We start from the raw sequence: 57,539 nt of genomic DNA, 5'->3' as shown, positions 1-57,539 counted from the left end.
CTCGGGCAGTGTTCGGGGTTGCGCTGGGCCAGGCTCGCCAGGCTCAGGCGCACCTGGTTCTGCTCGGCGCCAAACTGAATCGGGCACTGGCCCAGCACGTTGTAGGCCTCGTAATAATCCGGCGCCTGGAATTCGATGTCGATGCGTTCGGCGGCGATGGGCTGTGGGCTCAGGCTGGAGAGCTGTTGCAGCCAGCCAGCGAGGATGGAATCCACCACAAAGCGGTTGTAGGCGTTGTACGGGCTGATGGAATAAAAGCGCAGCCAGGCACCTTCGGCGTCTTCGTGAAAACTCGACTGGCCCCGGTAATTGGAGCCGTACAAGGCTTCGAAACGGGTCAGGCAACGTGCCGCTTCGCGCACCGTGGGCGCCTGGGCGGCGGTGACCCCAGCGAGCCCGGCCTGACTAAGGCGGCTGAGGCGGCCCATGCGCAGGCCCAGGGCCGGGTCGCCGGTGAGTTGAATCGCGCCGTGGCCCAGGCGCATGTAACGGGGGATCGACAAGCGCGCCCCGGCTTCCCCTAGGCGCGCCCCATCCAGCCCGTATTGATCCAGCAAGGGCAGGGGGTCGATACCATGGCTACGCACAGCGTCGGCCAGGCTGTGGACGAAGCCCACCGATAAATCGCCCAGGCGCATCGGCTGTGGCTTCATGGCCTATAACCAGATATTCAGCAAGCGCGCGCCACGGGCGTTGCCGTCGGCGTAGGTCTGCCCGTTGCTGTTGATAAAGCCCTGGCCGGCACTGCCCTGGTCCCAGAACTGGCCGCGCAGGAACACGCTGACCCCGGCCGTGGCCAGGCTGCTGGGTACGCGGCTGGTGAGGGTCAGGCGATGCCAGGCTTCGCCCTCGCTGACTTCCCCTGGCTTGAGGCTGACTTCATCGGGGCTGGAGGCGTTCTTGTAGCCGCGCCAAGGCTGGTCCCACACCTCGCGCCCGAGGACGAAGGCCGGTACGGCCACCAGTTGTGCCCCTTGGTCATTGAGCTTGCGGTAGTTGTCCGGGTACCAGCTGTCGCTGCCGATCAGTACGCCCAGGCGCCCGGCCGGGGTGTCGACGACTTGCAGGGATTGCTCGGTGTCGGGGCGGATAAACCCGCGCTCGTCGAAGGTCGGGTAAAGCTGGCGCTGGGGCTGGCCGATGGGCAGCCCGTCACGGTCGAACACCAGGGTACTGTTGTACAGCGCACCACTGCCGATCTGCAGTTGGCCCTGGTTGACCACCGGCTCTGGCAGGACGATGGAGCCGGCCACCAGGGTCACGCGAAACTCCTTGGCCAGCCCGCCGAACAGCTGCTGATAGTCCTTGGCCATTTTCTTGGCTTTCATCCGTAGGTGCGCGTCGTCCACCCGGCTGTCGCCCTTGGCGGTGATCAGCGCCCGCAGGAAGCGCAGGGGATTGCTCACCGCCAGCCAGTTCATCGCCTCTTTGAGGTTGGCCGCCTGGTACAGCTCGTTTTTCTCGCCGCTGACCATCAACCAGGTGCCGACGTGTTCCGGCAGGACGACGATGGTTTTTTCATTCAGCAGGCCCTGTTCGCGGGCTTGCTGCAGGTAGGCCGCCAGCTTGCGCCGCAGGCGCTCGGGGCTTTGGTAATCAGTGGGGAACAGCTCGGGCTGGATGCCCAGCAGGTTGCCGTGGTCGGCGGGGATGCCTTGGTCCAGCGCCAGGTTGATGCGCAGGTCCGACAGGTAATGGGCCTCGGGGCGGTCCCGGGTCCACAGCCCGTAGCTGGTCAGGGCGGCGAGCAGGGCCAGGGTCAAGGTGCAGTACAGAAGTTTGCGCATGGGGAGACAGTCAGCGGCCAGGTGCAGGATTCGTCGACTAGGGTAGGGCGCGCGTTGGCGCTTGCCAAGGGTTGCTGCGCATTTGGATCAATAAGTTGTCAGTTACGGTCATTGAGCGCTGGGTGCCCGGCTCTTAGGCTGTCGAGCATGACTGATGGAGGCCGCAGAGCTTCCGCACTTTCCGTGATTGCTTGATGTGGAGTAACACCATGGCTGCCGCACCTTACCCGCACTTGTTGGCCCCGCTGGACCTGGGTTTCACCACCCTGCGCAACCGCACCCTGATGGGCTCCATGCACACCGGGCTGGAAGAGAAACCCGGTGGTTTCGAGCGCATGGCTGCCTACTTCGCCGAGCGTGCCCGCGGCGGCGTGGGCCTGATGGTCACCGGCGGTATCGGCCCCAACGAGGAGGGCGGTGTGTACTCCGGCGCCGCCAAGCTGACCACCGAGGACGAGGCGCTGCAACACCGCATCGTTACCCGTGCGGTGCACGAGGCCGGCGGCAAGATCTGCATGCAGATCCTCCACGCCGGGCGTTATGCCTACAGCCCCAAGCAGGTGGCGCCGAGCGCGATCCAGGCGCCGATCAACCCGTTCAAGCCCAAGGAGCTGGACGAAGAGGGTATCGAGAAGCAGATCCGTGACTTTGTCAGCTGTTCCAGCCTGGCGCAGAAGGCCGAATACGACGGCGTGGAAATCATGGGCTCCGAGGGTTATTTCATTAACCAGTTCCTTGCCGCTCACACCAACCACCGCACTGACCGCTGGGGCGGCAGCTACGAGAACCGCATGCGCCTGCCGGTGGAAATCGTCCGCCGGGTGCGCGAGGCGGTGGGCCCGAACTTCATCATCATCTTCCGTCTGTCGATGCTCGACCTGGTGGAAGGCGGCAGCACCTGGGACGAGATCGTACTCCTGGCCAAGGCCATCGAGCAGGCCGGCGCCACCCTTATCAATACCGGCATCGGCTGGCATGAAGCACGTATCCCGACCATCGCCACCAAGGTGCCCAGGGCCGCGTTCAGCAAGGTCACGGCCAAGCTGCGGGGCGAAGTCGGGATTCCCCTGATCACCACCAACCGCATCAACACCCCGGAAGTGGCCGAGCAGATCCTCGCCGAGGGCGATGCCGACATGGTGTCCATGGCGCGGCCGTTCCTCGCCGATCCGGAGTTCGTCAACAAGGCCGCTGAAGGCCGTGGCGATGAGATCAACACGTGCATCGGCTGCAACCAGGCCTGCCTGGACCACACCTTCGGCGGCAAGCTCACCAGTTGCCTGGTCAACCCACGGGCCTGCCACGAAACCGAACTCAACTACCTGCCGGTGCAGCAGATCAAGAAGATTGCCGTGGTCGGTGCCGGCCCGGCGGGCCTGTCCGCCGCGACGGTGGCGGCCGAGCGCGGGCACCAAGTGACGCTGTTCGACTCGGCCAGCGAGATCGGTGGCCAGTTCAACGTTGCCAAGCGTGTGCCGGGCAAGGAAGAGTTCTTTGAAACCCTGCGCTACTTCAAACGCAAGCTGCAAACCAGCCATGTCGAGCTGTGCCTGAATACCCGGGTCGATGTGGCGCAGTTGGTGGCGGGCGGTTACGACGAAATCATCCTGGCCACGGGCATTGCCCCGCGCACCCCGGCGATCCCGGGGGTGGAGCATGCCAAGGTCCTGAGCTACCTGGACGTGCTGCTGCAACGCAAGCCGGTGGGGGCCAGCGTGGCGGTGATTGGTGCGGGCGGCATCGGCTTCGACGTCTCCGAGTTCCTGGTGCACCAGGGCGTGGCCACCAGTCAGGACCGCGAGGCGTTCTGGAAAGAGTGGGGCATCGATTGCCAGCTGGAAGCCCGTGGCGGTGTGGCCGGGATCAAGGCTGAACCCCATCGCCGGCGCGTCAGGTGTTCCTGTTGCAGCGCAAGACCTCCAAGGTCGGCGACGGCCTGGGCAAGACCACTGGCTGGATTCACCGTACCGGGTTGAAGAACAAGCAGGTGCAGATGCTCAACAGTGTCGAGTACCTGAAGATCGACGACGCTGGCCTGCATATCCATATCGGCGAAAACGGTGAGCCCCAGGTGCTGGCGGTGGACAACATCGTGATCTGCGCCGGCCAGGATCCGCTGCGGGAGCTGCAGGAAGGCCTGTTGGCTGCCGGGCAGAATGTGCACCTGATCGGTGGCGCCGATGTGGCGGCGGAACTCGACGCCAAGCGTGCCATCAACCAGGGGTCGCGCCTGGCCGCCGCGTTGTAAAAGCCGTTTACGGCAGAGGCCAGGCCCATGCAGCCTGGCCTTTTTTTTGCGCTGACGCTGGGCCACAGCCTGGCTGCAGCGGGTGTTTGGCCGCTTCGCCCGCGCTGTTAGACTGCCCGGCCCTGTGCTTGCGGACCTCTGAACGATGCCCATTCCCGACGCCTTTGATTGGTTGCCCAGCGCCCCATTGCAACGCTTGCAACTGGATTGGCTGAGCCAGGCCGGTGTCGAGGTGGCGGTGCTACGCCTGGACCTGATCGACCCGCTGATCTCCGGTAACAAGTGGTTCAAGCTGACCGAGCATTTGGCCGCCGCTCGGCGTGCCGGGGCCCAGGGCGTCATCAGCCTGGGCGGTGCCCATTCCAACCATTTGCATGCCCTGGCGGCTGCCGGCCAACGGTTTGGCTTTGCCACCGCCGGCCTGCTGCGCGGTCATGAGCAGGACACGCCCACCGTGCAGGACCTGCAGCGCTTTGGCATGCGCCTGTATTGGCTGGGCTATGGCGGTTATCGCGCCCGGCACGCGCCGGATTTCTGGGCGCCGTGGCAGGCGCAGTACCCGCAGTGGCAAGCGGTGCCCGAAGGCGGCGGCGGCTTGCTCGGGGCCCTAGGTTGCCGGCCACTGCTGAATCAGGTGCGCGAGCAATTGGTGGCGCTGGGCTGGGACGATTATCACGGCTGGTGGCTGGCCGCCGGCACTGGCACCACCCTGGCGGGGCTGGTCTTGGCCGAAGCCGGGGCCCATCCGGTGTATGGCGCCCTGGCGGTGCCGGATGACCACGGGGTGGCGCAGCAGGTGGCGGCGATTGTGCAGCAGGGCAATGGCCTGATGCCGCGCTATGAAATGTTCGACAGCAGCCGTGGCGGTTTTGCCAAGGTCGATCCGGATCTGCTCGAATTCATCGCCCAGACCGAGGCGCAGAGCGGCATGCCCCTGGAGCCCCTCTACACGGGCAAGGCCTTGCTGGCGCTGCAGCAGCAGGTTCAGCTGGGCCGCTTTGTGGCCGGAACACGCCTGGTCTTCGTCCATACCGGCGGCCTTCAAGGCCGCCGGGGTCTGGGTTTGCCGGCCCGGGACTAGCTGCGCTTGGGCAGCATGCGTTGCAGGGTGTTGTCGCGCATAAAGTAGTGGTGATAAAGCCCGGCCAGGGCATGCAGGCCAATCAGCCAGTAGCCGATGGTGCCGCCCAGTACGTGCCAGCCTTCGATCTGCTTGGCCAGTGATTTGTCCTCGCCGATCAACAGCGGCAGGTCGATGCCGTAGAACATCACCTGATGGCCTTCGGCACTGGTGATCAGCCAGCCGAGTATCGGCATGCCGATCATGAACAGGTACAGCGCCCAGTGCATCAGCTTGGCCAGCCACTGTTGCCAGTCAGGCGGCGTGGGCAGGATTTTCGGAGCCACCCCCAGGCTGCGGGCGAACAGGCGCAACCAGACCAGCAGGAACACCGTCAGGCCGAGCATGAAGTGGGCTTCCTTGATCAGGGTCCGGCCGCCGCTGCCCTTGGGGAAGATGCCGCGTAATTCGATGCAGGCGTATACCACCGCCAGTAGCACCACCATCAGCCAATGCAGGGCGATCGACACGCTGCTGTAGCGCGTGTCGGAGTTTTTCCAGGGCATACGGGACATCCTCAGTCATCAGGTCGGTGACCTCCGTTCTTGGACGACGGAGTGCTTTAACTGTAATCCTGTTTTGCCCGATTTGCCTGAGGTGGGTCAGGCTTTTATCCGCGTGTTCGGTCCCCGTTTCAGGGGGCTTTCGATAAAAAAACGGCGGGCCCGGAAGGCACCGCCCTGGTGGCTGTTATGGCCTGCTGGATCAGTTGCCCTGGGGCATCTCGCCCTGGGCCAGGCGCCGGTTGATATCGCTGATCACCTCGGACAGGTCGCTGATGGTGTCGATCAGGTAGTGCGGGCGCGAACCGGCGAACAACCCGTGGATGCGTCGACGCTCGCTGGCCAAGGCCTCGCTGTCCAGGGCGCGGAAGTCTTCGTAGTTCAGTCCCAGGGCGTTGCCCGAGCAGGTCAGGGCGACGGTCCACATCCCCGCGCGGCGCCCTTCGAGGATGCCCGGCACGGTGTCGTCGATTTTCACGCAGGCGGCGACATCGTCGATGCCCAGGGCGATGACGTTGGCCAGGGCCTGGGCCGGCCATGGGCGGCCGTTGGGCACTTCATCGGTGGCCACCACATGGTCGGCGGTGTAGCCGTTGCGGGCCGCCAATTCCACTACGTTGTCCATCACCTGTTTGGGGTAGCCGGAGCAGGAGCCGATCTTGATCCCTTGTTCACGCAGGTGGGCGATGGTCTCCAGGGCACCGGGGATCAGTGCCGAGTGCTCGGCGATTTTTTCGATTTGCAGCGGCATGAAGCGCTCATAGATCGCGGTCACGTCGTCATCGGTGGGCGTGCGGCCGAACGCCTGGCGATAACGCTCGGCCACTGCCGGCAGGTTGCACAGGGTGCGGATGTGGTCCCATTTGCCCATGCCCATCGGCCCCCGGGCTTCCTCGATGGACACCTGGACATCGAATTCGCCGAAGGCCTCGACAAAGATCTGGGTTGGGGCGAAGGACCCGAAGTCGACCACGGTGCCGGCCCAGTCGAGGATGGCGGCTTGCAGTTGTCGGGGGGTGTTGTAGTTCATGGCGAAAATCCTGTTGGGGGCCGGGCAGGCCCGTGGCAATCAATGGGGAGCAGGCCCGGATCGCTGAGGCATCAGCGACGACGGGGCTTGGGATGGCTCAAATGTCGATGACTTGCAGTTCGTCCAGGGCTTCGGCGATGGCGTTGACGGCCGCGAGCATCTCGGCCTGGGTCACGTGGCCAATGCAGCCGACCCGGAAGGTGTCGACTTCGGTCAGCTTGCCCGGGTAGAGGATGAAACCCTTGGCCTTGACCCGTTCGTAGAAGGGTTTGAATTGGTAGTGCGGGTCGCGCGGGGCGTGGAAGGTGACGATGATCGGGGCCTGGATCGCGGCCGGCAGGAAGCTGCGAAAACCCAGGCCGCTCATGGCGTCGAGCAGGGCCTGGCAGTTGTCGGCGTAGCGTTGGTGGCGCGCCGCCAAACCGCCTTCTTCGGCGTGTTGTAAAAGAGCTTCGTGCAGTGCAGCCACCACATGGGTGGGCGGGGTGAAGCGCCATTGGCCGGTCCTGGCCATATAGTTGTGTTGGTCATGCAGGTCCATGGCCAAGGAGTGAGAGCGCCCAGCCGCCTGGGCCAGCGCGTCTTGGCGGGCCAAGATGAAGCCCATGCCCGGCACCCCCTCCAGGCACTTGCCGGAGGCGGCGATCAAGGCGTCGAAAGGGACTTTTTGCGCGTCGATGGGCAAGGCGCCGAAGGCACTCATGGCGTCGATGATCAGGCGTTTGCCGTGGCGGGCGACAACTTCGGCGATCTCCGCCAGGGGGTTGAGGATGCCGGTGCTGGTTTCGCAATGGATCAGCGCCACGTGGCTGATCGTCCCATCGGCGCCCAGCAGGCGGTCGACATCGGCGGCGCTGGTGGGCTGGTCTTCGGCGGTTTCGAATGTGCAGCAGGCGCGACCCAATACCTCGCAGATTTTCGCCAGACGCTTGCCGTAGGCACCGTTGATCAGTACCAGGACTTTGCCGTCCCGGGGCACCAGAGTGCCGATGGCGGCCTCCACAGCGAAGGTGCCGCTGCCTTGCAAGGGCACGCAGTGGTGGCTGTCGGCGGCGTTGGCGATGGCCAGCAATTGTTCGCAGAGGCTGGCGGTCAGTTGGTTGAAGCGCTCATCCCAAGAGCCCCAATCCACCATCATCGCCTGACGGGTGCGGGCAGAGGTGGTCAAGGGGCCGGGTGTAAGCAGGATGGGCGCGGTGGTACGCATGCTGTGTCCTCGCAAGGGATGGGCTGAAGCTACGAGGCATACGTTGCAGTTTGCGTTTATATCAATCAAATTGTTTATTGTTATGCCAATCATAAGTGAGGCCGATAGCTATGAACCTGTTCCAACTCCGGGCGTTCGATGCCGTGGCCCGTGAAGGCAGCTTCACCCGGGCCGCCGCACGGCTGTTTATCAGCCAGCCGGCGGTGACCGGGCACATCAAGGCGTTGGAAGAGCACTACCAGATCACCTTGTTGCGGCGCACTGCGCGACGTGTGGAACTGACCGAGGAGGGCATCAAGCTGGCGGCCATTACCCGGGCCATGTTCGGCCTGGCGGAAGAGGCCCAGGCGTTGCTGGAAGCCAACCGGCAATTGCTCACCGGGCGCCTGGAAGTGGCAGCGGACGGCCCGCACCTGGTCATGCCGATGCTGGCCAGGCTGCGGGCGCTTTACCCTGGGGTAACCGTCAACCTGCGCTTGGGCAATGCCCAGGAAACCCTGGCGGCGCTGCTGTCCGAGCACGCCGATGTGGCGGTGTTGACTGAAGTGGAGCCACGCAAGGGCCTGCATCTGCAAAGCCTGGGAGCGTCGCGGATCTGCGCCCTGGTGCCTCTGGGGCATGAGTGGCTGGCCGAACCGGGGGGCATTGCCATCGAGCAACTGGACCAGGTGATCATGGTCCTGCGCGAGCCCAGTTCCATTACCCGGCGCACGTTCGATGGCGCCTGCGCACTGGCCAAGGTCCAGCCCCGGGTCCTGCTGGAACTGGACAGCCGCGAGGCGGTGACCGAGGCGGTGGCGGCCGAGTTGGGGGTGGGCATCGTCTCGTCGGCGGAGGTCAGCCACGACCCGCGGGTCCGCGCCGTGCCGATTCGCGGGGAGGGTTTGCTCAACCAACACATGATGGGTTGCATCGAACGGCGCCGAGACCTGCGGCTGATCCAAGCCTTCCTGGCCCTGGCCCCTTCACCCACGTAGGCGTGGGCTTGCCAGCGATAGCGCCCGCAGGACCACCATCGCCGGCAAGCCGGCTCCTGCATGACAAGGGCTGACTTTTTGGTCGATTGGTGCCCTGAGGACGTATAAACTTGCCCATCGCGTCGGCCAACATCTAACTCGACGCCATAGATCAAGAGAGTGAGTAATGGGCGCACAGTGGAAGGTTAAACACAAAGAAGCAGCAGCCAACGCCAAGGGCAAGATCTTCGGCAAGTTGGTGAAAGAGATCACCATTGCTGCACGCAACGGCGCAGACACCGCCACCAACGCCCACTTGCGGCTGGTGGTCGAGCAGGCGAAAAAAGCCTCGATGCCCCGTGAAACCCTGGAACGGGCGATCAAGAAAGGTTCGGGCCAGCTCGGTGAGACCGTGCAATACCATCGCGTGACCTATGAAGGTTTTGCCCCCCATCAGGTGCCGCTGATCGTTGAATGTGTGACTGACAACATCAACCGTACCGTGGCGGAAATCCGCGTGGCGTTCCGCAAGGGCCAACTGGGCGCTTCGGGTTCGGTGTCCTGGGATTTCAACCATGTGGGCATGATCGAAGCCTCGCCAGACACCCCGGACGCCGATCCGGAACTGGCCGCCATCGAAGCCGGTGCCCAGGATTTCGAGCCGGGTGAAGAGGGCGCGACCCTGTTCCTGACCGAGCCTGCGGACCTCGACGCGGTGCAGAAGGCATTGCCTGAGCAGGGCTTTACCGTGTTGTCGGCCAAGCTCGGCTACCAGCCGAAGAACCCGGTCAGCGGCCTGACCGATGAGCAGATGGCCGAAGTCGAAGCCTTCCTCGAAGGCCTGGACAACCACGACGACGTGCAAGACATGTTCGTCGGCCTGGCCGGTTAAGACCGAAATTCGCCAGCAAGCCCGCTCCTGCACACCGCTGTAGGAGTCAGCTTGCCGGTGAAGCTGTTAGAGCGCCGCCAACCCCCGCGCCACTTGCACAAAATCCGGTCGTGCCAGCACCTCCGGCTGACAGCATTGCTCCACCAGCGCCTGCAGCTTTTTCTGCCGCTCCTCGGCCAGCGACCCATCCCCACGTTCCAGCAACTCCTCCAGCAAGATGCCGAAGGCGCGCACTTCCAGGCGTTGCAGCGCACGGGTTTGTACGGAGTCGTCCTGGGCATGGAAAGCGGCCGCGCCGAAATCCCCCAACAGGCAGTCGCCCTGTTCATTCCACAACAGGTTATGGCCGTAAAGATCGCCGTGGGTGATGCCCTGTGCGTGCAAGTGGGCACCCACCGAGGCGACGCCACCGGCCATGCGCAGTATCACCTCGGCGTTGTAGCGTGCGTCGGCCGGGTAGATGTCCCGGGAGCAGGAGTCCAGGCTCGGCAGCCCCGCCAGGTTGCGATAGCTGGGGTCGATCAACTGCATCACCAGGCCGTTTTGTCCGTCGGGGTGATCGGCAATACGGCCCTCGACCCGAATCAGGTTCGGGTGCAGCCCAGCGCTGACGCAGGCGTTCATTTCATGCAACGGCGAGCCGTCGCTGGTCATTTCACCCTTGTACAGCTTGACCGCCACCGGGCGCGCGGGCTGCTGCGCCGGTTGCCACTGGGCCTGGTAAATCACCCCGGATGCACCTTCGCCCAAACGCTGCTGCAGGGTCAGTTCGGACCAGGCGATACAGGCGGTGGACGCCAGAGCCTCGGTACCCGCCTCTGATTCCAGTGGGTTGCCCGCGTAGGCCAGCCACGTCAGGCGTGGCAGGGCCAGGAGAAACGGCGGCAGTGCCCGCAACTGGTTGGCGGCGATCCGCAGCAGCTCCAGGCGGTGGCACTGGCTCAGGCTCTGGGGCAGGGCACTCAGGCGGTTGCCGGAAAGCATGAGTTTTTGCAGCAGTGGGCGCCGGCCCAACTCCTCTGGCAGTTCGCTGAGTCGGTTGTCGGTCAGGATCAGCCAGCGCAGTAACGGCGGCAGGGCTTCGGCGGGCACCCGTTCGATCTGGTTGGCCTTGAAGCCGATCATGCTCAACTGTGCACATTGGCCCAGGCAGGCGGGCAGTTCGGTAAAACGGTTGTCGGAGCAGAACAGGATCCGCAGGTGCGGCAGGCGATGCAGGTCATCGGGCAGGCTGCTCAGGGCATTGCCGCTCAGATTGAGTACTTCCAGGGAGTCGGCGAGGTCGAAGATTTCTCGCGGGAACTGCGTCAGCCCGCAGGACAGGTCCAGGCGCTTGAGCCCGGTCAACTGGCCGGCTCGCAATTGGGCAAGGGTGTCGGTCAACGCGTCAGCACTCGTCAGGGGCGGGCGGGGCCCGCAAAGGGCCGCATGATAACGGCTGGGGCGGGCGCGTGCTCAGCCGATCGACGTCTGCGGGCCGACTTCCCGTAGCTGGCCCAGGCGGCTGCGGGTGCGCGCCAGGTCAATGGCATCGCCGCCGAGGCTTTCCCGCAGGGGCAGTTCGCTGATCAGCACCAGGTGTTTGTCCTGGTCGTAGAGCACGTCGATCAGGTTGATAAAACGTTGCTGGGTGGCAATGGGGCAGTCGTCCAGGGCGGGCAGTTCGTCGATGATCCAGGTGTCAAAGCGCCGGCTCAGTTCCAGGTAATCCATCACCGCGGTGGGTTGTTCGCACAGGTCGGCGAACTCGAAACGAATGCTGCGCTGCTCGCACTGGCGGGCCCGTAATTGCCGGGCACCGACCTCCAGGGCTAGGGCGGGGGCGTGGCGCTCCGGCAGCTGCAAGGCGCTGCGCTGGGCCGCGCTGCCCGGCCAAACGTACTGGCCCTGGGTAAAGAGTTGCTGGTTGTGGGAGCGGGCCTGGCTGCGGTAGTCATGGGGGCCGCCGACTTCCATCACCTGCATGCGCGCGTTGATCAGGTCGATCACCGGCTTGAAGCGCGCGTGATACAGCGGGTTGGGCAGCAGCCCCTCGGGGGCGTAGTTGGAGGTCACCAGCAGCAGGATGCCGCGTTGGAACAGGGCCTTGAACAGGCGGGTGATCAGCATCGCGTCGCCGATGTCATGGACGTGAAACTCGTCGAAACACAGGACCCGGCAGTCGTGCAGCAGCTCATCGAGGGTCGCCGCCAGGGCGTCTGTTGCCTGGCGATGGCGGAACATGCCTTGGTGCAGTTGGGCGAAGAAGTCGTGAAAGTGCAGGCGCTGTTTCTGCGCAATGGGCAGGGCGCGAAAGAAGCCGTCCAGCAACCAGCTCTTGCCCCGGCCAACGGCGCCATACAGGTACAGGCTCTGGATTGTGCGCTGGCCTTGTAGCAGGGCGTCGGCCTGCTGGGCCATGCATTCGATCACTCGCATCTGGCTGTGGCTCAGGGTGTACCCCTGGTCCTGGGCCTTGTGGCGAAAGTAGTCGTGGATCACTCGACCGGAGCCGCTCGGGCGGCGCGCAACCTTGCCGAGCAGGCGGCGCCAGCGTGATTGAACCTGTGCAGGTTTTGGCGGGAAAGCGGCCAATGGTGGTTACCCCAATTATTCCAGGCCGCTCACCTTGAAAGCGGCGTGACAATTTAACCAATAGAAAAGCCGCGGGCCAGTGATCTCTGACGTTCAGGGTGGCCAGCACTTGCTGGATTTTTCCTTTAATTCGTCAGATTAAGGCGCTAACTGGCGGTTTTCATCAGGGTTGCTAACCTGATTTCTGCAAATGTTTCTCATAGGGATTGGGGCCTTGAATGGATGTAAGGGGTGGGCAGTCATGAGCGCCTTGCTCAGCGCAACGGCGGGGGCCGCGGATTTGCAGGTGCAAGTCCGGGTCGACGTGATGCGTGGCTGCCAACTGGTCGGTCAACAGCGCGAGGCGGGTATCGAGCAGCTCGGTACCCTGGATTTCGGCAGCACCGCGCGCCTGGACGAGCCCGCAGGCCCCTTGGGCGCAGCGCTGGCCAGTGACCGCCAGCCACGCCTGGAATGCAACCCCGACACCCCTTATCAAATGCGCATCGACGGCGGCCTGCATGGTGGCGTCGGTGAGGTGCGTTACCTGGCCAGCAACCAGTCGTCGAGCAAACCCATCCCCTATCGCCTCTACCAGGACCCGGCCCGGCGCATTCCGCTGCCGGTGAATGTGCCGGTCAGTGGGCGGGTGCCGGATTCCGGTACGGTGGATTTGCCGTTGTACGGGCGTATTGAACCCCTGGCCGAGATCCCTCGGGCCGGTGGCTATTCCGATGTATTGAAAGTGACCCTGACCTGGTAAGGCCAAGGTCGTGAATGCTGCCGCGGTGGAACCGGGCAGGCCAAGGAAAACCGTTCATCGTGGGCGGTTCGTGTGGGAGTCCTGATGGAACTGGGATGGGTGCTTTGAACAGCAAGACCTGGACGATGCTCGCCCTCGGGTGGCTGTGGCTGTCGGTGGATACCGCGCAGGCTGCAGTCGATGGGCAGATCCAGGCGCGCCTGGTGATCACGGCCAGTTGCCAGGTGACCAGTGGCGACAACGCGTCCGGCAGCCCGATCACCGACCTGGGCATGCTCAACTTTGGCCAGCAGGGCCCGACCTGGGTCAATCCCATCAATGCCAACCTCAGCAGCGGCAGCGAAAGCCAGGTGCAGGTTGCCTGCAACTCCTCGGTCACCGGCTTCACCGTGACCATCAATGGCGGCCTCAACGGCGACGGCACGACCCGACGCTTGAGCAACGGCCGCCAGACCATTCCCTATCACTTGTTCGTCGATGCTTCCGGTAGCGACAGCTACAGCATCGGCCAGCAACGCAATTTCGCAGTGAGCAGTGGTCGCCGGATCCCCATTCCGGTGTTTGGCTCGGTGGTCGTGAATACCCGCGCGATTCCGGCAGGGGTCTACACCGACACCCTGACCATCACGCTGGATTGGTAAATCACAAGAGGACACACATCATGCACGCGCTTGTATCCAGGATTGGCTGGTCAGTATTGGGCTTGGCCATGGCCTCCACAGCCAACGCCGCCACCACGGTCACCGGGCAGATCAGTTCGACGCTGATCCTCACCAGCAGTTGCCAGGTCAACGGAGTGGGCGGTAGCACAGGCTTGAACTTCGGGGCCTTGAACTTCGGCACCGCCAACTCGCTGTTCACCACCGCCACTGGCCAAGTGCTGGGCGGCGGTGGCGGTGCGCTGTCGATTCTGTGCTCCAGTGGCACGTCACCGTCGCTGACCATCCAGGGCGGCAGCAACGACGGCAAGTCCACCGGCGGCACCCGTGCGCTGTTCGACGGCGTGGCCAACTACGTGCCTTACGACCTGTACACCGACTCCGGGCATTCGCAGATCGTGGCGATCAACGGGGTGATCAACCTGGCGCCGAGCACCGGGGTGGCGCAGACCGTGAACCTCTATGGCCAGGCGGTGGGCAAGGCGGGGTTGCCGGCGGGGACCTACACCGACACGGTGTCGGTCCAACTGACCTTCTGATGCCATGGCCCGCCACGCTGGTGTGCTGCTGGCGCTGATCTGTGCAGGAGCCTGGCCGACCTGGATTTCGGCGGCCACCAGCCAGAGCTTCCAGGTCAGCGCCACCATCACCGCTGGGTGCCTGGTGGTGGGCGGTGTCAGCAACTACGGCAGCCTGGCGTTCGGCAGCCAATCGGCGCTGTCCACCAGCACGGTGATAGTGGCGCTGGCCGGGGGGGTGCAGTTGCAGTGCACGCCAGGGGTGACCCTGAACATGACCGTCGACGGCGGGCAGTACAACAGCAGTGGGCGGCACATGCAGCTCAATAGCGGCACGGCACGGGTGGCGTACCAGTTGTATCGGGATGCGGCCTACAGCCAGAGCCTGGGCATCAGCCAAAGCGTGGCGGTGGCTTACAGCGATGCCAATAACATCAGCCTGCCGATTTACGGACAGGTGCAGTTGCCGGGCAATCAGCCTGGGGGGACTTATAGCGATGTGCTGCAGGTGCAGCTGTCGTGGTGATGGGGCGATTCAATAACAAGCCGGCAGGCAAACAAGGAGTAGTCGTATGCATTTACCTTTGCGAGGCCTGTGGACCCTGGGTTATGGGGCACTGCTGGCGTTGGCGCTGGGAGCCTCCACGGCCCAGGCGGCCAGCTCGGTACTGATTTGGCCGATCGACCCGGTGCTGGAGGCCGATCAGCAGGCCAGTGCCTTATGGCTGGAAAACCGCGGCACCGAGACCGCCAACTTGCAGATCCGCGTGTTTGGCTGGAGCCAGAGCGGCTTTGCCGATCAGTACCAGAACCAGCGCGACATCATTGGCAGCCCACCGGTGGCAAAGATTGAACCCGGCCAACGGCAACTGGTGCGTTTGACCCGGACCCGTGAGGTGCCCCCCGGGCAGGAGTTGGCGTACCGGATCATCATCGACGAGATTCCCTCGGCCAAGCCCATTACCCCGGAAGGGGACGCCAAGAGTGCCGCGGCCATTCGCTTCCAGATGCGTTACTCGGTGCCGTTGTTTGCCTATGGCGCGGGGCTCTGGAGCAAGGCCGACACCACCCGCCAGCGCGACCCCAAGAGCGCCGGCGTGCCGCAGTTGAGCTGGCGCAAGGTGGCGGTGGACGGCAAGGCGTTTTTCGAACTGCGCAACCAGGGGGCGGTGCATGCGCGACTCACCGATGTCGCCTTCCAGCAGGGCGGGCAGACCCGGCCGTTGGCCCAGGGGTTGTTGGGGTATGTGTTGCCTGGGGCGGTGATGCGCTGGCCGGCGCCTGAAACCCTGGTGGGCGAGCCGAACCTGCAGCTACGGGTCAACGGTGCGCCACAGGTGCAGAGCTTGCCGCCTTCGCCGTGATCGGCGGGCTGATTGCCGCCGGTGGCGGCATCAACGCTAAGGCGCCTGTTTGGGAGTGACAAAGGCGGATGCGAGCGGGTTGACGCACGCGCCTTGGGATGGAGATGTCCATAGATGGACTTGGACCCGTCATGAGCCAGGATTCGGCTCGTCGTTTTCGGCACTTGCAAGGCCTGCTGGCCGGCCTGTGGGGCTTGCTGCTGGCCCAACCGCTCCAGGCTGGCGAATTGCCTCCACCGCCCAGCAGCCTGGAGTCGGTCGCCGATGCGCAGTTGTTTCTGGAGCTGGTGATCAATCAGATGAACACAGGACGGGTGGTGGCGGTGGAGCAGCGAGCGGGGCAGTTGTTCCTGCCGGTGCAGACCCTGCGCGACAGCGGCATGAAGCTTCCGGAAGGGCTGGGCGCCGAAGTCGGTCTGGACAACCTCCAGGGCCTGCACAGTGAGTACGACAGCCAGGGGCAGCGCCTGCTTTTGGAGGTGCCACCGGACTGGCTGCCGGAGCAGTTTATCGGCAACCGCCAGGCTTACCCGCGAACCCCGGCCCTCAGCAGTTTCGGGGCGTTGCTCAACTACGACCTGTACCTCAATGACACCGATAACGGTGGCACCTACCTGGCGGCCTGGAATGAGGTCCGGCTGTTCGACAGTTGGGGCACCTTATCCAACACCGGGCAGTACCGGCAGACCCTGTCCGGCATCGAGGGGGCTTCCCTGAACAATGGTTACCAGCGCTACGACACCACGTGGCGCTATTCCGACGACGAGCGCCTGCTGACCTACGAGGCCGGCGACCTGGTCAGCGGTGCCTTGCCCTGGAGCAGCTCGGTGCGCCTGGGCGGTGTGCAGCTGTCGCGGGATTTTGGCGTGCGCCCGGACCTGGTGACGTACCCCTTGCCGCAGTTTGCCGGGGAGGCGGCGGTGCCGTCCTCGGTGGACCTGTTTATCAATGGCTACAAGTCCAGTAGCGCCGAGTTGCAGCCAGGCCCCTACACCCTGACCAATATCCCTTTTATCAACGGCGCGGGGGAGGCCGTGGTCGTGACCACTGACGCTCTGGGGCGGCAGGTCTCGACCACGGTGCCGTTCTACGTCACCAGCACCTTGTTGCAGAAGGGCCTGACGGATTTTTCGGTGGCCGCTGGCAACTTGCGCCGCGACTACACCCTGCGGGATTTCGGTTATGGCCCGGGCGTGACCTCCGGCAGCCTGCGCTATGGCCTCAGCGACAACCTGACCCTGGAAGGCCACGCCGAAGCGTCGGACGCCCTGACCCTGGGCGGGCTGGGGGGCAACCTGCGGCTGGGCAACTTTGGCGTGCTCAATACGGCCTTCAGCCAGAGCCGCTTCGACGGCAGCAGTGGGCAGCAATTCAGCATTGGCTACCAGTACAGCAGCCAGCGCTACAGCGTGGCCTATCAGCGCATGCAGCGCCGCGATCAATACGCCGACCTGACGGTGGTCGACAGCGCCTACACCAGCCTCAGCCAGCGCAGTGAGCAACTGACCCTGAGCCTCAGCCTGGACAGTTACGGCAGCCTGGGCGCCGGTTATTTCGATGTGCGCGCCGCCGATTCGAGCCGCACCCGGCTGGTGAACCTGACCTGGAGCAAGCCGCTGTGGCACAACAGCAGCTTCTACCTGTCGGCTAACCGCCAAATCGGTGAAAGCCAGTGGGCCATGCAGGCGCAACTGGTGATCCCGTTCGATCTGCACGGCAGCCTGAGCCTGGGTAACGAACGCAGCAAGAGTGGGGAAAACCGCCAGCGGGTCAACTTCAGCCGGTCGGTGCCGATCGAGGGCGGGGTGGGCTACAACCTCGGTTACGCCACGGGCGACGGCGCTGATTATCACCAGGCCGACCTGACCTGGCGCTTGCAATCGGTGCGCCTGCAGGCCGGCGTCTACGGCACCCGCGACGCCGAGACCCGTTGGGCCGATGCCAGCGGTTCGCTGGTGTGGATGGACCGCCAAGTGTTCGCCGCCAACCGTATCGACGATGCCTTTGTGGTGGTCAGCACCGATGGTTACAAAGACATCCCTGTGCGCTACGAAAACCAATGGGTGGGCCAGACCGACAAGAACGGCCACTTGCTGGTGCCCTGGAGCAGCGCCTATTACCGGGGCAAATACGAAATCGACCCGCTCAACCTGCCGGCCAACGTGCGCAGCCCGAATGTCGAGCAGCGGGTGGCTGTGCGCCGTGGCAGCGGTTACCTGCTGGAATTTCCCCTGACCCGAGTGATCGCCGCCAGCGTGGTGCTGGTGGATGCCCAACAACGGGAGTTGCCCCTGGGCAGCACCGTCACCCATGAGCAGAGCGGGGTGCGCACGGTGGTCGGTTGGGACGGCTTGGTCTACCTGGAAAACCTGGCGGCGCACAACAGCCTGGTGGTGAGCCTGGGCGACGACCAGCAGTGCCGGGTGCAGTTCGACATGGACCTGGAACAGCAGCAGGTGCCGTTGATCGGCCCGCTGGTCTGCCAGTAGTCAGGGTTACACCACGTGCAAGGAGAGTGAAACGTGAACAGGTTCAAAGGATGGCGACACGCAGCGTTGGGGCTCTCGGCGATGGTCCTGGCGGCCGAGGCCCAGGCCTTGTGCACCACGGTGAGCACGACCTCGGCGAACTTCGGTACGGTCAGTTCGATGCTGGTGCGCAGCACTTCGCAACCAGCCTCCACCACCAATGCCGGGTTGAGCTGCACCGGTTCGCTGCTGAGCCTGCTGACCACCAACGACCACTTCTACGCCACCATCAGTTCCACCACCAGCGGCCTGGTCGGGCCCACCGGCGATGTGATCGGCTACACCCTGTACGCCAACAACAGCACCAGTTATCCGATTACCCGGGGCACCCCGTTCGACTTTGCGCGCAACTCGATCATCGACCTGCTGGGCCTGTTGGGCAGCAGCACGGTGGCCAAGACCATCCCCATCTATATGGGCTCGATTACCGGCAGCAATGTGGCGGCGGGGGTCTACACCGAGAACCTGAGCATCTTCTGGAACTGGAACTATTGCTCGGGGATCGGCGCCCTGGGGGTGTGCCTGGGACGGGACGTCAGCAGTGGCACTCAGAACCTTACGGTGAACATGACCGTGTCCAATGATTGTTTGATCACCGCGCCCAACATCAGTTTTGGCAGCGCCCCGGTGGTCAGCGCCTTTGCCACGGTCACCGGGCAGACTATCAGCCTCAACTGCACCAAGGGCAGCGCCTACACCGTGGGCCTGAGTGACGGCCAGAACCCGGTGAGTGTGGGCGGGCGCCGGCGCATGGTGGCCAGCGGCAATTACCTGGCCTACGACATCTTCAAGAGTGCCGGCACCACCCGCTGGGGCAGCGTCGGCAGTGCCCGTCGCGCCAGTAGCGACGCTGAAGTGTTCCCAGGCAATGGCTTGGGCAACGGCAGCCAGGTCTTCAACTACAACGCGCGGATCTACACCGACCAGGCCACGCCACCTGCGGGCACCTACTTGGATAACGTGGTGCTGGACGTGGGCTTCTAAGGCCCCGGCGAGGGCAGCCGGGTTCAGAACTTCAAGGTGCGCTGCAGCTTCTTGGCCACCGGCGAATCGGCCGGGCTGACCATCGCGTAGTTGTAGCCGCTGTCAGACCAGTAATCGGCCTGCAACTCGCCGTCCCGGCGGCTGCCCCGTGGCAGCAGGTTGTTCTGCGGGCCAGGCGGGCGGATATAGAAGCTGATTTTGTCGCCGCTGGGGCCTTCATACAGCACCATCGCCGCAGGCCCTTGTTCGGTACTCAGCAAGCGCCCGCTGACGGCTTTGAAGCCAGCCTCTTGCAGGTCCGGCAGGCGCTTGGCCTGGCTGAAATAGCGGTCGAGCCAGGCCTGCATGGCGTCGTCGTCCTGCACCTTGAGGTCGGCCGGAAGGATCTGCTGCTGGGCGAACAGGCGATAGGCCTGCAGGGCATCGGTCATGGGTGGCACGGCGCCGGCCTGGGTCAGCCCCCGGGCCTGCCAGCCGCTGAAACCACCCAGGCTGACGGCGAGCAGCAGCACCGCCGCGCTGGCCAGGTAGCGCCGGGATTGGCGTTGCCGGCGTTGGCGCAGCTGTGTGGGGTCCAGTTGTGGGTTGGTCGGCTGTTGCAAGGCCCCGGCCAGGGCCGCTCGCAGTTGCTGAGCGTCGCGTTGCCAGCCCTGGACCTGGGCGGCCAGTTCCGGGTGAGCGGCCAGGTAGGTGTCCAGCAGGCGTCGGTCGGCCTCGTCAAGTCGATGGTCGACGTAAGCATGCAGGTCGTGTTCGCTGGGGGGCAGGCTGATCATTTGAGTCTCCGCAAGGCGGGGCGGGTGATTTCGCCGTCGCTGAGTTGGCGCAAGGCTTGGCGGGCGCGGGACAGGCGTGACATCACCGTGCCGATGGGCACTTGGAGGATGTCGGCGACTTCCTGGTAGCTCAAGCCTTCCACCGAGACCCAGAGCAGCAGGGCGCGTTGTTCAGTGTTGAGTTGGTCGAAGGCGGCCAGGGTCGACTGGGCGATCACCGTGCGCTCCACTGAAGGCTGGGCGTCGTCGCGGCCGCGAAAAAACTCGAGCATGCGTGCGTAGCGCCGGGAGCGGCGGTGGGCATCGAGGAACTGGCGGTACAGGATGGCGAACAGCCAGGCCCGTAAATCCCCCGCCGGGCGTTTATCGCTCCAGCTCGACAACGCCCGCTCCAGGCAGGACTGGACCAGGTCGTCGGCGCTGCTGGCATTGCGGCTCAGGGACAGGGCAAAGCGCCTGAGCCTGGGGATCAGGGGGCGCAACTGTTCGTCGATTTCGTTCATGGCTGCCTGCAGGTTCGTGGCCAGTCTCTACGCTGGACTAGGAAGACGCCGGCGCATGCAGGTTATTCCAGCCCCCGGAAAATAAACACCGAGTGCCGGGAATAAAGCCGTTCGGGGTGCGTCTGACCGGTTCTTTCCACCTGCGGCCCATGGCCCTGGAGTTGTTCATGGTAGATCACTCATCACCGCCGGCGCGGCCGCCGCTCAGTGCCGCCAGTACTATGCTGCGCCTGGCCGGGATCGCCCTGGTGGTCGCGGCCGTGGTTGCGGCCATGGCCTATGTGCGCGGCAGTTTCGACCCGCAGCGGCTGACGCCCAAGGCGTTGGTGGATGTGCTGGAAAAGAACAACGGCGTGCACCCCGGGTTCCGCCGTAATCACGCCAAGGGCGTGTGCGTGGCGGGGTATTTCGAGAGCAGTGGCGAGGCCCGGGCCTATTCCCGGGCCCAGGTGTTCAGCGAGCCGCGCACCCCGGTGGTGGGTCGGTTTGCCTTGCCCAGCGGCAACCCCTATGCCCCGGACAGCAGCGTGCCGATTCGCAGCCTGGCGTTGCGCTTTCTCCAGGCCAATGGTCAGCAATGGCGCACCGGCATGAACAGCATGCCGGTATTCCCGGTGGGTACGCCCGAAGCCTTCTTCCAGCTGCAGCAGGCCAGTTCTCCCGACCCGGCTACCGGCAAGCCGAATCCGGCCAGTGTGCCGGCGTTCTTCGCGTCGCACCCTGAAGCCGCGCCGTTCCTGCAATGGGTCAAGGGCGCCAAGCCGTCGGCCAGTTATGCCACCGAAACCTATAACGGCATCAATGCCTTTTACCTGGTGAACACCGCAGGCCAGCGCCAGGCGGTGCGTTGGAGCGTGGTGCCCCAGGCGGTGGATGGGCTCGGTGCCAGCGCGCCGCCGGGGGCCGACTTTCTGGCCCAGGACCTGACCCAGCGCCTGGCCGTCGGGCCGCTGCGCTGGCAGTTGAACATCACCTTGGCCGAGTCGGGCGACCCCACCGATGACGCCAGCAAGGCCTGGCCCGCCGAGCGCAAGACGCTGAATGCCGGGACCCTGGTGCTGCAAAGCACCCAGCCCCAGGACAACGGTGCATGCCGGGACATCAACTACGACCCGCTGGTGCTGCCCAGCGGCATCGAAGGCTCCGACGACCCCTTGCTGGCCGCTCGTTCGGCGGCGTATGCCAGCTCTTATCTGCGTCGCACGAGTGAGGTCAGCCAATTGCCTGCCGCCCAGGAGTCCCGCCCATGAGCCCCCAACCGACATCTTTCGCCCCTTTGGCGCGGCTGCTGCATTGGCTGATGGCGCTGATGATCATCGCCATGCTGTTTATTGGCGCCGGTATGGTCACCTCGGTGTCTGAACGCCACGAGTGGCTGCTGCACCTGCACAAGCCTTTGGGGATTGCCATTCTGTTGCTGGTCATGGTGCGCCTGTTCGTGCGTTTCTCTACTCGGCAACCGCCGTTGCCCGCGGACTTGCCCGCTTGGCAGGTCCTCGCGGCCAAGGCGTCCCATGTGCTGCTGTACGCCTTGATGGTGATCTTGCCGTTGCTGGGCTGGGCGATGATCTCGGCGGCAGGGGACCCGGTGCTGCTCAGCGCCACCTTGCAGTTACCGTCGATTCTGCCGGCCAATGCCAAGGTCTTTGCCTGGCTGCGCCAGGCCCATGGTTATCTGGCGTACCTGTTGTTTTTGACGGTGCTCCTGCATTTGGCCGCGGCCTTGTTCCATGGCTGGGTACGACGCGACGGGGTCCTGAAGAGCATGCTCCATGGCAAGGATTGAGCGCGGCCGGCGCTTGCGGGGTTAATCGGCGGACAGCGGCGTGCGTCGCGGCGCCAGGCTCCACCACCAGTACAGCAGCGCGCTGATATTGATCAGTGCGCCCAAGGTGCAGACGCCTGTCCAGCCGGCCCGGGCATACACCATCGTGGCGGCAATCGAGCCGCCGGCGCTGCCCAGGGAATAGAACAGCATGTAGGCCGCCGCCAAGCGGCTCTGGGCCTCGGGGCGCACGCTGTAGATCAGGCTCTGGCTGGTGACGTGCACGGCCTGCAAGCCCAGGTCGAAGGTGATGACCCCCAGCAGCAGGGCCCACAACGAGGACGTGGTAAAGGCGATGGGCAGCCATGAGGCCAGCATCAGCGCCAGGGCCAGGCCGCTGGTCCACTGCGCCCAACCGCGATCCGCCAGGTGACCGGCACGGGCCGCCCCCAAGGCACCGGCGGCGCCGGCCAGGCCGAACAGGCCGATTTCAGTGTGGGACAACGACCATGGCGCTGCGCTGAGGGGCAGCACCAGTGGGGTCCACAACACGGTGCCGGCAGCAAAGATCAGCATCGCCAGCACGGCCCGGTCGCGCAGCACCTTCTCTTGCCGAAACAATCCCCACAACGAACCAATCAACGGCCCATAACCACCCACCACGGGCGCTGGACGGTGATCGGGCAGGACCCGCCACAGCGCCAGAGCCATCAGTAAGGTCAGCCCGGCGGACAGCAGGTACACCGAGCGCCAGCCGCCCAAGTCGGCCATGGTCCCGGCCACGGTGCGGGCCAGGAGAATACCCATGACGATGCCGCTGGTGACGGTGCCGACCACCTTGCCCCGTTCGCCCGGCGCGGCCAGGTTGGCCGCGTGCGCCACCAGCACCTGGGTGACCACCGCCAGCAGGCCGGTGCCGGCCATGCCCAGCAGCAACCCGGTCGCGCTGGGTGCCAGGGCCACCACCAACAAGGCCAGCACCGACAACAGCATTTGCGCCACGATCAGGCGCCGCCGATTGAGCAGGTCGCCCAGGGGCACCAATAACAACAGGCCCAGGCCGTAGCCGACCTGAGTCAGGGTCACCACCAGGCCAATGGTCGAACGGGGCATGCCCAGGCTCTGCGCCATGGCGTCGAGCAGGGGTTGGGCGTAATACACATTGGCTACGGCCAGCCCGCAGGCCATGGCGAACAGCAACACCTGCACGGTCGGCAGGGTGCTGGTGGGGCTGGCAAGGGCAGGGGATTGAGAGGGCATCGAAGGCTCCGGATTTCTGGTTGCTTTATGAAACCAGTTGTACGGTAGTGAGGCTGGTTTTATATTGCAACCACTTTCCCTGTTGTCATCAGCGAGCCCCTTCATGGTCAAGCGCACAAGCCTGCAAGGCGCCGAATGCCCGGTCGCCCGTTCACTGGATGCCATTGGCGACTGGTGGTCGCTGTTGATCATTCGCGATGCATTCGATGGGATTTGCCGTTTTGGCGAGTTCCAGCGCAACCTGGGGATGGCCAAGAACATCCTTGCGGCGCGTTTGCGCACCTTGGTGGCCCACGGGATTTTCCAGGTGGTGCCGGCCTCCGATGGCAGTGCCTATCAGGAGTACGTGCTGACGGAGAAGGGCCAGGGCCTGTTCCACTTGATCATCGGCTTGCGCCAGTGGGGCGAACGGTTTTTCTACGAGGAGGGCGAGGCCCATTCACGGGTGGTCGATCGTGAACGCGGGCAGCCGGTGCAGCCCCTGGAGTTGCGCTCGGCGGACGGGCGCCTGCTGGGGCCGCAAGACTGTCAGCGAGTGGCCCCGGAGTAGCGCCCGACTGCGGGTGGCGAGCCCGCAGCCGCTGGCGCAGGTCAGCGCAGGGTGGTGACGATGTCGGCCAGGGTGCTCAGCACATCCTTGCCCAGTTGCATGGAGCGTTTGCCGGACCAGCCCGTGCTCGGGTTGGGGTGGTCGTCGTGATCCTTGAAAGGCATTTCCAGGGTCAGGGACAGGCAGTCGTAGCGTTGTCCGACGCTGTTGCAGGCCAGCGTCATGTTGGCGGCGCCCGGGTTGTCGCGGGGGTAGCCGTGCACGGTCTGGAAATCCCGGGTCTGGCGCTTCAAGTGGCTACGAAAGTGCTCCTCGAGTTGTTCGATCCGGGGCGTATAGCTGGGGTTGCCTTCGCTGCCGGCGGTGAACACGTGGGGGATTTCTTCATCGCCATGGACGTCGAGGAACAAGTCCACGCCGTACTTTTCCATCTGTTGCTGGACGAACAGCACTTCCGGGCTGAGTTCGGCGCTGGCGTTCTGCCAGGCGCGATTGAGGTCCTGGCCCATGGCGTTGGTGCGCAAATGCCCGTGGAAGGCACCGTCCGGATTCATATTGGGCACCAGGTATAGGTCGGCACTGGCCAGGAGCTTTTCCATCTCCGGGTCGTCCTGGCGTTGCAGGCGTTCGATCACGCCCTCCATGAACCACTCGGCCATGTGCTCGCCGGGATGTTGCTGGGCGATGATCCAGATGGCACGCCGACCTTCGCCACCGCTGCCTTTGCGCAGTAGCTGGATGTCCCGGCCTTCGACGCTTTTGCCACAGGCCAGCAACTCGGCACCGGCCTTGTTCAGCGCCTGCTCGATCAACCAGTCATGACGCCCGCGGCTGTAGGGTTCGAAGTAGGCGAACCAGGCGTGAGTCTGGCTGGCTTCCAGATTGAAGCGCAGGGCATCGCCTTCGAAGATCGTCGGCACGCGAAACCAGTTCACGTGGTCGTAAGAGGCCACGGCTTGATAGCCGGTCCAGGCTTTGTTGTAGGAGGATTGGCTGGCGTTGCTCAGGCGGAACCAGTGTTCCTGGCCCACATGCAGGCCACTGGCCTTGAAGTGGAACCACTGGAAGTGCGGGCTGCGGGTGTCGGGCCTGATGGCCAGCAAGGCTTGTAGCGGGTTGCTGATGTCCAGTACGTCGATATTGCCGCTGTCGAAGTCGGCAGTGATGTGCAGGCTATTTTGGGTCACGGTCATCATTCCTGGATTAGGGTGATTGTGACCGTCAACTCTACACACAAGGCAGGGTAATAGAAGGGGGGCGTCGTCCTTGACGCGAAAGCAGCTTAGAGGCTATGCGATTGATTCTCAAGTGCTGCTTTTGAATTCTTGGGCTTTGGCGACGGGCGTTCTCTTGCAATACGACACTCTTTTGCTATCATCGCCGCCACCAAATTCAGCTGTACCCAGACTTCATTAGCCTGAAGCCAAGCCAGAAAACTGGCAAAAAAAAAAGACCCGGCAAAAAGCCGGGTCAAAAACCGTGATTAGCCTGATGAGGAGATAATCCAAGAGTCCGACCTAAGGTCCCTTGGGTTATCAACTGATCTCGCGACCAGTTGCTTGCAATAATAATCATTATCATTTGCAAGTCAAATGTTTTTCCCCGCCTTTCGGAAATTTATTTTCCATTCCCCGTTTTCATTGCCTCAATTTCAGTCGGCCGACTTTGTTCTGCGGTGTCCGGCTTTTCAGCTCGATTCAAAACGCTGGCTCTCCAGGGACTTGTCCACCAGGGCTTTGGCCAGGTCGACCATGTGCATCACCGAGAGCGCCAGATCGCGAGACGTTCCCCGCAGATTATCGGCGGCGCTATAGGCCGTGGCGGCCGCGCAGCGCAGCAGATCGGAAGCCTGGATCATCGCTTCCTCGTGGCTGACGCTGTGCCTGATCTCGAAGAGCCTGTTGTCCTTGCCCTGTTCGGTCATCGCCGGTTTCAAGTAATAGTCCATCGCCCGACGTGCTGCCTGGCTGCCTTTGAGGGCGCTGAGCTGGCCGTCGTTTTCCAGTTCCGGCACGTCTTTGCTGCTGGTATTCATCTCGTCTTCTCCCTTGTTGAGATCAGGATGGAGGGCCGATCGATGGTAATACTTATTGTAATTGTGACGAGATTTCAAATACTACAAGTTGTGTGTTGAGGGTGGAAATACACAACGTATTGTTCCGTCCATGGATAAATGGATCGAGTTGGTCAAGACCAACATGAAAGGCCGCAAGGTCACGCAGGAACAACTCGCAGAGCGTCTGGGCATGTCCCAAGGCGGCATCGGTCATTGGCTGAGCAAACGTCGGCAGCCGAAAATCGAAGACATGAACCGGGTTCTGGATGCGATCGGCATGGGCTTTCTCGAGGTCGCCCTGGTGATCCGCGAGAAGTCGCTGGTGGGCGATGACGGTGAGCCCGGGGCGCAAGACCTGGCGCCCGTGCACAAATACAATCCCTACTTCCGCTACCCGGTCAGCGACTGGCGCGCCGCCAGTGAAGTGCGCGAGGCCGAGCAGGCGGCCTACGTTCACGAGCGCTATGAGCTCTCGGACTATCAGGCCCAGGGCGCGGCGTTCTGGCTGGTGGTCGTGGGGGACGCAATGATCGCCCCCAGTGGCGTCAGCATCGGCCAGGACATGTTGATCCTGGTGGACCCGGCCGTGGCGGCCGAGCCTGGAAAGTTGGTGGTGGTGCAGTGCCCCGGCAGCGCCGAGGCGATTTTCCGCAAGTGGGTGCAGGAAGGCGAGCAGCATTACCTGGTGCCGCTGAACCCCACGTACCCCAAGATGCTCTACAGCGATGAGTGTCGAATCATTGGTGTGGTCGTACAGGCCACCGCGAAGTTCTAACCGCTGGAGCAGGACCGTTCCTATCCTTGATGGGGACGGTCCTGCTCTTTCAGGTGCCGTTATTCCAGCTCGACCAGAGCACTTCCCTCACTGACCATTTCGCCTTCCTGGCAATACAACGCCTTGACCACACCCGCCTGTGGCGCACGAATGCTGTGCTCCATTTTCATGGCTTCAAGCACCACCAACTGGGTGCCGGCTTCGACCTGTTGGCCGGCGGCCACGAGGATGCGCACGATGCTGCCATTCATTGGCGCGGTGAGGCCGCCTTGCTGGCTGTGGCTGGCCTCCACGGCTGCGATGGGGTCGTAAGCGCTGATGCTGCGCATCTCCCCCTGCCAGTGCAGATAGAGGGTGTCGCCCCGGCGGATTGCTCGCTGCCGGCGCCGTACGCCCGGATGTGCTTCCCCTTGTACCGCTTCATGCCGTTGGGTCTGCGCCTCTGCGTGGCTGAAGCTGACGGCCTGATCCTGGCCATCACAGCTCAGGTGCAGCACGGTTTGTGGGGCCAAGCCGATGCGCAAGCCTTGGGTGCTGGCCCAGGGCGAGTGCCGGTCGTCGTCGCGTGCCGATGACGGCAGGCTGTGCACGAAGGCCTGGGCGGCGGCTTGCCAGAAGCCCGGGTCAAGTTCGCTGGGCGGTGGCAGCAATTGCTCTTGGTAGCGCGGGATAAATCCGGTGTCCAATTCGGCGGCGGCGAAGGCCGGGTGGCCGACGATGCGCCGCAGGAATGCCAGGTTGGTCTTCAACCCGCCAATGGCAAACTCATCGAGCATGGCCAGCAGGCGCAGGCGTGCCTGCTCGCGGTTCTCGCCCCAGGCAATCAGTTTGCCGAGCATCGGGTCGTAGAAGGGCGAGACGCTGTCACCTTCCTCGACGCCGCTGTCGACCCGCCGCCCGGGCCGGGTGCTGACTCTTGATACAGGTCCAGGCGCCCGGTGGCCGGGAGGAAGTCATTGCTGGGGTCTTCCGCGTAGAGTCGCACCTCAATCGCATGCCCGCGCAGTGGCACCTGGTCCTGAGTGATCGGCAACGGCTCGCCTTGGGCCACGCGAATCTGCCAGGCCACCAGGTCCAGGCCAGTGATGGCTTCGGTGACCGGGTGTTCCACCTGCAAGCGGGTGTTCATTTCCATAAAGAAGAATTCGCCACGGGAATCCAGGAGGAATTCCACGGTGCCCGCGCCGACATAGCCGATGGCCTGCGCCGCCCGCACCGCGGCTTCGCCCATGGCCCGGCGTTGTTCGGCGCTGAGGCCGGGGGCCGGTGCTTCTTCGACGACTTTCTGATGGCGCCGCTGGATCGAGCAATCCCGTTCATTGAGGTACAGGCAGTGGCCGTGCTGATCGGCGAACACCTGGATTTCCACGTGCCGGGGCTTGAGCACGTATTTCTCCACCAGCATCCGCGCATCGCCAAACGACGATTGTGCTTCCCGCTGTGCCGAGGCCAAGGCTTCGGCCAGTTGGCTGACGTCCTCGACCACTTTCATGCCCTTGCCGCCACCGCCGGCAGTGGCTTTGAGCAGCACCGGGTAGCCGATGCGTTCTGCGGCCAGGCGGAAGGTGTCCAGGTCCTGGGCTTCGCCGTGGTAGCCCGGTACCAGCGGCACTCCGGCGGCCTCCATCAAGGCCTTGGCCGCCGATTTGCTGCCCATGGCGTCGATGGCGGAGGCGGGTGGGCCGAGGAAAATCAACCCGGCGGCTTCAATCGCTCGGGCAAAACCGGCGTTTTCCGACAGGAAGCCGTAGCCCGGGTGAATCGCCTGGGCGCCGCTGGCCTGGGCGGCGGCGATGAGTTTGTCGATCTGCAAATAGCTGTCGGCGGCTTTGCTGCCACCCAGGTCGACGCGGATATCGGCTTCGCGGCTGTGGCGAGCATCACGGTCAGTGGCGCTGTGCACCGCGACGGTGGTCAGGCCCATGGCCTTGGCGGTGCGCATTACCCGGCAGGCGATTTCGCCGCGGTTGGCCACCAGTAGGGTGTCGAGGACGGGGGCGCTCATCAATGCGACTCCTGAGTGTTCCGAGTGGGCTGCCAGCTGGGCGGACGTTTTTGCAGGAAGGCGCGCAGCCCTTCCTGGCCTTCCGCGCTGACCCGAATACGTGCAATGGCGTTTTCGCAATAGCGGCGCAGGGCAGGGGTCAGTTCGCCGTTGCCCACTTCCCGCAGCAGGTCCTTGCTGGCGCGCATGGCCTGGGGGCTGTTGAGCAGCAGGTTGGCGATCCACTGCTCGACCTGAACCTCCAGCTCGACGGCCGGGTAGCTTTCGGCCAACAGCCCGATGTCCCGGGCGCGTTGGCCGGCAAAACGCTCGGCGGTCAGGGCATAGCGCCGGGCCGCGCGCTCGCCGATGGCTTGCACAACGAAGGGGCTGATCACCGCCGGGGCCAGGCCGATGCGCACTTCCGACAGGCAGAATTGCGCGTCATCGGCACCAATCGCCATGTCACAGCAACTAATCAGACCCAGAGCACCGCCAAAGGCCGCGCCCTGTACGACCGCCAAAGTAGGAATCTTCAGCTTGGCCAGGTTGTACATGAGTTCCGCCAGTTCCCGGGCGTCGTCCAGGTTGGTGGCGTAGTCCAGTTCGGCCGATTGTTGCATCCAGGCCAGGTCGGCCCCGGCACTGAAGTGTTTGCCGCGGCGCGCAGCAGCAGGAAACGCAGGCTCGGGTCGGCCTGCACCTGGTCCAGGGCGATGATCAATTCACGGATCATCTCGGCATTGAAGGCATTGTTCTTCTGCTCGCGGCTCAGCCACAGGGTGGCGAAGCCGCGAGGGTCAGTCAGCAATTCCAGGGTATTGAAGTCGCTCATCTTGTTCTGGCTCCGGGTCACATGCGGAACACGCCGAAGCGGCTCTGTTCGATGGGGGCGTTGAGGGCGGCGGACAGGGCCAGGGCCAATACGTCGCGGGTTTGCGCCGGGTCGATGACACCGTCGTCCCAGAGTCGCGCACTGGAGTAATAAGGGTGGCCCTGGTGTTCGTACTGATCGAGGATCGGCTGCTTGATCTCGGCCTCTTGCGCGGCACTGAAACCCTGGCCGCTGCGTTCGGCCTGCTCGCGCTTGACCTGTACCAGCACCCCGGCGGCCTGTTCGGCACCCATCACGCCAATCCGTGCGTTGGGCCACATCCACAAAAAGCGCGGGTCGTACGCCCGGCCACACATGCCGTAGTTACCGGCACCGAAGCTGCCGCCGATGATCACGGTGAATTTCGGCACCTTGGCGCAGGCCACCGCGGTCACCAGCTTGGCCCCGTGTTTGGCGATGCCGCCGGCTTCGTATTTTTGTCCGACCATAAAGCCGGTGATGTTCTGCAAAAACAGCAGGGGAATCCCGCGTTGGCAGGCCAGCTCTATAAAGTGCGCGCCTTTTTGCGCGGCTTCGGCGAACAGGATGCCGTTGTTGGCCAGGATGGCGATCGGATAACCGTGCAAGTGGGCGAAGCCGCACACCAGCGTGGTGCCGAACAGCGCCTTGAACTCATCGAACACCGAGCCGTCCACCAGGCGCGCAATGACTTCACGGACATCGAACGGCTGTTTGGCGTCTGCCGGGATCACCCCATACAGCTCGTCGCCGGCATATCGCGGGGCGATTGGCGTGCGCTGCTGCAATTGCCCCTGCTTGTGCCAGTTGAGGTTGGCCACGCTGCGCCGGGCCAGGGCCAGGGCATGTTCGTCGCTGTCCGCGTAATGGTCGGCGACCCCGGAAATCTTGCAGTGCACGTCGCACCGCCCAGGTCCTCGGCGCTGACCACCTCGCCGGTGGCGGCTTTTACCAGGGGCGGGCCGGCGAGGAAGATAGTGGCCTGTTCGCGAACCATGATCGCTTCATCGGCCATGGCCGGCACATAGGCACGCCGGCGGTGCAGGAGCCCATGACCACGGCGATCTGCGGGATGCCCTGGGCGCTCATGTTGGCCTGGTTGAAGAAGATCCGCCCGAAGTGCTCGCGGTCGGGGAACACTTCATCCTGGCGCGGCAGGTTGGCGCCGCCGGAGTCCACCAGGTAGATGCAGGGCAGGCGGTTTTGCTGGGCGATGGTCTGGGCCCGCAGGTGTTTTTTCACCGTCAGCGGGTAATAGGAACCGCCTTTCACCGTGGCATCGTTGGCCACGATCATGCATTCGACGCCTTCCACCCGGCCGATGCCGGCAATCACTCCGGCGGCAGGCACGTCTTCGCCGTAGACCTCATAGGCCGCCAGTTGGCTGAGTTCGAGGAAGGGGGAACCCGGGTCGAGCAGGCGGTTGATGCGTTCACGCGGCAGCAGTTTGCCCCGCGAGGTGTGCCGTTCCTGGGCCTTGGCGCCACCGCCTTGCTGGACTTGGGCGAGCAGGCTGCGCAGGGCGTCGACCTGGGTCAGCATGCTGGCAGCGTTCTGCGCGAACTCGGGTGATTTCGGATTGAGCTGAGACTTCAGAATCATAGGAGGGCCTACGGCAGCTTCAAGCGACAGGCTTCAAGCTGCAAGAGTAAGTCGATGTTAAGGCAGCCATGGCTTGCCGCTTGAGGCGTGTCGCTCGCAGCCGCTCTTACTTCGTCTCATTGAACAGTTCGCGACCGATGAGCATGCGGCGGATCTCGCTGGTGCCGGCACCGATTTCGTAGAGTTTGGCGTCGCGCAGCAGGCGCCCGGCGGGGAATTCATTGATGTAGCCGTTACCGCCAAGAATCTGGATCGCGTCCAGGGCCATCTGGGTCGCGCGCTCGGCGCTGTAGAGAATCACCCCGGCAGCGTCCTTGCGGGTGGTCTCGCCACGCTCGCAGGCCTGGGCCACCGCATACAGGTAGGCGCGGCTGGCGTTGAGCTGGGTGTACATGTCGGCGACCTTGCCCTGGATCAGCTGGAATTCGCCGATGCTCTGGCCGAATTGTTTGCGGTCGTGGATATAAGGCACCACGACATCCATGCAGGCTTGCATGATCCCGGTGGGGCCGCCGGAGAGCACCACGCGCTCGTAATCCAGGCCACTCATCAGCACTTTCACGCCGCCGTTGAGCACCCCGAGGATGTTCTCTTCCGGCACTTCAACGTCATCGAAGAACAGTTCGCAGGTGTTGGAGCCGCGCATGCCCAGCTTGTCGAACTTGTTGCTGCGGCTGAAGCCCTTCCAGTCGCGTTCGACGATAAAGGCGGTGATGCCGTGGGCGCCCTTTTCCAGGTCGGTCTTGGCGTAGATCACGTAGGTGTTGGCATCGGGGCCGTTGGTGATCCAGGTCTTGCTGCCGTTGAGGACGTAGCGGTCGCCGCGCTTGTCGGCGCGCAGTTTCATCGACACCACGTCGGAGCCGGCGTTGGGTTCGCTCATGGCCAAGGCGCCGACGTGCTCGCCGCTGATCAGCTTGGGCAGGTATTTGCTTTTTTGTTCATGGTTGCCGTTGCGGTTGATCTGGTTCACGCAGAGGTTGGAGTGGGCGCCGTAGGAGAGGGCGACCGAGGCCGAGGCGCGGCTGATTTCTTCCATGGCCACCACGTGGGCCAGGTAACCCAGGCCGGCACCGCCGTATTCTTCTGCCACGGTGATGCCCAACAGGCCCATGTCGCCGAACTTGCGCCACATGTCGGCGGGGAACAGGTTGTCGATGTCGATCTGCGCCGCCCGCGGCGCCAGTTCGGCTTTGACGAAGGCCTGGACCTGATCGCGAAGCATGTCGATGGTTTCGCCGAGGGCAAAGTTCAGGGTCGGATAGCTCATGGAGGGCACCTGCAAACTTGTTGTTATTAAGGGGGAAAGCACGGAGAACCGGGCTGGTTGGTTCTCACCTTTACGTTAACGTAAACCTGCGATGAATGGCTGTCAATGACCCTTTACGTAAACGTCAACTTGCGCCAGAGTAGCAGCGTTTTCGATTGGAGCCGGCCTCCCTCGCAACCCGCACCGCGCTCCTGCATACCCACTAATAAAGACAATAGGGGTCGTCATGGAACAACCAGGTTCTCAACCGGGCCGCAGCTACAGTCGCGGCGCCCAGGACAAAGCCTTGCTGGCCCTGACCATTGGTCAGGCCTTCGATCGCACCGTCGCTCAGTACCCCCTCGGCGAGGCCCTGGTGGTTCGCCATCAGCAGCTGCGTTACACCTGGCAGCAGTTGGCCGAGGCCGTCGAGTTGCATGCCAGGGCGCTGCTGGCCCTGGGGCTGCAGACCGGTGATCGCCTCGGCATCTGGGCGCCCAACTGCGCCCAGTGGTGCATCAGCCAGTTCGCCAGCGCCAAGATCGGGGTGATCCTGGTGAACATCAATCCGGCCTATCGCAGCGCCGAACTGGAGTACGTGCTCAAGCAGTCGGGCTGCCAGTGGCTGGTCTGTGCCGGTGCGTTCAAGACCTCTGATTACCATGCGATGTTGCAGGGCCTGGTGCCCGAACTGGCCGAACAATCCATCGGCCAATTGCACAGCGCCCGGCTGCCGGAACTGCGCGGGGTCATCAGCCTGGATGCCCAGCCGCCTTCGGGTTTCCTGCCCTGGTCGCAACTGGCCGCGCTGGGTGCGAGCGTCATGCCACAAGCGTTGCAGGCCCGGCAGGACAGCCTGGACTTCGACCAGGCGGTGAACATCCAGTACACCTCGGGCACCACGGGCTTTCCCAAGGGCGCCACCCTCAGTCACTACAACATTCTCAACAACGGTTACATGGTGGGCGAGAGCCTGGGGCTGAGTGCCAGCGACCGTCTGGTGATTCCGGTGCCGCTGTACCACTGCTTCGGCATGGTCATGGGCAACCTCGGTTGCGTTACCCACGGCACTACCATGATTTACCCGGGCGACGCCTTTGACCCGTTGTCGGCCCTGACAGCCGTGGCCGAGGAAAAGGCCACGGGCCTGTATGGCGTGCCCACCATGTTTATCGCCATGCTCGATCAGCCTCGGCGCCACGAGTTCGACCTGTCGAGCCTGCGCACCGGGATCATGGCCGGCGCCACGTGCCCCATCGAAGTGATGCGCCGGGTGATCAGCGAGATGCACATGAGTGAGGTGCAGATTGCCTACGGCATGACTGAAACCAGCCCGGTGTCGTTGCAGACCGGCCCGGCGGACGAGTTGGAACTGCGGGTGACCACCGTGGGCCGTACCCAGCCGCAACTGGAGAGCAAGATCATCGATGAGGCCGGCAATGTGGTGCCACGTGGCACCATCGGCGAACTCTGTACCCGGGGTTACAGCGTGATGCTGGGCTACTGGAACAACCCCCAAGGCACCGCCGAGGCCATCGACTCGGCCGGCTGGATGCACACCGGCGACCTGGCGACCATGAACGAGCAGGGTTACGTGTGCATTGCCGGGCGTAACAAAGACATGATCATTCGTGGGGGCGAGAATATTTATCCGCGGGAACTGGAGGAATTTTTCTTCACCCATCCGGCGGTGGCCGATGTGCAGGTGATTGGCATTCCGTGCTCGCGTTATGGCGAGGAGATCGTCGCCTGGATCAAGTTTCACCCGGGTCACAGTGCCTCCGAGCAAGAGCTGCAAGCCTGGTGCAAGGAGCGCATCGCGCACTTCAAGACGCCGCGTTATTTCAAGTTCGTGGAAGACTTCCCCATGACCGTGACCGGCAAAATCCAGAAGTTTCGTATGCGAGAAATCAGCATCGAAGAGCTGAAGCATCCCTGAATCACATCCTCGGCCTACGTCGGCGCAAGGCCAGAGGGCTGATCGCCGGCAAGCCGGCTCCTGCGGGAGGGCGCTGAACCCACCTGTGTAGGCGCTGGCTTGCCAGCGATGACAATCCCCCGCATCGACGCAAGGCTTAGGGGGCATTCACAGAAGCGGGGAATAAACGAGGAATCGCAGAAAGCACAAAGGGGAGCCGAAGCTCCCCTTTAATTTTGTCGTTGCGTGCTCTTTTTTATTATTGAGGGGCGGTCTGTTGTTGTTTTTGGCAACCGTGGCCCTTTACCGCTGTTTTTGGCGACCCCCATCCGGGGTCAAGAGCAAACGTATTTTTTTGAGCGCTGATCTGCTTTCTCGACTAAGCGATCCAACCAGTTCGGGAGCTATCTGAAGGTAGTTTTATTGTTCTCTGCCCGGTTGCGGGTGACTCTGAGAGCACCCTGAAAAGCACACCTTCTCCAAAAAAATCTGTTAGCTGCGTCTCTGCCGTGTTGTTTTTGTTATGTCAGAGTCGTTACGTCTTATTTTTATTAGCTTTGCTGCTTTTTATTCTTGTTATGCCATAGAGATAGCAGAAGCCGTGCCAACTTTTTAAAGTCCTTTAAAATCAATAACTTGGTATTTTTGCTTGTCGACTGTTCCACTGGAAAATCGACAAACTGTTTCCGTGTTACTCGTTTTTGCTACGCGGCGACGGGGAGCGGTAACACCCGTCGCGCACAGGGCTCAGCCGGCGTTACGGGCCTTGGCCACGCGGGAGCCGGTGGGGCGGCCCAATACGTTGCAGATTTGCTGGCCGGCCAAGAGCAACTGATCCAGGTCGACCCCGGTTTCGATGCCCAAGCCGTTGAGCAGGTAGAGCACGTCTTCCGTGGCGACGTTACCGCTGGCGCCCTTGGCGTAAGGGCAACCGCCGAGGCCGGCAATCGAGCTGTCGAACACCGCGATACCTTCCAGCAGGCTGGCGTACACGTTGGCCATGGCCTGGCCGTAGGTGTCATGGAAGTGCCCGGCGAGCTTGTCCCTTGGCACCTGTGCGCCCACCACCTCGAACATCTTGCGGGTGGCGCCGGCGGTGCCCGTACCGATGGTGTCGCCCAGGGACACTTCATAGCAGCCCATGGCATACAGCTCGCGGGCCACCAGGGCCACTTGTTCCGGCGCTACGTCGCCCTCGTAGGGGCAGCCCAGCACGCAAGAAACGTAACCGCGCACGCTGACGCCATGCTGTTTGGCGGCGTCCATGATGGGGGCAAAGCGCGCCAGGCTCTCGCTGATGGAGCAGTTGATATTGCGCTGGGAGAAGGATTCAGAGGCCGCAGCGAACACCGCCACTTCCTTGACCCCAGCCGCCAGCGCGTCTTCAAAGCCGCGCAGGTTGGGGGCCAGAGCGCCGTAGACCACGCCCGGCTTGCGCTGGATGCGGGCAAACACCTCGGCCGAGCCGGCCATCTGCGGTACCCATTTGGGCGAGACGAAGCTGCCCACCTCTATATAGCCAAGGCCGGCAGCGCTCAGGGCGTCCACCAGTTGCACCTTGTCGTCGACGCTGATGGGTTGGGCTTCGTTCTGCAGGCCGTCGCGGGGGCCGACTTCGATCAGGCGTACGTGGGTTGGCAGTGACATGGCGGGTACCTGTGCGGATGCAAGGCGAGCAGGGGAGCTCGCAGTGCCGAAAAGGGGGTTATTGAGGGGCTTGCTGATTCTTGATGGTCTGTTCCAGGGCCTGGGTGCAGCGCTCTTCGGCGGTGTCCAGTTCCAGCTTCATCTGTTCGATGTCGAGCAACTGTTGCTCCAGTTGGTCACGGCGCTCGCTGATTTTCGCCAGCATGCTGTGCAGCTGTTTCAGGTTGCCGCTGCTGGGGTCGTAGAGCTCGATCAGTTCTCGGCATTCAGCCAGGGAAAACCCAATGCGCTTGCCCCGCAGGATCAGCTTCAGGCTGACCTTGTCTCGGGGCGAATAGATGCGTTCCTGGCCGCGGCGCTCGGGGGCCAGCAGACCTTGTTCTTCATAGAAGCGAATGGCCCGCGTAGTGATGTCGAGCTCGCGGGCGAGGTCGGAAATGCTGTAGGTCTGGCTGCTCATGGAGGCGCTCAAGGAAAGTCTTGGCGCTAAGCTAATTCCTGCTTGACGTATACGTCAAGCAATGTCCATGGATAGCACTCGCCAGCCAGCTCCTACCCATTCCTGTAGGAGCCGGCTTGCCAGCGAATCGCACTCAAGCCGTTTGCTGGTCGAGCTTCTTCTCATGGGCCGTGACTTGCTGGCACAGCTCGATCATTTGTTCGCGCATCCAGCGGTTGGCTGGGTCCTGGTCGGTGCTTTCGTGCCAGTAGAGGTGGGTTTCCACCGGCGGTACATCGTTCACCGGCAAGTTGAAGGCTTGCAGGTCATGGCGCCGGGCAAAACGTTCCGGCACGGTCATCACCATGTCGGTCTGTTGCAGCACCTGGGAGGCCATCAAGTAATGCTGGGAGCGCAGGGCAATCTTGCGCTGGATGCCCATTTTGCCCAGGGCCAGGTCGACATGGCCCAGGCCGCTGCGGCGGCTGGAAATATGGATATGGGTCAGGGACAGGTAATCGTCGAGGGTGAATTTCTCTTTGCCTGCCAGGGGATGGCCCTTGCGCATGGCGCAGACGTAGCGGTCCTCCATCAGCTTGACGTGGCGCACCTGAGGGTCGGTATTGAGTGGGGCGTCGACTGCAAAATCCAGGCGCCCGGCGGCCAGTTCCTTGGTGGTTTCCCGGCGTTTGGACAGGAAGCTCTCGATGATCACCGTCGGGGCCAGGCGGCGCAGGCGCTGGAATAGCGGTGGCAGGATCACCGCCTCGGTGAGGTCGGTCATGCTGATGCGGTAAGTCTTGACCGCCTGCAGCGGGTTGAAGATGCGGCTTTCCTGCACCGATACCCGCAGCAGCGAGAGGGCGTTGCGCACCGGGCCGATGATGTTCTGGGCCATGGGCGTGGGCACCATGCCTTGGGCGGTGCGCACAAACAGCGGGTCATTGAAGGTCTCCCGCAGGCGGGCCAGGGCGTTGGAGACAGCCGGTTGGGTGATGCCGACAATCTGCCCGGCACGGGTCAGGTTCGCTTCGGTGTAGATCGCGTCGAAAACGATGAAGAGATTAAGGTCGACCTTGCTCAGATTCATGGCGCTGCACTCTTATTGTTAAGGCGTCTTGTCAGGGCGGGAGGGCCTTGTCGATCAGCCGATCATATATCGGTGATGAATGTTAATACACGCTGAGAATAGGTTAGGTAAATTTTCGTAGCCTGTTCTAGCATCGAATCCACAGAGACCCACATCCCCCCATCACCTTCGAAAAAAGGTAGAGCTGCCCATGGATTTCGCCTATTCCCCCAAGGTTCAGGAACTGCGTGAACGCGTGACTGCGTTCATGGACACGTACGTGTATCCGGCTGAAGCGGTGTTCGAGCGCCAGGTTGCCGAAGGCGACCGCTGGCAGCCCACCGCGATCATGGAGGAGCTCAAGCGCAAGGCCCAGGCCGAAGGCCTGTGGAACCTGTTTTTGCCGGAGTCGGAACTGGGCGCCGGCTTGACCAACCTTGAGTACGCACCCCTGGCGGAAATCATGGGCCGCTCGCTGCTGGGGCCGGAGCCGTTCAACTGCTCGGCGCCGGACACCGGCAACATGGAAGTGCTGGTGCGTTACGCCAATGAAGAACAGAAGCAGCGCTGGCTGGCGCCATTGCTGCGCGGCGAGATCCGTTCGGCGTTCGCCATGACCGAGCCGGACGTGGCCTCGTCCGATGCCACCAACATGGCCGCGCGGGCGGTGCGTGATGGCGATGAATGGGTGATCAACGGCAAGAAATGGTGGACCTCGGGCGCTTGCGACCCGCGCTGCCAGATCCTGATCTTCATGGGGCTGAGCAACCCGGACGCGCCGCGCCACCAGCAGCACTCGATGATCCTGGTGCCGGTGGACACCCCCGGGGTGAAGATCCTGCGGCCGCTGCCGGTGTTCGGTTACGACGACGCGCCCCACGGCCATGCCGAGGTGCTGTTTGAAAACGTCCGTGTGCCTTACGAGAACGTGCTGCTGGGCGAGGGCCGTGGCTTTGAAATTGCCCAGGGGCGCCTGGGCCCGGGGCGCATTCACCACTGCATGCGCTCGATCGGCATGGCCGAGCGTGCACTGGAACTGATGTGCAAGCGTGCGGTGAACCGGACCGCCTTCGGTAAACCGTTGGCGCGCCTGGGGGGCAACATCGACAAGATCGCCGACTCGCGGATGGAGATCGACATGGCGCGCCTGTTGACCCTGAAGGCGGCCTACATGATGGACACCGTGGGCAACAAGGTGGCCAAGAGTGAAATCGCCCAGATCAAGGTGGTGGCGCCCAATGTGGCTTTGCGGGTGATCGACCGTGCGATCCAGATCCATGGCGGGGCCGGGGTGTCCAACGATTTCCCGCTGGCCTACATGTACGCCATGCAGCGCACATTGCGCCTGGCCGATGGCCCGGATGAAGTGCACCGGGCGGCGATCGGCAAGTTCGAAATCGGCAAGTACGTGCCCAAGGAGATGCTGCGCAGCGGGCATTGATCGTCGCTTGTGAGCGCGCACCACCCTTGGGCGGCGCGCTCGCAAGCGTTTGTTTCAGGTCTCAGTAGACCCAGACTTCCACCCGTCGATTCTTGATCCGGCCTTCATCGGCGGTGTTGGCTGCCACCGGCATGTCCGCACCAAAGCCGCGGATCTCGCGCATCACCACGCCGCTTTTCACCAGTTCCCGGCGCACGGCCATGGCCCGAAGCTTGGACAGCAGGGCTGCCCGCGCCGGGTCGCTCTTGGCATCGCCAAACCCGACCAGGGTCACTTGGCGGTCGAGCTTGTGCTGCAGGCGCAGGAAATCGAGCACCCGTCCCAAATCCTGGCGCGCCTTGTTGTCCAGGCTGGCGCTGCCTTCCTCAAAACGAAAATTCACCGTCAGGCGCTGGGCCTGTTGCGCCAGCCGCTGATAGTCCGTGGGCATTTGCGGGCTAGGGGGCACGCTCATGGCTTGCACGGTCTGGGCGATAAAACCGTTGGCGGCAACAATCGCCTGGCCTTTGGCGCTCTGGGCGAAATTCACCAGGGCCTCGGCCCAGGGGTTGTGCCCATTGGGCGGCAGGTACAGGTACAGCCGCCGTGACAGCGGATAGTCCTCGGTGGCAATCAGGCTGTTGAGCGGCAGCATCGGCTGGGAGTCGCCGTCCACCAGGGCCACGGCTTTGGCCTGGCGCACATAGGGCAGGCCGATAAAGCCGATGCCCTGGCGGTCCTGGCTGACCGCATCGGACAGTTGCTCACTGGACTCGAAACGCCGGGCGGCGCTGCTCAGGGTTTTGCCTCGGCGGTTGAGCACCAGTTCCTTGAAGGTGTCGTAGGTCCCGGATTGTTCATCGCGGGCATACAGGTGCACCGGCCCGCCGACGCCACCCAATTCCTCCCAGGTCTTGACCTCGCCGCTGAACAGCCGCGCCAATTGCTCGGTGTTCAAGGTGCCCAAGGGGTTTTGCGGGTGCAGTATGATCGCCAACCCATCGATGGCGATCACGTGTTCGGCGCCCGGGCTTTTCAGGTCGCCCAGGGGTTCCAGTTCCACCAGCTCGCTGTCCTTGATCGGGCGGGAGGCGGCGGCGAGGTCGGCCTGGGCGCTTTTCAGGGCGACAAAACCGGTGCTGGAACCGTGAGCGGCGAGGTCGATGCGCACCGGACGGCCCTGGGCGGTCTGCGCCACGATCTGCTGTTCATTGTCCTTACCGCTGCGCTCGATCCTGATCTTCTGTAGCCCTTGTTCTTCCAGCAGGCCCTTGACCAGGGCGGCCCCAGGCTGGCGCCGATGGTGTTGGAGCCCTGGACCCGCAGCACGCTGGCGGAATCGCTGGCCACGGGCAGTGCGGCAAACACCGACCAGGGCAGGGCATAACAAATGAAACCGATAACCAACAGGCTGATGGTTCGACACCAGATATCTCGTTCGCAGGGGGTAGCAGCGCGGGGCATGGGGCGCGGGCCTTGTGCAGGGGAAGGGAGCGTGCGCCGAGATTAAGTCCGTGAGGTGACAGCGATGTGACGGCTGCTGCGGGCAACCTGGCGGCGAAAAAAAGCCCATCCGGGGATGGGCTTGTTCAGGCCGGTTGGATCAGCTCAGTTCGAGCCAGATCGGCGCGTGATCCGACGGTTTTTCCATGCCCCGCAGGTCGTAGTCGACCCCGGCCGCCTTGACCCGTGGCAGCAAGCCCTGGGAGGTCATGATCACGTCGATGCGCAGGCCGCGCTTGGGCTCGTCCTCGAAGCCGCGGCTGCGGTAGTCGAACCAGCTGAAGCGGTCGCTGACCTCGGGGTTGAGGTGGCGGAAGCTGTCCACCAGGCCCCAATTCTTCAGGCGCGCCATCCACTCGCGTTCTTCCGGGAGGAAGCTGCATTTGCCAGTTTTCAGCCAGCGTTTGGCGTTGTCGGCACCGATGCCGATATCGATGTCTTCCGGGGAAATGTTGACGTCGCCCATCACCACCAGCGACTGCTCATTGCTGAAGCGGCTTTCCAGCAAATGCTGCAGGTCCTGGTAGAAGCGCGCTTTAGCCGGGAATTTGGTGGGGTGGTCGCGGCTTTCGCCCTGGGGGAAGTAGCCGTTCATGATGGTCACCGGCTGGCCATTGGCATCGGCGAAGGTGCCCCAGATAAAGCGTCGCTGGGCGTCTTCTTCATCGCTTTCGAAGCCTTTGTGCAACTCCAGGGGCGCCTGGCGCGAGAGCAGGGCCACGCCGTAATGGCCTTTCTGCCCGTGGAAGTGCACGTGGTAACCCAGGGCCTGGACTTCGGCGAGGGGGAACTGTTCGTCGCTGACTTTGGTTTCCTGGAGGCCGATCACGTCCGGCTGATGCTTGTCGATCAGCGCCGCCAACTGATGGGGGCGGGCACGCAGCCCGTTGATGTTGAACGAGACGATTTTCATGGTCGGCGGTCCTGGCAAAAACAGCGATGCTAGCCGACAAGTCTGGCGGCCACCAGCGTGGCAGCCCGTGGGATGCGCTGCTAATGTCCTTGGGCGTGGGAACGATCAGCGGTACGCAAGGCTCGTAACAACAAGAGCCCGGCCATTTGAACCGGGTCCAGGGGAGATTCACCGCCATGCCTGACACATCCACGGTCATCGCCGACGTCCACATGCTCGACAGCGGTTATTCCCGCGAGGCGCGCTCCTTGCTGTACCAGGCCTATCGGCATGAGCCGACGTTTGGCTACATCTTCGAATCCGAGCACCCCGGTTACGAGCAACGGGTGCGGGCCACGGTCCGCGAGTTGACCAAACAGCATTTTCTTCAGGACCTGCCGGCCATTGGCCTGTTGGTCAACGATCGCCTGGTTGGCCTGGCCTTGATCGCCCCACCGCAACGGCGCCTGGGGATTACCGAAAGCTGGGCCTGGCGCCTGCGCATGGTGCTCAGTGCCGGGTTTCGTTGCACACGGCGCTACCTGGAATACCACGCGGCCATCAGTGCCTGCCTGCCCAGCGATTCGGTGCATGTCTTGCCGCTGCTGGGGATTCATCCGCAGTTTCAGGGCCAGCATTACGGCGAGCAGTTACTGGCGGCGGTGCATAACTGGTGCGCCGTGGACCAGCACTCCCAGGGCGTGGTGCTCAATACGGGCAACCCGCGTTACCTGGAATTCTATAAACGCCAGGGTTATGAAGAGGTTGGCGAGATCGCCGTGGGGCCGATTCGCGAGCATGTGTTTTTTCACGCCAACCCCCAGCTCATACAAACCGCAACAGTTTGAGTCGAACTTTCAACGCACCTGGGCGCTCTATCCCGCTCCCAAGCTCGTGATAGCATCCGCGCCTATGAAGTTTTCAGGAAGATTCACCAGCGGCTTTCTGCTGCTGTTCACAAGCTGTGTGGCGTTGGCGCAGAGCGAATTGGATGTCCGGGTCAAGCCGGCCAACGACGAACTGAAGGCCAATGTGGAGGGTTACATTGGCAGCGTCGGCGATCGTGATGAAGAAGCCTTGCTGCGCTTCAGTCGCGGCGCCGAGGAGCAGGCGAAGAAGGCGGCCCAGGCCCTGGGCTACTACCAGCCGCAGATTGCCAGTGAAGTCAGGGGCGGTGACAAGCCCCGGTTGTTGATCCGCATCGATCCGGGCGAGCCCGTGCACCTGCGCAATGTCACGGTGCGCATCGAAGGGCCGGCGGCCTCCCTCAAGGCCTTTCGCGTGCCCCGCAGCGACCAGTTGAAAAGTGGCGCGGTGCTCAACCATGGGCGTTATGAAGACGCCAAGCGCTTGATCATGAACCAGGCGTCGCGCTACGGCTTTTTCAGCGGGCGTTTCACCCGTCAGCAACTGGCGGTGGACCCTCAAGCCGGCGTCGCCGATATCGAACTGGTGTATGACAGTGGCCCGCGTTACGCCTTGGGGCCGGTGCACTTTACAGGTGACACGCCCTTCGATGAGGACCTGCTGCAACGCATGGTGCCGTTCAAGGCGGGCACTCCTTACGATTCCGAACTGATCGCCGAACTCAACCAGGCCCTGCAATCCAGTGGCTTTTTCGAAGGCGTGCGGGTGGACGCGGCCCCTGCCGCGGCGAGCAATGACGTGATTCCGGTGGCCGTGCAACTGGAAACCCGCAAGCCTCGGACCATGGGCCTGGGGCTTGGGTATTCCACCGACGTCGGGCCTCGGGTCAAGGCCAACTGGACCCGGCACTGGGTCAACCCGCAAGGCCACAGCTACGGCTGGGAAGCGGAAGTCTCGGCGCCTCGGCAGAACGTCGGCCTTTGGTACGACGTGCCCCTGGATCCGCCCCTGACCGACAAGCTGCGCTTCGCCGGCGGCTATCAGAACGAAGAAATCGCCAACACCGACACCCTGAGCAAGCTGCTGACCATCGGCCCCGAGTGGCACAGCAAGTTGCCCAGCGGCTGGCAGCGGGTGGTGTCTCTGAAATGGCAGCGTGAGGAATATCGCCTGGGGGACGACTCGGGGTTGAGCAACCTGTTGATGCCGGGCGTCAGCTATTCCTACCTGCGCAGTGACAACCGCATCGATCCACACAACGGTTACCGCCTGCAATTCGACACCAAGGTGGCCAAGGAAGGGCTGCTGTCGGACACCAATCTGCTGTACGGCACCGTGCTGCTCAAGGGCCTGACCACCGTGTGGGACAACCATCGCTTCCTCGGGCGAGTGCAGTTCGGCGGCAGTGCCACCAACGGCTACAAGTCGATTCCGCCGTCGCTGCGGTTCTTCGCCGGTGGCGACCAGAGCGTGCGCGGCTATGACTACCAGACCCTGTCGCCGGAAAACTCCGACGGTGATCGCATCGGCGGGCGTTACATGGTGGCCGGCAGCCTTGAGTACCAATATTCCATCGCCGAAAAATGGCGCATCGCGACCTTTGTCGACCAGGGCAACTCGTTCAACAAGCTGGAGCTGCCCAGCCTGAAGACCGGGGTCGGCGTGGGCGTGCGCTGGGTGTCGCCGGTGGGGCCGATTCGTCTTGACCTGGCCCATGCGCTGGACGATGACGGCGGCGTTCGTTTGCACTTTTCCATGGGGCCGGAGCTTTGAAGCGTGGTGTGAAAATAACCCTGTTGGCGCTTCTGGCGCTAGTGATGGGATTGGTCCTGGCCGTGACGCTGATCCTCGGGACCCAGGCCGGCAGTCGCTGGGCCCTGGCCCGCGTGCCGGGCTTGACCGTGGAGCAGTTTGCCGGGCGCCTCGGCGGGCACTGGAGCGCCGAGTACCTGTTGTGGCAACAGGGCAGCAGCCGGGTCGAGTTGCAAGCGCCGACCTTTGCCTGGTCGCCGCTGTGCCTGCTGCGCATGACCCTGTGCATCGAGCAACTGGACGTGGAGCAGGTCAGCCTGCAATTTCCCCCCGGCACCGAAGAAAGCAGCGGCCCCATCAGCCTGCCGGACCTGCAACTGCCGCTGGCCATCGAGCTGGGGCAGGTGCGAGTCGGCAGCCTGGTGTTCAACGGCACTGAAGAACTCCGGGGGCTGCAACTGGCCGCCCACTGGACAGTCAAGGGTTTGCAGATTGACTCGGTGCACCTGCAACGCGATGACCTGAGCCTGGATCTGAGCGGGCTGCTGCAACCCCAGGGTGACTGGCCGCTGACCGCCAGTGGCAACCTTACGCTGCCGGCCCCGGGCAATCAGCCCTGGAGCCTGGCGCTGAAGGTCGAAGGCGAGCTGCTCAAGACCCTCAAGTTGAATGCCGACAGCAGCGGTTATCTGCAAGGGCAGTTGAGCGGCGAGTTGCAAGCCCTGGCGGACAACCTGCCGGCCAAGGTGCGGATCACCGCCGACGGCTTCAAGCCCAGCGCCGACCTGCCAGACACACTGCAACTCAATCAACTGCAGTTGACGGGCCAGGGCGACTTGAAAAACGGCTATCAACTGCTGGGCAGCGCCAGCTTGCCCGCCGAACAGGGGCCGGTGGCCTTGGCCCTGCAAGGCCGGGTCGATGCCAAGGGCGCGCAGATCGCCGCCCTGGACCTGACCGCCAATGACCAGCAGCAGCTCAAGGTATCCGGGCAACTGGACTGGAGTGAAGGTTTCTCGGCCGAGGGCAAGGTGCTCTGGAAAGACTTCCCCTGGCACCGCCTCTATCCGTTGATCGACGAACCGGCCGTGGCCTTGCGCACCTTCAACGGCGAAGTGTCCTACCGCGATGGCAACTACCTGGGCAACTTCAAGGGAGACCTGGACGGCCCCGCTGGCGCATTCAGCCTGAGCAGCCCGTTCAGTGGCGACCTGACAAAGATCTTTCTGCCGGAGTTCAAGCTGGTGGCCGGGCAGGGCAAGGCCGAGGGCCACCTGAACCTGCAGTTTGCCGATGGTATCGCCTGGGACACCGCGCTCGACCTGTCTGCCCTTAACCCGGCCTATTGGCTGGCCGAGCTGCCCGGTACCCTGGCCGGGCCTTTGCACAGTCAGGGCGAGCTGAAGAATGAGCAACTCAAGCTCAACGCTAACCTCGACCTCAAGGGTAAATTGCGTGGCCAGCCGGCGGTGCTGCAAGCCAAGGCCGACGGCCAGGGCCAGCAGTGGAATCTCAGCGCCCTGGACATCCGCCTGGGAGACAACCGCATCAACGGCTCCGGCAGCCTGCAGCAGAAGCTGGCGGGGCAGGTGCAGATCAAGATGCCGCGCCTGGGCCAGCTCTGGCCGCAATTGCGCGGCCAGCTCAATGGCCAGTTGAATGTTGCCGGCACCTTGCAGGCGCCCCAGGGCCAGCTCGACCTGTCGGGCCAACAATTGGCGTATGCCGACAACCGTCTGCAGGCCCTCAAGCTCGATGCGCGCCTGGACGCTAGCCAGCGGGCCAAGGTCGACCTCAAGGGCAGCGGGATTCAGGTCGGCGACACCCAGCTGGGCACGCTGACCCTGGCCGGCCAGGGCGACATCAAGAACCAGGCCTTGCAATTGAACCTGCAAGGGCCGCTGTTGAAACTGGCCCTGGGGCTGGACGGTGTGCTCAATCAAGGCAACTGGCGTGGGCGCCTGGCCAGCGGCGATGTGCAGACCGGTGGCCAGGACTGGAAGCTGCAAAGCCCGGCCAAGCTGGAATACCTGGCCACGGGCACTTTGAATTTCGGCGCCCATTGCTGGGCCAGTGGCGACGCCAGCCTCTGCGGCGAAGATCAGCGGCTGATGCCTGATCCCAAGCTGCGCTATCACCTCAAGCGCTTCCCCATCGACAGCCTGGCCCAGTGGCTGCCCAAGGACTTTGCCTGGAAGGGCCTGCTCAATGCCGATGTGCAATTGGACGTGCCGGCCAGCGGGCCCAAGGGCCAGATCCTCGTGGACGCCAGCGGCGGCACCCTGCGGGTACGGGAAAAGGACCAATGGCTGGACTTCCCCTATCAGGCGTTGAAGCTCAACACCACCTTGGCGCCACGGCGTATCGACAGCCAGTTGGAGTTCAATGGCGGCAAGCTGGGCCAGTTGCTGGTCCAGGCGCAGATCAATCCGCTGCCCAAGAACAAGCCGTTGTCCGGTGAGTTTCGCCTTAGCGGCTTGGACCTGGCCGTGGTGCGGCCCTTTGTGCCGATGGTGGAGAAACTCGCGGGCAACCTGAACGGCAGCGGGCGCTTGTCTGGCGGGCTGTTGGCGCCCCAGGTCAATGGCACCCTGACCCTCAGCGATGGCCAGGTCTCGGGCGCGGAATTGCCCACCAGCCTGGAGGATTTGCAGGTCCAGGCGCAGATTGCCGGTGAAAGCCTGCTCCTCAACGGCACCTGGAAAAGCGGCAAGGCCGGGCAGGGCAGCCTCAATGGCCAGGTCGCCTGGGGCCAGGCGCTGCTGGTGGACCTGAACCTCAAAGGCAGCCAGTTGCCGGTGACCGTGGAGCCCTATGCGGCCCTCGAAGTGGCGCCGGACCTGAAGATTTCCATGCAGGGTGACAAGCTGGCGATCGCCGGCAAAGTGCAGATTCCCAAGGGCGAGATCACCATTCGTGAGTTGCCGCCATCCACGGTCAAGGTCTCGGACGACACGGTGATCGTTGGGCAGCAGACCGATGAGGGCAAAGCCCCGCTGGCCATGGCCATGGACATCGATGTGGTGGTGGGCGAGGACAAGCTCAGCTTTGCCGGTTTCGGCCTGACCGCCAACGTTCAGGGGCATGTGCACATTGGCGACAACATGGACACCCGCGGCGAGTTGTGGCTCAACGACGGGCGTTACCGTGCCTACGGCCAGCGCCTGACGGTGCGCCGCGCGAGGTTGCTGTTTGCCGGTCCCCTCGACCAGCCGTACCTGGACATCGAAGCAGTGCGCCAGACCGACGACGTGATCGCCGGGATCCGCCTGAGCGGCAGCGCCGAACAGCCCACCACGCAGATCTTCTCCGAGCCGGCGATGAGCCAGGAGCAGGCACTGTCGTACCTGGTCCTGGGGCGCCCGCTGAGCACCACCGGTGAAGACAGCAACATGCTGGCCCAGGCTGCCCTGGGCCTGGGGTTGATGGGCAGCGCCGACTTGACCGGCGGGCTGGCCAAGAACCTGGGGATCCAGGACTTTCAGCTCGACACTCAGGGCAGCGGCACCGCCACCAGTGTGGTCGCCAGCGGCAACATCTCCGAGAAGCTCAGCCTGCGCTACGGCGTCGGTGTGTTTGAGCCGGCCAACACCATCGCCCTGCGCTACAAGCTCAGCAAGAAGGTCTATCTGGAAGCGGCCAGCGGTATCGCCAGCTCCCTGGACATCTTCTACAAGCGCGACTTCTAACCCCGCCTGCCATTCCCCCGCTCCTGTCAGTCAGGAGCGGGTGCTGGGGGCTGGCCGCTGATCAGCAAAATACAAAGCAAGCTAATAATTGTTTTGACATTCGCTGCCTAGGCAGTAACATCTCGACACACACTCTCTGCCTAGGCAGCTATTTGGTGGTCAGATGAAGCACTTCACCCCGGAAAATTTCCTCCATTGCCATCTCGGATTGCTGCTGGGCCGCGCCGCCTTGCTCAAGGACCGGATCATCGACACCCACATGGAACCCCACGGCATCACCGCGGCGCAGTTCAAGGTGTTGATCATCATGGCCCAGTTCGGCGTCGACACCCCGGCGGAGCTGTGCCGCTACCTGTCCCTGGACAGCGGTTCGATGACCCGCATGCTCGATCGGCTGGAGCAGAAAGGCTTCCTGGCTCGCAAACGTTCCGAAGGCGACCGGCGCCAGGTGCAACTGGTGCTCACCGTGGACGGGCAGGCGCTCGCCGATCGCTTGCCGTACATCGGCGCCGAGGCGATGAACGAGCTGGCCGGCGCCATCAGTGCCCAAGAGCTGGACACCCTGGAACAGATCCTCAAGAAAATTTTGCTGGCGGCCGGTGACCCGATCACCGTGCTGCGGGTAGGTGATAAATGAGCAGTAAAACCTTGCGTAACCGAGCCAGCCTGGTGCTGTTAGCCATGAGCCTGGCCGGTTGTGCCAGCTACAGCGGCCTGACCACTGAAGGCCAGAACCTGGAGGCCAACAGCCTCAAGGCCGGGCAGTCCCTGAGCGGCGTGACCCTGTCGCCGGCGGCCTGGCCGAAAAGCGACTGGTGGAAAAGCCTGGGCGACCCGCAGTTGGATGGCCTGATCCAGGAAGCCCTGCGCGACAGCCCGGACATGCAGATCGCCAGCGCCCGCGCCCACCAGGCCAGCGCCGCCGCCTATGCCGCCGACGCTTCGCGGATGCCGACCCTGGATGCCAGCGGCAGTGTCAGCCGTTCGCGCCTGGCCCGTGACCAGGATCCGATGGGGCAGGGCGGGGCCTACAGCACCCTGCGCAGCCTGAGCGTGGACTTCAACTACACCTTCGACCTCTGGGGTGGCCAGCGTGCCACCTGGGAAGCCGCCCTGGGCCAGGCCCGTGCCGCCGAGGTCGATCGCCAGGCCGCCCAACTGACGTTGGCGGCCGACGTGGCCCGAGCCTACAGCGACCTGGGCCAGGCCCACATCCTCCACGACCTGGCCCAGGAAGACCTGAAGCGTACCCGGCAGATGCTCGATTTGAGCCGCCGCCGCCTGCAGTCCGGAATCGATAGCCAGTACCAGTACCAGCAGACCGAAAGCCTGGAAGCCAGTGCCCAGGCCAGCCTGATTGATGCCGAGAAAAAGCTGCAGAGCGCGAGCATTGCCTTGGCCGTGCTGCTGGGCAAAGGCCCGGATCGCAGCCATGACATCGCCCGGCCCAAAGTCCTGCAAGCCAGTGCCGTGGCCCTGCCAGCGGTGTTGCCGGCCGAACTGCTGGGGCGCCGGCCAGACCTGATCGCCGCCCGCTGGCGTGTGGAGGCGGCGAGCAAGAACATCGCCGCCGGCAAGACCCGCTTCTACCCCAACCTCAACCTGAGTGCCGCCGCCGGCACCCAGTCGTTGCTCGGAGATGCGCTGTTCGGGTCCGCCAGTCGCTTCTTCAATATCGCGCCGACCGTGTCGTTGCCGATCTTCGACGGCGGGCGCCTGCGGGCTGACCTGGATGCTCGTGACGCCGACTACGACCTGGCGGTGGCGCAGTACAACAAGAGCCTGGTCAGTGCGCTGGGGGATATCAGCGACACCCTCGGCCAGTTGCGTGACACCGGTCGGCAGATCGCCGCCCAGCAACACGCCACCGACATCGCCCAGGACTCCTACAACACCGTGGTCCAGCGTTTCGGCTCGGGCATTGGTAACTATCTGGACGTGCTGAGCATCGAGCAGCAACTGCTGCAGGCCCAGCGCCAGCTGGCGACCTTGAATGCCCTGCAAATCGATTTGTCGATCCAATTGATGCAGGCGTTGGGGGGTGGCTTCGAGCCCGGCAACCTGGCTTCGGCCACCCCGACCGCCGCCACGCAGACTGAATAATTAGAGGGAATTGTCATGGCCACTGCCGACACTCAAACAGCTGAAAACACCCAGGACGCAGGCAATTCGCGCAAGCGCAAAGTCATGTTGCTGGGGCTGGCGCTGATCGTCATTCTCGGTGGCGTGGGCGTGTTCGCCTGGCACGAGCTTTACGGGCGCTGGAATGAAAGCACTGACGATGCCTACGTCAACGGCAACGTGGTGGAGATCACCCCACTGGTCACTGGCACCGTGGTCAGCATCGGCGCCGACGAGGGCGACCTGGTGCATGAAGGCCAGGTGCTGATCAATTTCGACCCCAACGATGCCCAGGTCGGCCTGCAAAGTGCCGAGGCCAATCTGGCCCGCACCGTGCGCCAGGTCCGTGGCCTGTACAGCAACGTCGATGGCATGCGCGCCCAGGTGGCGGCGCAGAAGGCCGAAGTGCAGAAAGCCCGGGACAACTTCAATCGCCGTAAGAACTTGGCGGCCAGCGGGGCGATTTCCCAGGAAGAACTCTCCCACGCTCGCGACGACCTGACCTCGGCGCAGAACGCCCTGGCCAATGCCCAGCAGCAACTCAACACCACCAATGCCTTGGTGGACGATACCGTGGTGTCGTCCCACCCGGATGTGCAGGCCGCCGCCGCGCAACTGCGCCAGGCTTACCTGACCAACGCCCGCAGCACCTTGATCGCGCCGGTGACCGGTTACGTGGCCAAGCGCACCGTGCAACTGGGCCAGCGGGTCCAGCCGGGCACCGCGCTGATGGCGGTGATTCCCCTGGACCAACTGTGGATCGACGCCAACTTCAAGGAAACCCAACTGCGTGACATGCGCATCGGCCAGCCGGTGGACATCGAAGCTGACATCTACGGCAGCGACGTGAAGTACAGCGGCACCATCGACAGCCTGGGCGCGGGTACCGGCAGTGCCTTTGCCTTGCTGCCGGCGCAGAACGCCACCGGCAACTGGATCAAGATCGTGCAACGGGTGCCGGTGCGCGTGCACATCAATGCCGAAGAACTGGCCAAGCACCCGTTGCGAGTGGGGCTGTCGACGCAGGTCAGCGTCAACCTGCGCGACCAGAGTGGCCCGGTACTGGCCCAGCAGCCGCCGCAGAAGGCGTCCTTCAGCACCAACGTCTACGACCGTCAGTTGGGTGAAGCGGATGCCCTGATCACTCGCCTGATCCACGACAACAGCGCGGCCATCGGCAAGACCGCCCAGCGCTGATTCGCCGATCCGCCTGCTGCGGCCCTGGTGGTCGCAGCACCTGCCTCGTTTCCAAGGATTTGCGATGAGCAATAACGCCTCTTTCACGCCGCCCAGCCTGTTGCTCAGCACCATCGGCCTGTCGCTGGCGACCTTTATGCAGGTGCTCGACACCACCATCGCCAACGTGGCCTTGCCGACCATCTCCGGCAACCTGGGGGTGAGTTCGGAGCAGGGCACCTGGGTCATCACCTCGTTTGCCGTGAGCAACGCCATCGCCTTGCCCCTGACCGGCTGGCTCAGCCGGCGTTTCGGCGAGGTGAAGCTGTTTATCTGGGCCACCATCCTGTTCGTGCTGGCCTCGTTTCTTTGCGGTATCTCCACCTCCATGCCCGAGTTGGTGGGCTTTCGGGTGCTCCAGGGGGTGGTGGCCGGGCCGTTGTACCCGATGACCCAGACCTTGCTGATTGCCGTCTATCCACCGGCCAAAAGGGGGATGGCCCTGGCGTTGCTGGCCATGGTCACGGTGGTGGCGCCGATTGCCGGGCCGATCCTCGGCGGCTGGATTACCGACAGTTACAGCTGGCCGTGGATCTTCTTTATCAACGTGCCCATTGGTTTGTTCGCCGCCTGGGTCGTCCGGCAGCAGTTGAAAGCGCGGCCGGTGGTGACCAGTCGCCAGCCTATGGACTACATCGGCCTGCTGACCCTGATCATTGGGGTCGGGGCGCTGCAAGTGGTGCTCGACAAGGGCAATGACTTGGACTGGTTCGAGTCCAATTTCATCATCATTGGCACGCTGATCTCGGTGGTGGCCCTGGCGGTGTTCGTGATCTGGGAAATGACCGATCGCCACCCGGTGGTCAACCTGCGGCTGTTTGCCCACCGCAACTTCCGCATTGGCACCATTGTGCTGGTGGGGGGGTACGCCGGGTTCTTCGGCATCAACCTGATCCTGCCCCAGTGGTTGCAGACCCAGATGGGCTACACCGCGACCTGGGCGGGGCTGGCTGTGGCGCCGATCGGCATCCTGCCGGTAGTGATGTCACCGTTTGTCGGCAAGTACGCCCATAAGTTCGACCTGCGCCTGCTGGCCGGGCTGGCGTTCCTGGCCATCGGCCTGAGCTGCTTTATGCGCGCCGGGTTCACCAATGAAGTGGACTTCCAGCACATTGCCCTGGTGCAGCTGTTCATGGGGATTGGCGTGGCACTGTTCTTTATGCCGACCCTGAGCATCCTGATGTCGGACTTGCCGCCCAGCCAGATTGCCGACGGCGCCGGGCTGGCGACCTTCCTGCGGACCCTGGGCGGCAGCTTTGCGGCGTCGCTGACCACCTGGATCTGGATTCGCCGGGCCGATCAGCATCATGCCTACATGAGTGAAAGCCTGAGCACCTTCGACCCCGCTACCCGAGATGCGCTGAACAGCCTGGGCGCGCGGGCACCAAGGCCTACGCGCAGTTAGACCAGGTGCTGACCAGCCAGGCCTACATGCTGTCGACCGTGGATTACTTCACATTGCTGGGGTGGGGGTTTATGGGCTTGATCCTGCTGGTGTGGCTGGCCAAACCGCCGTTTGCCGCCAAGGCGGGGCCTGCTTCAGCGGGGCATTGAGGGGCAATCGCCGGCAAGCCGGCTCCTACGGTCGTTAATTCGTTGTAGGAGCTGGCTTGCCAGCGAAGGCGTCCGTTCAGGGCGAGCCAGGCAACGCCAGTTGCGTTGGTACGAAGTCGAACGCTGCCAGGTGAAAGCCTTGTTCATCCACCTGCAACGCCCAGCCTTGTCGATCCCAGTCTCCCAGCACAATGCGCTTGGAGGCGTGCTCACCGACTTGCAACTTGTGGATAGCGGGGCGGTGGGTGTGGCCGTGCACCAGGGTGCGCACGCCGAACTCGCGCATCACCCGCGGCACTTCGTCCGGGGTCACGTCGACGATGTCGTTGGCCTTCATCCGCGTTTGCGAGCGGCTTTCATTGCGCAGCTTGCGCGCCAGCTTGTGCCGGGTGCGCAGGGGCAGATGACGCAGCACCCACAACGTCAGCGGGTTGCGCAGGTAGCGACGCAGGCGCATGTAGCCTTCATCACGGGTGCACAGGCTGTCGCCGTGCATCAGCAACACCGGTTCGCCGTAGAAGTCGACGACGCTCGGGTCTTTGAGCAGGGTGGCGCCCGCGGCCTTGCAAAAGGCCTTGCCGAGCATGAAGTCGCGATTGCCATGCATGAGGAATATCGGCGTGCCGCTATCGCTCAGATCCCGCAATGCCTGGCAGATGGAAAGCTGGTAGGGGGTCATGGCGTCGTCGCCGATCCACACCTCGAAGAAGTCCCCGAGTATGTACAGCGCCTCTGCCTCGCGGGCTCGCCCGCCGAGTAAATCCAGAAACGCCCGGGTAATGTCCGGGCGCTCCTCTTCCAGATGCAAATCTGAAATCAGCAATATCACTCAATGATCTCGGCTTTCTCGATGATCACGTCTTCTGCTGGTACGTCCTGGTGGCCGGACTTCATGGTGGTGGCCACGCCTTTGATCTTGTCGACCACTTCGTTGCCGGCAACCACTTTGCCGAACACCGCGTAGCCCCAACCCTGAACGGTCTTGCCGCTGTGGTTGAGGAAGCTGTTGTCAGCCACGTTGATGAAGAACTGGGCGGAGGCCGAATGCGGCTCCATGGTGCGGGCCATGGCCACGGTGTACTTGTCATTGGAAAGACCGTTGTCGGCTTCGTTCTGGATGCTTGGACGCTTGTCTTTCTTTTCTTTCATGCCTGGCTCGAAACCGCCGCCCTGGATCATGAAGTTACCGATCACCCGGTGGAATACGGTGTTTTCGTAGTGGCCGGCCTTAACGTATTCAACGAAGTTGGCCACGGTGACCGGGGCTTTCTCGGCGTTCAGTTCCAGCACGATCTCGCCGTGGTTGGTGGTCAGTTTGACTTGGGTCATGGTCATTACTCATTCAAGGAATTCGTGGGTTTCGGGGCGCGGATGCCGCCTGCGGGCCCGAACCGGTTTGGCGCATAGCGGCCAAGGTGCGCAGTTTAGCGTGACAGCTGTGAAATTCGAGGCTGTTTTTTCAATTGAGTTGCATTAATAAGGGCAGTTTTGGCAGCGGTGCTGTCAGGCGCTTGACAGCATCGGCTATGATAGCCGTTTTGATTTATCAGGCCGCACCTGGCCGCGCACTTGTACGTTCAAGGATCCTATGAGCAAGCCCACTGTCGACCCTACCTCGAATTCCAAGACTGGACCGGCCGTGCCGGTCAACTTCCTGCGCCCGATCATCCAGGCGGACCTGGACTCGGGTAAGCACACACAGATCGTGACCCGCTTCCCCCCTGAACCCAACGGCTACCTGCACATCGGCCACGCCAAGTCGATCTGTGTGAACTTCGGCCTGGCCCAGGAATTCGGCGGTGTCACGCACCTGCGTTTCGACGACACCAACCCGGCCAAGGAAGACCAGGAATACATCGACGCCATCGAAAGCGACGTCAAGTGGCTGGGCTTCGAATGGTCCGGTGAAGTGCGCTATGCCTCGCAGTATTTCGACCAGTTGCACGACTGGGCCGTGGAACTGATCAAGGCGGGCAAGGCCTACGTCTGCGACCTGACCCCCGAGCAAGCCAAGGAATACCGCGGCAGCCTGACCGAGCCGGGCAAGAACAGCCCGTTCCGCGAGCGTTCGGTAGAAGAGAACCTGGACTGGTTCGCTCGCATGCGTGCCGGCGAATTCCCGGACGGTGCCCGGGTACTGCGGGCCAAGATCGACATGGCCTCGCCGAACATGAACCTGCGCGACCCGATCATGTACCGCATCCGCCACGCCCATCACCACCAGACCGGTGACAAGTGGTGCATCTACCCCAACTATGACTTCACCCACGGTCAGTCGGATGCCATTGAAGGCATCACCCACTCGATCTGCACCCTGGAGTTCGAAAGCCACCGTCCGCTGTACGAGTGGTTCCTCGAGCACCTGCCAGTGCCGGCCAACCCGCGCCAGTACGAATTCAGCCGCCTGAACCTGAACTACACCATCACCAGCAAGCGCAAGCTCAAGCAACTGGTGGATGAGAAGCACGTGAATGGTTGGGACGACCCGCGCATGTCGACGCTGTCGGGTTTCCGCCGCCGCGGCTACACCCCGGCATCGATCCGCAACTTCTGCGAGATGGTTGGCACCAACCGCTCCGACGGCGTGGTCGACTACGGCATGCTGGAATTCAGCATCCGCCAGGACCTCGACGCGAATGCCCCGCGCGCCATGTGCGTGCTGCGTCCGTTGAAAGTCGTGATCACCAACTACCCGGAAGACCAGGTCGAGAACCTCGAACTGCCGCGTCATCCACAGAAAGAAGAACTCGGCGTGCGCAAGCTGCCGTTCGCCCGTGAAATCTACATCGACCGTGACGACTTCATGGAAGAGCCGCCAAAGGGCTACAAGCGCCTGGAGCCGAACGGCGAAGTGCGCCTGCGCGGCAGCTACGTTATCCGCGCCGACGAAGCCATCAAGGACGCCGACGGCAACATCGTCGAACTGCGTTGCTCGTACGATCCGGACACCCTGGGCAAGAACCCTGAAGGCCGCAAGGTCAAAGGCGTGGTCCACTGGGTGCCGGCCGCTGCCAGCATCGAGTGCGAAGTGCGCCTGTACGATCGCTTGTTCCGCTCGCCGAACCCTGAAAAGGCCGAAGACAGCGCCAGTTTCCTCGACAACATCAACCCTGACTCCCTGCAAGTGCTCACTGGTTGTCGTGCCGAGCCATCGCTTGGCAACGCACAGCCGGAAGACCGTTTCCAGTTCGAGCGCGAAGGTTACTTCTGCGCGGATATCAAGGACTCGAAACCAGGTGCCCCGGTATTCAACCGTACCGTGACCCTGCGCGACTCCTGGGGTCAGTGATTCAGTCAAGGAACTAACGTGCTAACGATCTACAACACGCTCACCAAGAGCAAAGAAGTCTTCAAGCCCCTGGACGGCAACAAGGTGCGCATGTACGTGTGCGGCATGACCGTGTACGACTACTGCCACCTGGGCCACGGCCGCAGCATGGTGGCGTTCGACCTGGTGACCCGCTGGTTGCGTTTCAGCGGCTACGACTTGACCTACGTGCGCAACATCACCGATATCGACGACAAGATCATCAATCGGGCCAACGAGAACGGTGAAGCGTTCGAAGCGCTGACCGAGCGCATGATCGCGGCGATGCACGAGGACGAAGCCCGGCTGAACATCAAGAAGCCGGACATGGAGCCTCGTGCCACCGACCATATCCCCGGCATGCACGCAATGATCCAGACCCTGATCGACAAGGGTTACGCCTACGCCCCGGGCAACGGCGACGTGTATTACCGCGTCGGCAAGTTCATGGGCTACGGCAAGCTGTCGCGCAAGAAGATCGAAGACCTGCGCATCGGCGCGCGGATCGAAGTCGACGAGTCCAAGCAGGACCCGCTGGACTTCGTGCTGTGGAAAGCCGCCAAGCCGGGCGAGCCGAGCTGGGCGTCGCCGTGGGGCGCCGGGCGTCCGGGCTGGCACATCGAATGCTCGGTGATGTCCACCTGCTGCCTGGGCGAGACCTTCGACATTCATGGCGGCGGCAGCGACCTCGAGTTTCCGCACCATGAAAACGAAATCGCCCAGAGCGAAGCCGCCACCGGCAAGACCTACGCCAATGCCTGGATGCACTGCGGCATGATTCGCATCAATGGCGAGAAGATGTCCAAGTCCTTGAACAACTTCTTCACCATCCGCGACGTGCTCGACAAGTACCACCCGGAAGTGGTGCGCTACTTGTTGGTGTCCAGCCACTACCGCAGCGCCATCAACTATTCGGAAGACAACCTCAAGGACGCCAAGGGCGCCCTGGAGCGTTTCTACCATGCGTTGAAAGGCCTGCCGAACGTGGCGCCGGTTGGCGGCGAAGCCTTTGTCGAGCGCTTCACCCAGGTGATGAACGACGACTTCGGTACGCCGGAAGCCTGCGCGGTGCTGTTCGAGATGGTGCGCGAGATCAACCGCCTGCGTGACAGCGACCTGAATGCCGCAGCCGGTCTGGCGGCGCGCTTGAAGGAACTGGCCAGCGTGCTGGGCGTGCTGCAACTGGAGGCCGATGACTTCCTCCAGGCCGGTGCCGAAGGCCGGGTCGATGGCGCCGAAGTCGAAGCGCTGATCCAGGCTCGCCTGCAAGCCCGTGCCGACAAGAACTGGGCGGAATCCGACCGTATTCGCGACCAGATCACGGCCATGGGCGTGATCCTGGAAGACGGCAAAGGTGGAACCACCTGGCGTCTGGCTGACTAACCGCAGCCACGGCTAAAAACAAAACCCGCCCCGTGCGGGTTTTTGTTTGCCCACTTGCCGGCGATGGGGCCTTTGAACATGACGCAAGGCTCGTTGACGCCATCGCTGGCAAGCCAGCTCCTACACCAGATCACGACTCACACCCCCCTTGTAGGAGCCGGCTCGCCGGCGATGGGGCATGTGAACATGACGCAAGGCCCGTTGACGCCATCGCTGGCAAGCCAGCTCCTACACTAGGTCACGACTCACACCCCCCT

43 protein-coding genes and 6 pseudogenes (1 of these 49 running past the window's edge) are annotated in these 57,539 nt (G+C 63.3%); 26 read left to right on the top strand and 23 right to left on the bottom strand.

Annotated features, from left to right (window positions below; all coding sequences use genetic code 11):
- Nucleotides 1-653, bottom strand: the 5' portion of a protein-coding gene (locus M1B34_RS08020) for an AraC family transcriptional regulator (protein ID WP_268264818.1). The gene continues 388 nt to the left of window position 1, outside the view; 653 of the gene's 1,041 nt are visible here — the first part of the coding sequence; its start codon is at nucleotides 651-653; its stop codon lies off the left edge, out of view.
- Between the two features lie 3 nt (nucleotides 654-656).
- Complete coding sequence (locus M1B34_RS08015) at nucleotides 657-1,787, bottom strand: carbon-nitrogen hydrolase family protein (RefSeq protein ID WP_123335399.1); 1,131 nt, start codon at nucleotides 1,785-1,787, stop codon at nucleotides 657-659.
- A 209-nt stretch (nucleotides 1,788-1,996) separates the two neighbouring features.
- On the opposite strand from M1B34_RS08015, the pseudogene M1B34_RS08010 reads away from it, so the two are divergent.
- Together M1B34_RS08010 and M1B34_RS08005 are read left to right on the top strand one after the other, a co-directional pair.
- Nucleotides 1,997-4,035, top strand: a pseudogene (locus tag M1B34_RS08010) (oxidoreductase).
- Nucleotides 4,036-4,180: 145 nt separating this feature from the next.
- Nucleotides 4,181-5,116, top strand: a complete 936-nt coding sequence (locus M1B34_RS08005) for a 1-aminocyclopropane-1-carboxylate deaminase/D-cysteine desulfhydrase (protein WP_268264817.1) — start codon at nucleotides 4,181-4,183, stop codon at nucleotides 5,114-5,116.
- Here M1B34_RS08005 and M1B34_RS08000 read toward each other — a convergent pair.
- The 3 genes from M1B34_RS08000 to M1B34_RS07990 all read right to left on the bottom strand — a co-directional run bounded on the left by M1B34_RS08000 (nucleotide 5,113) and on the right by M1B34_RS07990 (nucleotide 7,895).
- Nucleotides 5,113-5,661 carry a cytochrome b gene (locus tag M1B34_RS08000; protein WP_123335405.1) on the bottom strand — a complete coding sequence of 183 codons (549 nt, stop codon included), beginning with the start codon at nucleotides 5,659-5,661 and terminating at the stop codon, nucleotides 5,113-5,115. The two genes, M1B34_RS08005 and M1B34_RS08000, sit on opposite strands and share 4 nt — an antisense overlap.
- A 199-nt stretch (nucleotides 5,662-5,860) precedes the next feature.
- The gene (gene phnX / locus M1B34_RS07995; RefSeq protein ID WP_268264816.1) at nucleotides 5,861-6,688 is read right to left on the bottom strand and encodes a phosphonoacetaldehyde hydrolase; all 828 of its coding nucleotides are present in this window, start codon (nucleotides 6,686-6,688) and stop codon (nucleotides 5,861-5,863) included.
- 97 nt (nucleotides 6,689-6,785) lie between these two features.
- The gene (locus tag M1B34_RS07990) at nucleotides 6,786-7,895 is read right to left on the bottom strand and encodes a 2-aminoethylphosphonate--pyruvate transaminase (RefSeq protein WP_268264815.1); all 1,110 of its coding nucleotides are present in this window, start codon (nucleotides 7,893-7,895) and stop codon (nucleotides 6,786-6,788) included.
- Nucleotides 7,896-8,005: 110 nt separating this feature from the next.
- On the opposite strand from M1B34_RS07990, the gene M1B34_RS07985 reads away from it, so the two are divergent.
- Both M1B34_RS07985 and M1B34_RS07980 read left to right on the top strand, forming a co-directional pair.
- On the top strand, nucleotides 8,006-8,872 hold the full coding sequence (locus M1B34_RS07985; protein ID WP_123335411.1) for a LysR substrate-binding domain-containing protein: 867 nt from the start codon (nucleotides 8,006-8,008) through the stop codon (nucleotides 8,870-8,872).
- Between the two features lie 166 nt (nucleotides 8,873-9,038).
- Complete coding sequence (locus tag M1B34_RS07980) at nucleotides 9,039-9,743, top strand: YebC/PmpR family DNA-binding transcriptional regulator (RefSeq protein ID WP_123335412.1); 705 nt, start codon at nucleotides 9,039-9,041, stop codon at nucleotides 9,741-9,743.
- Between the two features lie 66 nt (nucleotides 9,744-9,809).
- On the opposite strand, the gene M1B34_RS07975 is transcribed toward M1B34_RS07980, so the two are convergent.
- Both M1B34_RS07975 and zapE read right to left on the bottom strand, forming a co-directional pair.
- A complete protein-coding gene (locus tag M1B34_RS07975) occupies nucleotides 9,810-11,126 on the bottom strand; it encodes a leucine-rich repeat-containing protein kinase family protein (RefSeq protein WP_268264814.1) in 1,317 nt (438 codons plus the stop codon).
- A gap of 72 nt (nucleotides 11,127-11,198) precedes the next feature.
- Entirely contained in the window at nucleotides 11,199-12,317 is a 1,119-nt protein-coding gene (gene zapE, locus M1B34_RS07970) for a cell division protein ZapE (protein WP_268262491.1), read from the bottom strand.
- A gap of 241 nt (nucleotides 12,318-12,558) precedes the next feature.
- Here zapE and M1B34_RS07965 point away from each other — a divergent pair, with 241 nt between their 5' ends.
- The 7 genes from M1B34_RS07965 (at nucleotide 12,559) to M1B34_RS07935 (ending at nucleotide 19,112) form a co-directional block, all read left to right on the top strand.
- The gene (locus tag M1B34_RS07965; RefSeq protein ID WP_185039363.1) at nucleotides 12,559-13,059 is read left to right on the top strand and encodes a Csu type fimbrial protein; all 501 of its coding nucleotides are present in this window, start codon (nucleotides 12,559-12,561) and stop codon (nucleotides 13,057-13,059) included.
- A 104-nt stretch (nucleotides 13,060-13,163) separates the two neighbouring features.
- A complete protein-coding gene (locus M1B34_RS07960) occupies nucleotides 13,164-13,700 on the top strand; it encodes a Csu type fimbrial protein (RefSeq protein ID WP_268264830.1) in 537 nt (178 codons plus the stop codon).
- Nucleotides 13,701-13,720: 20 nt separating this feature from the next.
- A complete protein-coding gene (locus tag M1B34_RS07955) occupies nucleotides 13,721-14,257 on the top strand; it encodes a Csu type fimbrial protein (protein WP_123335419.1) in 537 nt (178 codons plus the stop codon).
- 4 nt (nucleotides 14,258-14,261) lie between these two features.
- Nucleotides 14,262-14,762 (top strand): Csu type fimbrial protein, encoded by a 501-nt coding sequence (locus M1B34_RS07950; protein WP_268264813.1) that lies wholly within the window; start codon nucleotides 14,262-14,264, stop codon nucleotides 14,760-14,762.
- Between the two features lie 46 nt (nucleotides 14,763-14,808).
- Entirely contained in the window at nucleotides 14,809-15,600 is a 792-nt protein-coding gene (locus M1B34_RS07945; RefSeq protein WP_268264812.1) for a fimbrial biogenesis chaperone, read from the top strand.
- A 131-nt stretch (nucleotides 15,601-15,731) separates the two neighbouring features.
- Nucleotides 15,732-18,089: a fimbria/pilus outer membrane usher protein gene (locus M1B34_RS07940; protein ID WP_268264811.1), complete on the top strand. Its 2,358-nt coding sequence runs from the start codon at nucleotides 15,732-15,734 to the stop codon at nucleotides 18,087-18,089.
- An 81-nt stretch (nucleotides 18,090-18,170) separates the two neighbouring features.
- Nucleotides 18,171-19,112 carry a Csu type fimbrial protein gene (locus tag M1B34_RS07935; protein WP_123335425.1) on the top strand — a complete coding sequence of 314 codons (942 nt, stop codon included), beginning with the start codon at nucleotides 18,171-18,173 and terminating at the stop codon, nucleotides 19,110-19,112.
- 23 nt (nucleotides 19,113-19,135) lie between these two features.
- Here the strand turns inward: M1B34_RS07935 and M1B34_RS07930 are convergent, their stop codons facing one another.
- Nucleotides 19,136-19,888: an anti-sigma factor family protein gene (locus M1B34_RS07930; protein ID WP_268264810.1), complete on the bottom strand. Its 753-nt coding sequence runs from the start codon at nucleotides 19,886-19,888 to the stop codon at nucleotides 19,136-19,138.
- Complete coding sequence (locus M1B34_RS07925) at nucleotides 19,885-20,391, bottom strand: sigma-70 family RNA polymerase sigma factor (RefSeq protein WP_268264809.1); 507 nt, start codon at nucleotides 20,389-20,391, stop codon at nucleotides 19,885-19,887. The genes M1B34_RS07930 and M1B34_RS07925 overlap by 4 nt, the downstream gene beginning before the upstream one ends.
- 167 nt (nucleotides 20,392-20,558) lie before the next feature.
- Here M1B34_RS07925 and M1B34_RS07920 point away from each other — a divergent pair, with 167 nt between their 5' ends.
- Both M1B34_RS07920 and M1B34_RS07915 read left to right on the top strand, forming a co-directional pair.
- Entirely contained in the window at nucleotides 20,559-21,641 is a 1,083-nt protein-coding gene (locus tag M1B34_RS07920) for a catalase family peroxidase (protein ID WP_268264808.1), read from the top strand.
- A complete protein-coding gene (locus M1B34_RS07915; protein ID WP_268264807.1) occupies nucleotides 21,638-22,177 on the top strand; it encodes a cytochrome b in 540 nt (179 codons plus the stop codon). The genes M1B34_RS07920 and M1B34_RS07915 overlap by 4 nt, the downstream gene beginning before the upstream one ends.
- Before the next feature lie 21 nt (nucleotides 22,178-22,198).
- On the opposite strand, the gene M1B34_RS07910 is transcribed toward M1B34_RS07915, so the two are convergent.
- Nucleotides 22,199-23,416: an MFS transporter gene (locus tag M1B34_RS07910; protein WP_268264806.1), complete on the bottom strand. Its 1,218-nt coding sequence runs from the start codon at nucleotides 23,414-23,416 to the stop codon at nucleotides 22,199-22,201.
- Between the two features lie 103 nt (nucleotides 23,417-23,519).
- On the opposite strand from M1B34_RS07910, the gene M1B34_RS07905 reads away from it, so the two are divergent.
- Nucleotides 23,520-23,966, top strand: coding sequence for a winged helix-turn-helix transcriptional regulator (locus M1B34_RS07905; protein WP_268264805.1), 447 nt, complete (start codon nucleotides 23,520-23,522; stop codon nucleotides 23,964-23,966).
- A gap of 41 nt (nucleotides 23,967-24,007) precedes the next feature.
- Here M1B34_RS07905 and M1B34_RS07900 read toward each other — a convergent pair whose 3' ends face one another.
- Both M1B34_RS07900 and M1B34_RS07895 read right to left on the bottom strand, forming a co-directional pair.
- A complete protein-coding gene (locus tag M1B34_RS07900) occupies nucleotides 24,008-25,159 on the bottom strand; it encodes a M14 family metallopeptidase (RefSeq protein ID WP_268264804.1) in 1,152 nt (383 codons plus the stop codon).
- Nucleotides 25,160-25,653: 494 nt separating this feature from the next.
- Nucleotides 25,654-26,001: a DUF6124 family protein gene (locus M1B34_RS07895; RefSeq protein WP_123335441.1), complete on the bottom strand. Its 348-nt coding sequence runs from the start codon at nucleotides 25,999-26,001 to the stop codon at nucleotides 25,654-25,656.
- Between the two features lie 130 nt (nucleotides 26,002-26,131).
- Between M1B34_RS07895 and M1B34_RS07890 the strand changes: the two genes are divergently transcribed.
- A complete protein-coding gene (locus M1B34_RS07890) occupies nucleotides 26,132-26,797 on the top strand; it encodes a LexA family protein (protein ID WP_268264803.1) in 666 nt (221 codons plus the stop codon).
- 59 nt (nucleotides 26,798-26,856) lie between these two features.
- Here the strand turns inward: M1B34_RS07890 and M1B34_RS07885 are convergent.
- The 4 genes and pseudogenes from M1B34_RS07885 to M1B34_RS07870 form a co-directional block, all read right to left on the bottom strand.
- Nucleotides 26,857-28,802 (bottom strand): annotated as a pseudogene (locus M1B34_RS07885) (acetyl/propionyl/methylcrotonyl-CoA carboxylase subunit alpha).
- Nucleotides 28,802-29,616 (bottom strand): annotated as a pseudogene (locus tag M1B34_RS07880) (gamma-carboxygeranoyl-CoA hydratase). The pseudogenes M1B34_RS07885 and M1B34_RS07880 overlap by 1 nt, the downstream one beginning before the upstream one ends.
- 17 nt (nucleotides 29,617-29,633) lie before the next feature.
- A pseudogene (locus tag M1B34_RS07875) lies at nucleotides 29,634-31,236 on the bottom strand (carboxyl transferase domain-containing protein).
- A gap of 106 nt (nucleotides 31,237-31,342) precedes the next feature.
- Complete coding sequence (locus tag M1B34_RS07870) at nucleotides 31,343-32,506, bottom strand: isovaleryl-CoA dehydrogenase (protein WP_123335451.1); 1,164 nt, start codon at nucleotides 32,504-32,506, stop codon at nucleotides 31,343-31,345.
- A 226-nt stretch (nucleotides 32,507-32,732) separates the two neighbouring features.
- Here M1B34_RS07870 and M1B34_RS07865 point away from each other — a divergent pair, with 226 nt between their 5' ends.
- Nucleotides 32,733-34,424: an AMP-binding protein gene (locus tag M1B34_RS07865; RefSeq protein WP_268264802.1), complete on the top strand. Its 1,692-nt coding sequence runs from the start codon at nucleotides 32,733-32,735 to the stop codon at nucleotides 34,422-34,424.
- Nucleotides 34,425-35,150: 726 nt separating this feature from the next.
- On the opposite strand, the gene M1B34_RS07860 is transcribed toward M1B34_RS07865, so the two are convergent.
- From M1B34_RS07860 to M1B34_RS07850, 3 genes are all read right to left on the bottom strand, one after another.
- A complete protein-coding gene (locus tag M1B34_RS07860; RefSeq protein ID WP_268264801.1) occupies nucleotides 35,151-36,050 on the bottom strand; it encodes a hydroxymethylglutaryl-CoA lyase in 900 nt (299 codons plus the stop codon).
- A gap of 58 nt (nucleotides 36,051-36,108) precedes the next feature.
- Nucleotides 36,109-36,510: a MerR family transcriptional regulator gene (locus M1B34_RS07855; RefSeq protein ID WP_268262503.1), complete on the bottom strand. Its 402-nt coding sequence runs from the start codon at nucleotides 36,508-36,510 to the stop codon at nucleotides 36,109-36,111.
- Between the two features lie 133 nt (nucleotides 36,511-36,643).
- Nucleotides 36,644-37,579, bottom strand: coding sequence for a LysR family transcriptional regulator (locus M1B34_RS07850; RefSeq protein WP_123335460.1), 936 nt, complete (start codon nucleotides 37,577-37,579; stop codon nucleotides 36,644-36,646).
- A gap of 190 nt (nucleotides 37,580-37,769) precedes the next feature.
- On the opposite strand from M1B34_RS07850, the gene M1B34_RS07845 reads away from it, so the two are divergent.
- Complete coding sequence (locus tag M1B34_RS07845) at nucleotides 37,770-38,999, top strand: acyl-CoA dehydrogenase (RefSeq protein WP_268264800.1); 1,230 nt, start codon at nucleotides 37,770-37,772, stop codon at nucleotides 38,997-38,999.
- A gap of 61 nt (nucleotides 39,000-39,060) precedes the next feature.
- On the opposite strand, the pseudogene M1B34_RS07840 reads toward M1B34_RS07845, so the two are convergent.
- Together M1B34_RS07840 and xthA are read right to left on the bottom strand one after the other, a co-directional pair.
- Nucleotides 39,061-40,442: pseudogene (locus M1B34_RS07840) on the bottom strand (substrate-binding domain-containing protein).
- A gap of 139 nt (nucleotides 40,443-40,581) precedes the next feature.
- Nucleotides 40,582-41,394, bottom strand: a complete 813-nt coding sequence (xthA, locus tag M1B34_RS07835) for an exodeoxyribonuclease III (protein ID WP_123335465.1) — start codon at nucleotides 41,392-41,394, stop codon at nucleotides 40,582-40,584.
- A gap of 176 nt (nucleotides 41,395-41,570) precedes the next feature.
- On the opposite strand from xthA, the gene M1B34_RS07830 reads away from it, so the two are divergent.
- From M1B34_RS07830 to M1B34_RS07800, 7 genes and pseudogenes are all read left to right on the top strand, one after another.
- Entirely contained in the window at nucleotides 41,571-42,221 is a 651-nt protein-coding gene (locus M1B34_RS07830; protein WP_123335467.1) for a GNAT family N-acetyltransferase, read from the top strand.
- A 64-nt stretch (nucleotides 42,222-42,285) separates the two neighbouring features.
- On the top strand, nucleotides 42,286-44,013 hold the full coding sequence (locus M1B34_RS07825; RefSeq protein ID WP_123335469.1) for an autotransporter assembly complex protein TamA: 1,728 nt from the start codon (nucleotides 42,286-42,288) through the stop codon (nucleotides 44,011-44,013).
- A complete protein-coding gene (locus M1B34_RS07820; protein ID WP_268264799.1) occupies nucleotides 44,010-47,681 on the top strand; it encodes a translocation/assembly module TamB domain-containing protein in 3,672 nt (1,223 codons plus the stop codon). Before M1B34_RS07825 ends, M1B34_RS07820 begins: the two co-directional genes overlap by 4 nt.
- A 163-nt stretch (nucleotides 47,682-47,844) precedes the next feature.
- Nucleotides 47,845-48,318: a MarR family winged helix-turn-helix transcriptional regulator gene (locus tag M1B34_RS07815; protein ID WP_123335473.1), complete on the top strand. Its 474-nt coding sequence runs from the start codon at nucleotides 47,845-47,847 to the stop codon at nucleotides 48,316-48,318.
- Nucleotides 48,315-49,784 (top strand): efflux transporter outer membrane subunit, encoded by a 1,470-nt coding sequence (locus tag M1B34_RS07810; protein ID WP_268264798.1) that lies wholly within the window; start codon nucleotides 48,315-48,317, stop codon nucleotides 49,782-49,784. The genes M1B34_RS07815 and M1B34_RS07810 overlap by 4 nt, the downstream gene beginning before the upstream one ends.
- Before the next feature lie 15 nt (nucleotides 49,785-49,799).
- The gene (locus tag M1B34_RS07805) at nucleotides 49,800-50,999 is read left to right on the top strand and encodes an HlyD/EmrA/EmrK family protein (protein ID WP_268264797.1); all 1,200 of its coding nucleotides are present in this window, start codon (nucleotides 49,800-49,802) and stop codon (nucleotides 50,997-50,999) included.
- Between the two features lie 64 nt (nucleotides 51,000-51,063).
- Nucleotides 51,064-52,592: pseudogene (locus M1B34_RS07800) on the top strand (DHA2 family efflux MFS transporter permease subunit).
- A gap of 76 nt (nucleotides 52,593-52,668) precedes the next feature.
- Here M1B34_RS07800 and lpxH read toward each other — a convergent pair.
- Both lpxH and M1B34_RS07790 read right to left on the bottom strand, forming a co-directional pair.
- Entirely contained in the window at nucleotides 52,669-53,421 is a 753-nt protein-coding gene (lpxH, locus tag M1B34_RS07795) for a UDP-2,3-diacylglucosamine diphosphatase (protein ID WP_123335481.1), read from the bottom strand.
- Nucleotides 53,418-53,921: a peptidylprolyl isomerase gene (locus tag M1B34_RS07790; RefSeq protein ID WP_123336092.1), complete on the bottom strand. Its 504-nt coding sequence runs from the start codon at nucleotides 53,919-53,921 to the stop codon at nucleotides 53,418-53,420. The genes lpxH and M1B34_RS07790 overlap by 4 nt, the downstream gene beginning before the upstream one ends.
- Before the next feature lie 259 nt (nucleotides 53,922-54,180).
- Here M1B34_RS07790 and M1B34_RS07785 point away from each other — a divergent pair, with 259 nt between their 5' ends.
- The gene (locus M1B34_RS07785; protein WP_123335483.1) at nucleotides 54,181-55,881 is read left to right on the top strand and encodes a glutamine--tRNA ligase/YqeY domain fusion protein; all 1,701 of its coding nucleotides are present in this window, start codon (nucleotides 54,181-54,183) and stop codon (nucleotides 55,879-55,881) included.
- An 18-nt stretch (nucleotides 55,882-55,899) separates the two neighbouring features.
- Nucleotides 55,900-57,282 carry a cysteine--tRNA ligase gene (gene cysS, locus M1B34_RS07780; RefSeq protein WP_268264796.1) on the top strand — a complete coding sequence of 461 codons (1,383 nt, stop codon included), beginning with the start codon at nucleotides 55,900-55,902 and terminating at the stop codon, nucleotides 57,280-57,282.
- Nucleotides 57,283-57,539: the final 257 nt, after the last annotated feature.

Origin of the sequence: Pseudomonas morbosilactucae, assembly GCF_023241715.1 — a bacterium.
Taxonomy (GTDB): Bacteria; Pseudomonadota; Gammaproteobacteria; order Pseudomonadales; family Pseudomonadaceae; genus Aquipseudomonas; species Aquipseudomonas morbosilactucae.
This window is presented reverse-complemented; position numbering and strand designations above follow the sequence as displayed.

Coding starts and splice junctions, on each gene's coding strand:
- M1B34_RS08015 (WP_123335399.1), bottom strand. CDS start 1,787: ATGCGCAAACTTCTGTACTGCACCTTGACCCTGGCCCTGCTCGCCGCC.
- M1B34_RS08005 (WP_268264817.1), top strand. CDS start 4,181: ATGCCCATTCCCGACGCCTTTGATTGGTTGCCCAGCGCCCCATTGCAA.
- M1B34_RS08000 (WP_123335405.1), bottom strand. CDS start 5,661: ATGCCCTGGAAAAACTCCGACACGCGCTACAGCAGCGTGTCGATCGCC.
- phnX (WP_268264816.1), bottom strand. CDS start 6,688: ATGAACTACAACACCCCCCGACAACTGCAAGCCGCCATCCTCGACTGG.
- M1B34_RS07990 (WP_268264815.1), bottom strand. CDS start 7,895: ATGCGTACCACCGCGCCCATCCTGCTTACACCCGGCCCCTTGACCACC.
- M1B34_RS07985 (WP_123335411.1), top strand. CDS start 8,006: ATGAACCTGTTCCAACTCCGGGCGTTCGATGCCGTGGCCCGTGAAGGC.
- M1B34_RS07980 (WP_123335412.1), top strand. CDS start 9,039: ATGGGCGCACAGTGGAAGGTTAAACACAAAGAAGCAGCAGCCAACGCC.
- M1B34_RS07965 (WP_185039363.1), top strand. CDS start 12,559: ATGAGCGCCTTGCTCAGCGCAACGGCGGGGGCCGCGGATTTGCAGGTG.
- M1B34_RS07955 (WP_123335419.1), top strand. CDS start 13,721: ATGCACGCGCTTGTATCCAGGATTGGCTGGTCAGTATTGGGCTTGGCC.
- M1B34_RS07950 (WP_268264813.1), top strand. CDS start 14,262: ATGGCCCGCCACGCTGGTGTGCTGCTGGCGCTGATCTGTGCAGGAGCC.
- M1B34_RS07945 (WP_268264812.1), top strand. CDS start 14,809: ATGCATTTACCTTTGCGAGGCCTGTGGACCCTGGGTTATGGGGCACTG.
- M1B34_RS07940 (WP_268264811.1), top strand. CDS start 15,732: ATGAGCCAGGATTCGGCTCGTCGTTTTCGGCACTTGCAAGGCCTGCTG.
- M1B34_RS07935 (WP_123335425.1), top strand. CDS start 18,171: ATGGTCCTGGCGGCCGAGGCCCAGGCCTTGTGCACCACGGTGAGCACG.
- M1B34_RS07930 (WP_268264810.1), bottom strand. CDS start 19,888: ATGATCAGCCTGCCCCCCAGCGAACACGACCTGCATGCTTACGTCGAC.
- M1B34_RS07925 (WP_268264809.1), bottom strand. CDS start 20,391: ATGAACGAAATCGACGAACAGTTGCGCCCCCTGATCCCCAGGCTCAGG.
- M1B34_RS07920 (WP_268264808.1), top strand. CDS start 20,559: ATGGTAGATCACTCATCACCGCCGGCGCGGCCGCCGCTCAGTGCCGCC.
- M1B34_RS07915 (WP_268264807.1), top strand. CDS start 21,638: ATGAGCCCCCAACCGACATCTTTCGCCCCTTTGGCGCGGCTGCTGCAT.
- M1B34_RS07910 (WP_268264806.1), bottom strand. CDS start 23,416: ATGCCCTCTCAATCCCCTGCCCTTGCCAGCCCCACCAGCACCCTGCCG.
- M1B34_RS07905 (WP_268264805.1), top strand. CDS start 23,520: ATGGTCAAGCGCACAAGCCTGCAAGGCGCCGAATGCCCGGTCGCCCGT.
- M1B34_RS07900 (WP_268264804.1), bottom strand. CDS start 25,159: ATGACCGTGACCCAAAATAGCCTGCACATCACTGCCGACTTCGACAGC.
- M1B34_RS07895 (WP_123335441.1), bottom strand. CDS start 26,001: ATGAATACCAGCAGCAAAGACGTGCCGGAACTGGAAAACGACGGCCAG.
- M1B34_RS07890 (WP_268264803.1), top strand. CDS start 26,132: ATGGATAAATGGATCGAGTTGGTCAAGACCAACATGAAAGGCCGCAAG.
- M1B34_RS07870 (WP_123335451.1), bottom strand. CDS start 32,506: ATGAGCTATCCGACCCTGAACTTTGCCCTCGGCGAAACCATCGACATG.
- M1B34_RS07865 (WP_268264802.1), top strand. CDS start 32,733: ATGGAACAACCAGGTTCTCAACCGGGCCGCAGCTACAGTCGCGGCGCC.
- M1B34_RS07860 (WP_268264801.1), bottom strand. CDS start 36,050: ATGTCACTGCCAACCCACGTACGCCTGATCGAAGTCGGCCCCCGCGAC.
- M1B34_RS07855 (WP_268262503.1), bottom strand. CDS start 36,510: ATGAGCAGCCAGACCTACAGCATTTCCGACCTCGCCCGCGAGCTCGAC.
- M1B34_RS07850 (WP_123335460.1), bottom strand. CDS start 37,579: ATGAATCTGAGCAAGGTCGACCTTAATCTCTTCATCGTTTTCGACGCG.
- M1B34_RS07845 (WP_268264800.1), top strand. CDS start 37,770: ATGGATTTCGCCTATTCCCCCAAGGTTCAGGAACTGCGTGAACGCGTG.
- xthA (WP_123335465.1), bottom strand. CDS start 41,394: ATGAAAATCGTCTCGTTCAACATCAACGGGCTGCGTGCCCGCCCCCAT.
- M1B34_RS07830 (WP_123335467.1), top strand. CDS start 41,571: ATGCCTGACACATCCACGGTCATCGCCGACGTCCACATGCTCGACAGC.
- M1B34_RS07825 (WP_123335469.1), top strand. CDS start 42,286: ATGAAGTTTTCAGGAAGATTCACCAGCGGCTTTCTGCTGCTGTTCACA.
- M1B34_RS07815 (WP_123335473.1), top strand. CDS start 47,845: ATGAAGCACTTCACCCCGGAAAATTTCCTCCATTGCCATCTCGGATTG.
- M1B34_RS07810 (WP_268264798.1), top strand. CDS start 48,315: ATGAGCAGTAAAACCTTGCGTAACCGAGCCAGCCTGGTGCTGTTAGCC.
- M1B34_RS07805 (WP_268264797.1), top strand. CDS start 49,800: ATGGCCACTGCCGACACTCAAACAGCTGAAAACACCCAGGACGCAGGC.
- M1B34_RS07790 (WP_123336092.1), bottom strand. CDS start 53,921: ATGACCCAAGTCAAACTGACCACCAACCACGGCGAGATCGTGCTGGAA.
- M1B34_RS07785 (WP_123335483.1), top strand. CDS start 54,181: ATGAGCAAGCCCACTGTCGACCCTACCTCGAATTCCAAGACTGGACCG.